Annotated in this window: 48 protein-coding genes, 15 tRNA genes, 2 rRNA genes and 1 pseudogene (2 of these 66 running past the window's edge); 54 read left to right on the forward strand and 12 right to left on the reverse strand. The window is 44.6% G+C overall.

The annotated features are described in order from the left end of the window. The 17 genes from G7035_RS12850 to G7035_RS12930 form a co-directional block, all read left to right on the forward strand. Window positions 1–16, forward strand: a 16S ribosomal RNA gene (locus G7035_RS12850) (it extends 1,538 nt beyond the left edge of the window). A 393-nt stretch (window positions 17–409) separates the two neighbouring features. Next, window positions 410–3,336: ribosomal RNA gene (locus G7035_RS12855) — 23S ribosomal RNA — on the forward strand. Together the 16S and 23S rRNA genes with 15 tRNA genes alongside form the textbook arrangement of a ribosomal RNA operon. A 66-nt stretch (window positions 3,337–3,402) precedes the next feature. Next, a tRNA-Asn gene (locus tag G7035_RS12860) sits at window positions 3,403–3,478 on the forward strand. Between the two features lie 3 nt (window positions 3,479–3,481). After that, a tRNA-Ser gene (locus tag G7035_RS12865) sits at window positions 3,482–3,573 on the forward strand. A gap of 17 nt (window positions 3,574–3,590) precedes the next feature. Beyond that, a tRNA-Glu gene (locus G7035_RS12870) sits at window positions 3,591–3,662 on the forward strand. Window positions 3,663–3,731: 69 nt separating this feature from the next. Further along, window positions 3,732–3,807, forward strand: a tRNA-Val gene (locus G7035_RS12875). Window positions 3,808–3,834: 27 nt separating this feature from the next. Further along, window positions 3,835–3,911 (forward strand) — tRNA-Met (locus G7035_RS12880). Between the two features lie 15 nt (window positions 3,912–3,926). Further along, a tRNA-Asp gene (locus G7035_RS12885) sits at window positions 3,927–4,003 on the forward strand. Window positions 4,004–4,040: 37 nt separating this feature from the next. Beyond that, window positions 4,041–4,113: transfer RNA gene (locus G7035_RS12890), tRNA-Phe, on the forward strand. Window positions 4,114–4,135: 22 nt separating this feature from the next. Next, window positions 4,136–4,211: transfer RNA gene (locus G7035_RS12895), tRNA-Thr, on the forward strand. Between the two features lie 4 nt (window positions 4,212–4,215). Beyond that, a tRNA-Tyr gene (locus G7035_RS12900) sits at window positions 4,216–4,301 on the forward strand. A gap of 7 nt (window positions 4,302–4,308) precedes the next feature. Beyond that, a tRNA-Trp gene (locus G7035_RS12905) sits at window positions 4,309–4,382 on the forward strand. 18 nt (window positions 4,383–4,400) lie between these two features. Then, a tRNA-His gene (locus tag G7035_RS12910) sits at window positions 4,401–4,473 on the forward strand. 9 nt (window positions 4,474–4,482) lie between these two features. Continuing rightward, window positions 4,483–4,557, forward strand: a tRNA-Gln gene (locus tag G7035_RS12915). 6 nt (window positions 4,558–4,563) lie between these two features. Further along, window positions 4,564–4,635: transfer RNA gene (locus G7035_RS12920), tRNA-Gly, on the forward strand. 12 nt (window positions 4,636–4,647) lie between these two features. Beyond that, a tRNA-Cys gene (locus tag G7035_RS12925) sits at window positions 4,648–4,722 on the forward strand. An 11-nt stretch (window positions 4,723–4,733) separates the two neighbouring features. Next, window positions 4,734–4,812: transfer RNA gene (locus G7035_RS12930), tRNA-Leu, on the forward strand. A gap of 44 nt (window positions 4,813–4,856) precedes the next feature. Here the strand turns inward: G7035_RS12930 and G7035_RS27670 are convergent. Continuing rightward, the gene (locus G7035_RS27670; RefSeq protein ID WP_019688586.1) at window positions 4,857–4,982 is read right to left on the reverse strand and encodes a hypothetical protein; all 126 of its coding nucleotides are present in this window, start codon (window positions 4,980–4,982) and stop codon (window positions 4,857–4,859) included. A gap of 1,102 nt (window positions 4,983–6,084) precedes the next feature. Between G7035_RS27670 and G7035_RS12935 the strand changes: the two genes are divergently transcribed. The 14 genes from G7035_RS12935 (at window position 6,085) to G7035_RS13000 (ending at window position 17,970) form a co-directional block, all read left to right on the forward strand. Further along, the gene (locus G7035_RS12935) at window positions 6,085–6,606 is read left to right on the forward strand and encodes a MarR family transcriptional regulator (RefSeq protein WP_016819923.1); all 522 of its coding nucleotides are present in this window, start codon (window positions 6,085–6,087) and stop codon (window positions 6,604–6,606) included. Then, a complete protein-coding gene (sufC, locus tag G7035_RS12940) occupies window positions 6,587–7,363 on the forward strand; it encodes a Fe-S cluster assembly ATPase SufC (protein ID WP_016819924.1) in 777 nt (258 codons plus the stop codon). Before G7035_RS12935 ends, sufC begins: the two co-directional genes overlap by 20 nt. A gap of 23 nt (window positions 7,364–7,386) precedes the next feature. Continuing rightward, entirely contained in the window at window positions 7,387–8,694 is a 1,308-nt protein-coding gene (gene sufD, locus G7035_RS12945; protein ID WP_374984583.1) for a Fe-S cluster assembly protein SufD, read from the forward strand. A gap of 43 nt (window positions 8,695–8,737) precedes the next feature. Continuing rightward, complete coding sequence (sufB, locus tag G7035_RS12950; RefSeq protein WP_019688583.1) at window positions 8,738–10,135, forward strand: Fe-S cluster assembly protein SufB; 1,398 nt, start codon at window positions 8,738–8,740, stop codon at window positions 10,133–10,135. 313 nt (window positions 10,136–10,448) lie between these two features. Next, window positions 10,449–10,688, forward strand: a complete 240-nt coding sequence (locus tag G7035_RS12955; RefSeq protein WP_013373004.1) for a NifU family protein — start codon at window positions 10,449–10,451, stop codon at window positions 10,686–10,688. 441 nt (window positions 10,689–11,129) lie between these two features. After that, window positions 11,130–11,687 carry a TetR/AcrR family transcriptional regulator gene (locus G7035_RS12960; protein ID WP_016819928.1) on the forward strand — a complete coding sequence of 186 codons (558 nt, stop codon included), beginning with the start codon at window positions 11,130–11,132 and terminating at the stop codon, window positions 11,685–11,687. 143 nt (window positions 11,688–11,830) lie between these two features. Beyond that, entirely contained in the window at window positions 11,831–13,057 is a 1,227-nt protein-coding gene (locus G7035_RS12965) for an MFS transporter (protein WP_019688581.1), read from the forward strand. A gap of 127 nt (window positions 13,058–13,184) precedes the next feature. Beyond that, window positions 13,185–13,496 (forward strand): LiaF transmembrane domain-containing protein, encoded by a 312-nt coding sequence (locus G7035_RS12970; RefSeq protein WP_017428655.1) that lies wholly within the window; start codon window positions 13,185–13,187, stop codon window positions 13,494–13,496. Between the two features lie 88 nt (window positions 13,497–13,584). After that, window positions 13,585–14,253, forward strand: coding sequence for a PspA/IM30 family protein (locus G7035_RS12975; protein WP_019688580.1), 669 nt, complete (start codon window positions 13,585–13,587; stop codon window positions 14,251–14,253). A 7-nt stretch (window positions 14,254–14,260) separates the two neighbouring features. Then, window positions 14,261–14,746, forward strand: a complete 486-nt coding sequence (locus tag G7035_RS12980) for a PspC domain-containing protein (protein ID WP_016819932.1) — start codon at window positions 14,261–14,263, stop codon at window positions 14,744–14,746. After that, entirely contained in the window at window positions 14,746–15,450 is a 705-nt protein-coding gene (locus G7035_RS12985) for a PspA/IM30 family protein (RefSeq protein WP_016819933.1), read from the forward strand. Before G7035_RS12980 ends, G7035_RS12985 begins: the two co-directional genes overlap by 1 nt. Before the next feature lie 148 nt (window positions 15,451–15,598). Beyond that, on the forward strand, window positions 15,599–16,246 hold the full coding sequence (gene liaF, locus G7035_RS12990; protein ID WP_019688579.1) for a cell wall-active antibiotics response protein LiaF: 648 nt from the start codon (window positions 15,599–15,601) through the stop codon (window positions 16,244–16,246). 16 nt (window positions 16,247–16,262) lie between these two features. Next, entirely contained in the window at window positions 16,263–17,342 is a 1,080-nt protein-coding gene (locus G7035_RS12995; protein WP_013372996.1) for a sensor histidine kinase, read from the forward strand. Beyond that, window positions 17,320–17,970 (forward strand): response regulator, encoded by a 651-nt coding sequence (locus G7035_RS13000; protein ID WP_013372995.1) that lies wholly within the window; start codon window positions 17,320–17,322, stop codon window positions 17,968–17,970. The genes G7035_RS12995 and G7035_RS13000 overlap by 23 nt, the downstream gene beginning before the upstream one ends. 76 nt (window positions 17,971–18,046) lie before the next feature. Here G7035_RS13000 and G7035_RS13005 read toward each other — a convergent pair whose 3' ends face one another. After that, window positions 18,047–18,502, reverse strand: a complete 456-nt coding sequence (locus tag G7035_RS13005) for a hypothetical protein (RefSeq protein WP_016819935.1) — start codon at window positions 18,500–18,502, stop codon at window positions 18,047–18,049. A 248-nt stretch (window positions 18,503–18,750) separates the two neighbouring features. Between G7035_RS13005 and G7035_RS13010 the strand changes: the two genes are divergently transcribed. The 3 genes from G7035_RS13010 (at window position 18,751) to G7035_RS13020 (ending at window position 23,137) form a co-directional block, all read left to right on the forward strand. Beyond that, window positions 18,751–19,515, forward strand: coding sequence for a YwmB family TATA-box binding protein (locus tag G7035_RS13010; RefSeq protein ID WP_019688578.1), 765 nt, complete (start codon window positions 18,751–18,753; stop codon window positions 19,513–19,515). Window positions 19,516–19,702: 187 nt separating this feature from the next. Continuing rightward, window positions 19,703–21,259: a glucose-6-phosphate dehydrogenase gene (gene zwf / locus G7035_RS13015; RefSeq protein WP_019688577.1), complete on the forward strand. Its 1,557-nt coding sequence runs from the start codon at window positions 19,703–19,705 to the stop codon at window positions 21,257–21,259. A 297-nt stretch (window positions 21,260–21,556) separates the two neighbouring features. Beyond that, the gene (locus G7035_RS13020) at window positions 21,557–23,137 is read left to right on the forward strand and encodes a peptide chain release factor 3 (protein ID WP_016819938.1); all 1,581 of its coding nucleotides are present in this window, start codon (window positions 21,557–21,559) and stop codon (window positions 23,135–23,137) included. A gap of 152 nt (window positions 23,138–23,289) precedes the next feature. Here G7035_RS13020 and G7035_RS13025 read toward each other — a convergent pair whose 3' ends face one another. Next, window positions 23,290–23,523 (reverse strand): small acid-soluble spore protein SspI, encoded by a 234-nt coding sequence (locus G7035_RS13025; RefSeq protein WP_016819939.1) that lies wholly within the window; start codon window positions 23,521–23,523, stop codon window positions 23,290–23,292. Between the two features lie 163 nt (window positions 23,524–23,686). Between G7035_RS13025 and G7035_RS13030 the strand changes: the two genes are divergently transcribed. The 15 genes and pseudogenes from G7035_RS13030 to G7035_RS13100 all read left to right on the forward strand — a co-directional run bounded on the left by G7035_RS13030 (window position 23,687) and on the right by G7035_RS13100 (window position 39,981). Then, entirely contained in the window at window positions 23,687–24,349 is a 663-nt protein-coding gene (locus G7035_RS13030) for a potassium channel family protein (RefSeq protein ID WP_016819940.1), read from the forward strand. 77 nt (window positions 24,350–24,426) lie between these two features. After that, the gene (locus tag G7035_RS13035; protein WP_019688576.1) at window positions 24,427–25,215 is read left to right on the forward strand and encodes a TrmH family RNA methyltransferase; all 789 of its coding nucleotides are present in this window, start codon (window positions 24,427–24,429) and stop codon (window positions 25,213–25,215) included. Between the two features lie 821 nt (window positions 25,216–26,036). Next, the gene (locus tag G7035_RS13040) at window positions 26,037–26,612 is read left to right on the forward strand and encodes a sigma-70 family RNA polymerase sigma factor (protein WP_019688575.1); all 576 of its coding nucleotides are present in this window, start codon (window positions 26,037–26,039) and stop codon (window positions 26,610–26,612) included. Continuing rightward, a complete protein-coding gene (locus G7035_RS13045; protein WP_019688574.1) occupies window positions 26,602–27,669 on the forward strand; it encodes a hypothetical protein in 1,068 nt (355 codons plus the stop codon). The genes G7035_RS13040 and G7035_RS13045 overlap by 11 nt, the downstream gene beginning before the upstream one ends. A 137-nt stretch (window positions 27,670–27,806) precedes the next feature. Continuing rightward, the gene (locus G7035_RS13050) at window positions 27,807–28,001 is read left to right on the forward strand and encodes a helix-turn-helix domain-containing protein (protein ID WP_080561193.1); all 195 of its coding nucleotides are present in this window, start codon (window positions 27,807–27,809) and stop codon (window positions 27,999–28,001) included. Window positions 28,002–29,113: 1,112 nt separating this feature from the next. Further along, entirely contained in the window at window positions 29,114–29,815 is a 702-nt protein-coding gene (locus G7035_RS13055) for a response regulator transcription factor (protein WP_019688572.1), read from the forward strand. Continuing rightward, the gene (locus G7035_RS13060; protein ID WP_019688571.1) at window positions 29,812–30,798 is read left to right on the forward strand and encodes a sensor histidine kinase; all 987 of its coding nucleotides are present in this window, start codon (window positions 29,812–29,814) and stop codon (window positions 30,796–30,798) included. The genes G7035_RS13055 and G7035_RS13060 overlap by 4 nt, the downstream gene beginning before the upstream one ends. A 100-nt stretch (window positions 30,799–30,898) precedes the next feature. Then, a complete protein-coding gene (locus tag G7035_RS13065; RefSeq protein WP_029515216.1) occupies window positions 30,899–31,678 on the forward strand; it encodes an ABC transporter ATP-binding protein in 780 nt (259 codons plus the stop codon). Beyond that, on the forward strand, window positions 31,644–33,656 hold the full coding sequence (locus tag G7035_RS13070; RefSeq protein ID WP_019688569.1) for an ABC transporter permease: 2,013 nt from the start codon (window positions 31,644–31,646) through the stop codon (window positions 33,654–33,656). The genes G7035_RS13065 and G7035_RS13070 overlap by 35 nt, the downstream gene beginning before the upstream one ends. Before the next feature lie 215 nt (window positions 33,657–33,871). Then, window positions 33,872–34,981: a TolC family protein gene (locus G7035_RS13075; protein WP_019688568.1), complete on the forward strand. Its 1,110-nt coding sequence runs from the start codon at window positions 33,872–33,874 to the stop codon at window positions 34,979–34,981. Between the two features lie 35 nt (window positions 34,982–35,016). Next, entirely contained in the window at window positions 35,017–36,492 is a 1,476-nt protein-coding gene (locus G7035_RS13080) for an efflux RND transporter periplasmic adaptor subunit (protein ID WP_196478901.1), read from the forward strand. After that, entirely contained in the window at window positions 36,485–37,222 is a 738-nt protein-coding gene (locus tag G7035_RS13085) for an ABC transporter ATP-binding protein (RefSeq protein ID WP_016819949.1), read from the forward strand. Before G7035_RS13080 ends, G7035_RS13085 begins: the two co-directional genes overlap by 8 nt. After that, window positions 37,219–38,433 carry an ABC transporter permease gene (locus tag G7035_RS13090; protein ID WP_016819950.1) on the forward strand — a complete coding sequence of 405 codons (1,215 nt, stop codon included), beginning with the start codon at window positions 37,219–37,221 and terminating at the stop codon, window positions 38,431–38,433. Before G7035_RS13085 ends, G7035_RS13090 begins: the two co-directional genes overlap by 4 nt. A gap of 65 nt (window positions 38,434–38,498) precedes the next feature. Beyond that, a pseudogene (locus G7035_RS27915) lies at window positions 38,499–39,441 on the forward strand (polysaccharide deacetylase family protein). 63 nt (window positions 39,442–39,504) lie between these two features. Then, on the forward strand, window positions 39,505–39,981 hold the full coding sequence (locus G7035_RS13100) for an RNA polymerase sigma factor (RefSeq protein WP_019688566.1): 477 nt from the start codon (window positions 39,505–39,507) through the stop codon (window positions 39,979–39,981). A 131-nt stretch (window positions 39,982–40,112) separates the two neighbouring features. On the opposite strand, the gene G7035_RS13105 is transcribed toward G7035_RS13100, so the two are convergent. The 9 genes from G7035_RS13105 to G7035_RS13145 all read right to left on the reverse strand — a co-directional run bounded on the left by G7035_RS13105 (window position 40,113) and on the right by G7035_RS13145 (window position 50,668). Beyond that, the gene (locus tag G7035_RS13105) at window positions 40,113–41,393 is read right to left on the reverse strand and encodes a glycoside hydrolase family 140 protein (RefSeq protein ID WP_019688565.1); all 1,281 of its coding nucleotides are present in this window, start codon (window positions 41,391–41,393) and stop codon (window positions 40,113–40,115) included. A gap of 75 nt (window positions 41,394–41,468) precedes the next feature. Next, window positions 41,469–42,770 carry a PTS sugar transporter subunit IIC gene (locus G7035_RS13110; protein ID WP_019688564.1) on the reverse strand — a complete coding sequence of 434 codons (1,302 nt, stop codon included), beginning with the start codon at window positions 42,768–42,770 and terminating at the stop codon, window positions 41,469–41,471. A 154-nt stretch (window positions 42,771–42,924) separates the two neighbouring features. After that, window positions 42,925–43,224 (reverse strand): PTS sugar transporter subunit IIB, encoded by a 300-nt coding sequence (locus tag G7035_RS13115; protein WP_019688563.1) that lies wholly within the window; start codon window positions 43,222–43,224, stop codon window positions 42,925–42,927. Beyond that, the gene (locus G7035_RS13120; protein WP_019688562.1) at window positions 43,221–43,577 is read right to left on the reverse strand and encodes a PTS sugar transporter subunit IIA; all 357 of its coding nucleotides are present in this window, start codon (window positions 43,575–43,577) and stop codon (window positions 43,221–43,223) included. Before G7035_RS13120 ends, G7035_RS13115 begins: the two co-directional genes overlap by 4 nt. Window positions 43,578–43,765: 188 nt before the next feature. Then, entirely contained in the window at window positions 43,766–45,712 is a 1,947-nt protein-coding gene (locus G7035_RS13125; RefSeq protein WP_019688561.1) for a BglG family transcription antiterminator, read from the reverse strand. A 130-nt stretch (window positions 45,713–45,842) separates the two neighbouring features. Beyond that, complete coding sequence (glpK, locus tag G7035_RS13130) at window positions 45,843–47,384, reverse strand: glycerol kinase GlpK (RefSeq protein WP_019688560.1); 1,542 nt, start codon at window positions 47,382–47,384, stop codon at window positions 45,843–45,845. 15 nt (window positions 47,385–47,399) lie between these two features. Next, complete coding sequence (locus G7035_RS13135; RefSeq protein WP_019688559.1) at window positions 47,400–48,335, reverse strand: transketolase family protein; 936 nt, start codon at window positions 48,333–48,335, stop codon at window positions 47,400–47,402. Between the two features lie 3 nt (window positions 48,336–48,338). Beyond that, window positions 48,339–49,184: a transketolase gene (locus G7035_RS13140; RefSeq protein ID WP_019688558.1), complete on the reverse strand. Its 846-nt coding sequence runs from the start codon at window positions 49,182–49,184 to the stop codon at window positions 48,339–48,341. Window positions 49,185–49,207: 23 nt separating this feature from the next. Further along, window positions 49,208–50,668 (reverse strand): L-fucose/L-arabinose isomerase family protein, encoded by a 1,461-nt coding sequence (locus G7035_RS13145; RefSeq protein ID WP_019688557.1) that lies wholly within the window; start codon window positions 50,666–50,668, stop codon window positions 49,208–49,210. A 427-nt stretch (window positions 50,669–51,095) separates the two neighbouring features. On the opposite strand from G7035_RS13145, the gene G7035_RS13150 reads away from it, so the two are divergent. The 5 genes from G7035_RS13150 to G7035_RS13170 form a co-directional block, all read left to right on the forward strand. Then, entirely contained in the window at window positions 51,096–52,535 is a 1,440-nt protein-coding gene (locus tag G7035_RS13150; RefSeq protein WP_019688556.1) for a 6-phospho-beta-glucosidase, read from the forward strand. A 275-nt stretch (window positions 52,536–52,810) separates the two neighbouring features. Further along, window positions 52,811–53,641: a BglG family transcription antiterminator LicT gene (licT, locus tag G7035_RS13155; RefSeq protein ID WP_025365791.1), complete on the forward strand. Its 831-nt coding sequence runs from the start codon at window positions 52,811–52,813 to the stop codon at window positions 53,639–53,641. Window positions 53,642–53,893: 252 nt separating this feature from the next. Beyond that, complete coding sequence (locus tag G7035_RS13160) at window positions 53,894–55,783, forward strand: beta-glucoside-specific PTS transporter subunit IIABC (RefSeq protein WP_019688554.1); 1,890 nt, start codon at window positions 53,894–53,896, stop codon at window positions 55,781–55,783. A 219-nt stretch (window positions 55,784–56,002) separates the two neighbouring features. Continuing rightward, window positions 56,003–57,493 carry an alanine/glycine:cation symporter family protein gene (locus G7035_RS13165; protein WP_017427252.1) on the forward strand — a complete coding sequence of 497 codons (1,491 nt, stop codon included), beginning with the start codon at window positions 56,003–56,005 and terminating at the stop codon, window positions 57,491–57,493. 151 nt (window positions 57,494–57,644) lie between these two features. Beyond that, on the forward strand, window positions 57,645–57,671 hold the beginning of the coding sequence (locus G7035_RS13170; RefSeq protein WP_016819965.1) for a bifunctional transcriptional activator/DNA repair enzyme AdaA. 579 nt of this gene lie beyond the right edge of the window; only the first 27 of its 606 coding nucleotides appear in the window; it begins with the start codon at window positions 57,645–57,647; its stop codon lies beyond the right edge, outside the window.

Consider the following 57,671-nt stretch of genomic DNA (forward strand, 5'->3'; position numbering starts at 1 on the left):
CTGGATCACCTCCTTTCTATGGAGAATCGTTTCCTGCAATGGAAGCATTCAAATCAGTAGGTGTATATACCTGCGACCGGATATTCATTCGCTTCATCACAATATGTGTGAATGAAATGGATATCCTAAACTTACTCACTCGTTGCTCAGTTTTGAGAGTTCAAACTCTCAAGTTTCGACGAATGTTTCATTCACACATCGTGTGGAACCGAAATATTCATCGGGTTTCGCTTCGTCGAAGCGAATTGCACCTTGAAAACTGGATACCGAAACGAAATTGCGTTTTAGAATATTCCTTTAAGCTGATCTTGTGTAAACAAGTGAAATAAAGGTAGCTGCCTTGGGTTTCATTCACACGTGAGTGTTGAACCGAAATTCAAAGCAAATCGTATTTACGATGTAAATACTAGGTTAAGCTACAAAGAGCACACGGAGGATGCCTAGGCGCCAGGAGCCGACGAAGGACGTGGCGAACAACGATAAGGCCTCGGGGAGCTGTAAGCAAGCTTTGATCCGGGGATGTCCGAATGGGGAAACCCGGCTGTCTTCATCGACAGTCACTACTCACTGAATTCATAGGTGAGTGAGAGGCAGACCAGGGGAACTGAAACATCTAAGTACCCTGAGGAAGAGAAAACAATAGTGATTCCGTCAGTAGCGGCGAGCGAACGCGGATTAGCCCAAACCAAGGAGCTTGCTCCTTGGGGTTGTGGGACGTCTCACATGGAGTTACAAAGGAACCGGTTAGATGAAGAGGTCTGGAAAGGCCCGCCAGAGAAGGTAAAAGCCCTGTAGTTCAAAACTTGTTCCCTCCGAGACGGATCCCGAGTAGTGCGGGGCACGTGAAACCCCGTATGAATCCGGCAGGACCATCTGCCAAGGCTAAATACTCCCTGGCGACCGATAGTGAAGCAGTACCGTGAGGGAAAGGTGAAAAGCACCCCGGAAGGGGAGTGAAATAGATCCTGAAACCGTGTGCTTACAAGAAGTCAGAGCCCAATTTAGGGGTGATGGCGTGCCTTTTGTAGAATGAACCGGCGAGTTACGTTCCCGTGCAAGGTTAAGGTGAAGAGCTGAAGCCGCAGCGAAAGCGAGTCTGAATAGGGCGAATGAGTACGTGGACGTAGACCCGAAACCGGGTGATCTACCCCTGTCCAGGGTGAAGGTGCGGTAACACGCACTGGAGGCCCGAACCCACGCATGTTGAAAAATGCGGGGATGAGGTGGGGGTAGCGGAGAAATTCCAATCGAACCCGGAGATAGCTGGTTCTCCCCGAAATAGCTTTAGGGCTAGCCTCGGAAAAAAGAATCGTGGAGGTAGAGCACTGATTGGGTGCGGGGCCCGCAAGGGTTACCAAGCTCAGTCAAACTCCGAATGCCATAGATTTAGTTCCGGGAGTCAGACAGTGAGTGCTAAGATCCATTGTCGAAAGGGAAACAGCCCAGACCATCAGCTAAGGTCCCCAAGTGTGTGTTAAGTGGGAAAGGATGTGGAGTTGCACAGACAACCAGGATGTTGGCTTAGAAGCAGCCACCATTGAAAGAGTGCGTAATAGCTCACTGGTCGAGTGACTCTGCGCCGAAAATGTAACGGGGCTAAACACACCACCGAAGCTATGGCTTGATGCTTGCATCAGGGGTAGGGGAGCGTTGAATGCGGGTTGAAGGTGTACCGGAAGGAGCGCTGGACTGCATTCAAGTGAGAATGCCGGTATGAGTAACGAAAAGATCTGTGAGAATCAGATCCGCCGAAAGCCTAAGGGTTCCTGAGGAAGGTTCGTCCGCTCAGGGTAAGTCGGGACCTAAGGCGAGGCCGATAGGCGTAGTCGAAGGACAACAGGTCGAAATTCCTGTACCACCGTAATCCGCTATGAGCGATGGGGTGACGCAGTAGGGTAGTGACGCGGACTGATGGATGTCCGTCTAAGCAGTGAGGCTGGTGTGTAGGCAAATCCGCACATCGTAAGGTTGGGCTGTGATGGGGAGCGAAAATTACAGTAGCGAAGGTCATGATCTCAGACTGCCAAGAAAAGCCTCTAGCCAGGAGAAGGTGCCCGTACCGCAAACCGACACAGGTAGGCGAGAAGAGAATTCTAAGGCGCGCGGAAGAACTCTCGTTAAGGAACTCGGCAAAATGACCCCGTAACTTCGGGAGAAGGGGTGCCTCGGTAGGGTGAATAGCCCGAGGGGGCCGCAGTGAAAAGGCCCAAGCGACTGTTTAGCAAAAACACAGGTCTGTGCGAAGCCGCAAGGCGAAGTATACGGGCTGACGCCTGCCCGGTGCTGGAAGGTTAAGGGGAGTGGTAAGCTCGTAAGAGCGAAGCTATGAACCGAAGCCCCAGTAAACGGCGGCCGTAACTATAACGGTCCTAAGGTAGCGAAATTCCTTGTCAGGTAAATTCTGACCCGCACGAATGGCGTAACGACTTGGGCGCTGTCTCAACGAGAGATCCGGTGAAATTTTAATACCTGTGAAGATGCAGGTTACCCGCGACAAGACGGAAAGACCCCATGGAGCTTTACTGCAGCTTGATATTGAATTTGGGTACGATCTGTACAGGATAGGTGGGAGCCGTTGAATCTTGAGCGCCAGCTTGAGAGGAGGCATCCTTGGGATACCACCCTGATCGTATCTAGGTTCTAACTTGGTACCGTGATCCGGTACGAGGACAGTGTCAGGTGGGCAGTTTGACTGGGGCGGTCGCCTCCTAAAGAGTAACGGAGGCGCCCCAAGGTTCCCTCAGAATGGTTGGAAATCATTCGAAGAGTGCAAAGGCAGAAGGGAGCTTGACTGCGAGACCTACAAGTCGAGCAGGGACGAAAGTCGGGCTTAGTGATCCGGTGGTACCGCATGGAAGGGCCATCGCTCAACGGATAAAAGCTACCCTGGGGATAACAGGCTTATCTCCCCCAAGAGTCCACATCGACGGGGAGGTTTGGCACCTCGATGTCGGCTCATCGCATCCTGGGGCTGAAGTAGGTCCCAAGGGTTGGGCTGTTCGCCCATTAAAGCGGTACGCGAGCTGGGTTCAGAACGTCGTGAGACAGTTCGGTCCCTATCTGTCGTGGGCGTAGGAAATTTGAGAGGAGCTGTCCTTAGTACGAGAGGACCGGGATGGACGTACCGCTGGTGTACCAGTTGTTCCGCCAGGAGCACCGCTGGGTAGCTATGTACGGAAGGGATAAGCGCTGAAAGCATCTAAGCGTGAAGCCCCCCTCAAGATGAGATTTCCCAATTAGTAAGACCCCTTGAAGACGACGAGGTAGATAGGTTGGGGGTGGAAGTGCAGTAATGCATGGAGCTGACCAATACTAATCGGTCGAGGGCTTATCCTAAAGATAAGACGCAATGAAGTTTCGGATCCAGTTTTCAGGGTGTAACCTTGAAACAAATGTTAATATTCCCTGATAGCTCAGTTGGTAGAGCACTCGACTGTTAATCGAGTTGTCACAGGTTCGAGTCCTGTTCGGGGAGCCATATGGAGAGGTGTCCGAGTTGGCCGAAGGAGCACGATTGGAAATCGTGTAGGCGCCAAAAGCGTCTCGAGGGTTCGAATCCCTCTCTCTCCGCCAGAATTATTTTATAGTATGGCCCGTTGGTCAAGGGGTTAAGACACCTCCCTTTCACGGAGGTAACAGGGGTTCGAATCCCCTACGGGTCATAAAAAAAAAATCACAAAAAGTTGCAATAAAAATTTTGTTGTGGTATAATATGAGAAGTGTTCCGTTGAGGAGGCTTAGCTCAGCTGGGAGAGCATCTGCCTTACAAGCAGAGGGTCGGGGGTTCGATCCCCTCAGCCTCCACCATTATAAAAAGTAAATACTTATTACTGTCGCGGGGTGGAGCAGTTCGGTAGCTCGTCGGGCTCATAACCCGAAGGTCGCAGGTTCAAATCCTGCCCCCGCAACCAATTTAAATCTATTATGGAACTGTGGTGTAGAGGCCTAACATGCCTGCCTGTCACGCAGGAGATCGCGGGTTCGAATCCCGTCAGTTCCGCCATTAGTAATACATTGCTTGGTAAAGAGTCTTATTGTGAGGCTCGGTAGCTCAGTCGGTAGAGCAGAGGACTGAAAATCCTCGTGTCGGCGGTTCGATTCCGTCCCGAGCCACTTTTAATTGAATAGTTTTTGTGCCGGTGTAGCTCAATTGGTAGAGCAACTGACTTGTAATCAGTAGGTTGGGGGTTCAAGTCCTCTCGCCGGCACCATTTTGGAGGATTAGCGAAGTGGCCAAACGCATCAGACTGTAAATCTGCTCCCTTACGGGTTCGGTGGTTCGAATCCATCATCCTCCACCAGTTTTATAGGGGCATAGTTTAAAGGTAGAACAACGGTCTCCAAAACCGTTGGTGTGGGTTCAATTCCTGCTGCCCCTGCCAATTACTTCTTTTCCTGTGGCGGTCGTGGCGAAGTGGTTAACGCACCGGACTGTGACTCCGGCATTCGTGGGTTCAAGCCCCATCGGCCGCCCTTTCTTATTGGGGATTAGCCAAGCGGTAAGGCAACGGACTTTGACTCCGTCATGCATAGGTTCAAATCCTATATCCCCAGCCATCTTATGCGGACGTGGCTCAGCGGTAGAGCATCGCCTTGCCAAGGCGAGGGTCGCGGGTTCGATTCCCGTCGTCCGCTTAGTTATATTCTGGCGCCATAGCCAAGTGGTAAGGCAAAGCTCTGCAAAAGCTTTATTCCCCAGTTCAAATCTGGGTGGCGCCTCCATAATTAAATATGCCGGCGTGGCGGAATGGCAGACGCGCTCGACTCAAAATCGAGTGGGAAACCGTGGAGGTTCGAGTCCTCTCGCCGGTATTAACTAAAAAAGTTCATTAGAGACATTCTCTAATGAACTTTTTTTATTTGAGCTTTAGTACCCCACTTATTGCTTGAGCTGAAGACACCTTTGAGTTGTATTCCAAATGCGAATAAATATTTGCCGTTGTTGCATAATCGCTGCGGAACCATTCCTGAACTTCTTTCATGCTTACTCCTAATACATCTACATAAATATACTCCAGGTATTCAAGACAATAAGAATTGTCAGAAGATAAGCGATAGGATTCCTGTTATTCCTTCATACGAATCAGAAGCTCATAGAACGTGTCTCACCAATGGCAGTATATGGCGACTGGCTTTATTCTTGGTTCGGTCCTTTTCATCATCTCTTGCCATTGAAGCAAAAAGTCTGCGAACAGCCTTTAGCTATTACCGGATGGAGTAGTCGCTTTTACTCTTGCAGCATATCTTCGTTTTCAACCGCGAGTGCTTGTCCTTCCATATGATAATTCTTTCTGGCTTCCTGAAGCAAGATTTCGGCTCTTTTCTTGGTTCCTTTTATCTTAAGCCCCGTAGGGATCCATTTTGGTTATCATTTACCATTCTCATCTTTACAGTTAGGCGGATGTCCCGTTGCACTTTCTCCTCTTCCAACAACTCCAGAGGGTGAACCCGATCCTTTTTCAAATACCAGTTGAGCTTCGGAATGGATTTGCTACAAAAGTGGTAGCTAATCCGCCGATGGATTGCTTTAGCGCCCAGAAGGTGCATTTGATTTTGAACTGGGCGGATAAAGTTCGATGATCTAGGTCATCTCCAGTGTCAGATCGGTGCTGGCTAGAATGGAGCATCGCCTGTTCGGATTCACCAGCAAAAACCACAGTTTTTGGTATACTCTTTGGCCTCATAACATATCCAGACACAGGTAACTGACTGATTATTCATTGCTATACATGCTCACGATAGCGTACTCAAACGCGGCGATACGGCTTTAAAACAGCTCGGCCAAGCACCACCTTTGTCCTCTTTTACGATAGCGACCCCGGTCTTTGGCAGGTGTACCATGACGTAGGTATTCAAAACCATTTCCAGAACGTGCCCTAGTCAAAACACAGCCTGAGGCCGATGACAATGACAACAAACCCATGATGAAAAGTGCCTCCAAAATTGTATCACATTTAACACAATTGATATTGATAATCAATATCAATTGTGTTAATATAACTTTGTTTACTAGTGAACAAAAATAATCTAATGGTGACACTAAACTTGGTCTGCAACTACTACAAAAGAGGGGAGATTGGGAAATTGGAGTTTCAAAATCATTTTAAAGGTCATCTTTACGAGCAATATATTAAAATGCTACATCTGAATGAACTGTATACTGAACAAGAAATTAACTCGTTTCGGCAACAGGCCAGAAAGTACCAGATTGACATGCTCTCCAACAATATTACTAGTGTACACGTTATTGATTGCATTGGTGATTATGAACCGATAAATCATACCGGGATTGTGGAGAAGATGGGGTTGTCCAAAGCTAGTATTACTAAAATTAGTGCAAAGCTGCTGGAAATGGGCTTCATTATGAAAAGTCAACTGAACAGCAATCGTAAGGAGATTTACTTTAGTTTAACGGATAAGGGAAGACACGTTTATCATTTGCATAAAGAACTGCACAAAGAAAAAGAAGAAAGGTTTTACCAATTCATTGAATCCTATTCAGAGGTTGAACTGCAGACTATTGGAAAATTTATGAGTGATTTGGTGGCGCGTGCCGAAGAATACTCCGAAGGGAAGTTTATGATAAATGACGACATTAAAGATTGAGGAATTAAGATCCAAGATTGAAGGGAAAGAAATTTTAAAAGGGCTCACACTGGAGATTCATGGCGGAGAGATTCATGCGATTATGGGGCCTAATGGGACGGGGAAAAGTACATTGGCTTCAGCTTTAATGGGCCATCCCAAATATGAGGTTACTGGCGGTAAGGTGACATTGGACAATGAAGACCTTCTGGAGATGGAGGTGGATGAGCGTGCCCAGGCAGGCTTGTTCCTCGCTATGCAATATCCAAGTGAAATTGCTGGCGTGACCAACTCGGATTTTCTCAGAAGTGCCATCAATGCACGGCGTGAAGAAGGCGATGAGATATCCTTAATCCGTTTTATCCGTGAAATGGAGAGCAAAATGAAGGGGCTGGAGATGAACCCGGAATTTGTGCATCGTTATTTGAATGAGGGATTCTCTGGCGGTGAAAAAAAGCGGAATGAGATTTTGCAAATGATGCTACTTGAACCCAAGTTTGTGATCCTGGATGAAGTGGACTCAGGGCTTGATATTGATGCACTGCGTATTGTGGCCAATGGCGTAAATGAGATGCGCAGCCCGGATAGAGGCTTTTTAATCATCACCCATTATCAACGACTGTTGAATTATATTACCCCGGATTTTGTGCATGTCATGATGCAAGGCCAGATAGTTAAATCTGGCGGTCCGGAGCTTGCCCACCGTTTGGAGGCTGAAGGGTACGATTGGGTGAAGGAGGAACTTGGGATTACGGATGAGACGGTAAGGGAAGCTTAAAAGCCGGAGAGGAGGAACAGCACGTGGATATACAAGCTAGAGTTTCAATGAATGTGGACGATTTACGCGCATGGTCAAGTGCTAAGGATGAACCTCGTTGGCTGATTGAACGCCGCGTTCATGCACTCGAACTGGCAGGGACGCTGGAGTTGCCTAAAGTGGAGAAAATCAATCTTGAAAAATGGGATATCTACGAAAGTGGAGATTACAAAGCTGAGAATGCGTGGTCTAGTTTGGAGGAAGCGCCGGAGGTTGTTCGAGGTTTGGTTACTTCTCCGGTGAAAGGCGGACTAATCGTTCAGTTCAACTCGGATGTAGTGTATACGAAATTGTCCGAGAGCTTAGCCGCCCAGGGAGTCATTTTAACGGATCTGCATACTGCGGCAAAAGAGCATGAGGAGCTGGTTCAACGTTATCTCTTTCAGGCAGTAAAGCCAGAAGAACATCGTTTATCTGCTGCACACAGTGCCTTATGGAGTGGTGGCGTTTTTCTATATGTCCCAGACGGTGTAGAGGTTGAAGCACCTATTCAAGCGATCTTTCTTAACGATACAAGCGGTGTGTGTTTTGCTCCTCACGTCTTAATTGTGGCAGGGAGCAACAGCAAGATCACTTATGTGGATAATTGTGTATCGAGTGGTGATGATGTCAAGGTATTGCATAACGGTGTGACGGAGGTCTTCGCGGGGGCGGGCTCAAAGGTGCAAGTAGCTTCGGTTCATCAGCTTGCTGCAACTACAACAGATTTCACCCAGCGACGGGCGGTCGTTCTTGCTGATGGGGGTGTGGAATGGATTATCGGTGAGATGAACAATGGTTATACCGCCAGCGATACCAAGACTTTGCTACAAGGCAACGGGGTGGTCTCCGACAATAAGGTAATTGCTATTGGCACGGGTAATCAAAAATCGAGCTATACAACTCAAGCTCAGCATTTTGGCAGAAGCTCGGTAAGCCAGATGATTACGCGTGCAGTCATGCTTGAAGAAGCTACGGCCATTATCAACGGCATTACAAAGATTGAAAAAGGTGCAACCCATTGTGATGGTCAGCAAACAGAACGCGTGCTTATGCTAAGTCCTAAAGCTCGCGGCGATGCCAATCCGATCCTGCTGATAGATGAGGATGATGTAACCGCGGGTCATGCTGCATCCGTGGGGCAAGTAAATGCAGAGCAAATCTATTATCTGATGTCGCGCGGGATATCAAGGAGTGTAGCCGAACATCTTGTTATTTTCGGATTTCTCGCTCCTGTCATTTCGGAGATCCCGCTGGAAGGTGTTCGTAGTCGCCTAAAAGATTTAGTGGAAAGCAAGCTCGGCAGATCATAGCAAATCAAAATGATTCTTGAAAGGTTAAAAAGGAGTGATACTAATGGCTAAAAAAGCACCAGATATGGGCGAATATAAATATGGGTTTCGCGACAAGCACCAGTCTATTTTTCAATCTGGAAAAGGTCTGACGGAAGAGATTGTCCGGGAAATTTCCCGGATCAAGGAAGAGCCGGAGTGGATGCTCAATTTTCGGTTGAAAGCTTTGAATCAATTCTACAAAATGCCGATGCCTGAATGGGGAGCGGATTTGACCGGGCTAAATCTTGATGACATCCAGTATTACGTTCGCCCTTCTGAAAAACAAGGAAAGACCTGGGAGGAGGTTCCTTCCGAGATCAAAGCAACCTTTGACAAGCTGGGAATCCCTGAAGCGGAGCAAAAGTTCCTGGCGGGCGTATCCGCTCAATATGAGTCGGAAGTAGTTTATCACAGCATGCGGAAAGAACTGGAGGATCAGGGCGTTATTTTCCTTGATACGGATACTGCATTAAAGCAATACCCCGAAGTGTTTAAGCAATATTTTGGGACGATCATCCCTCCCGCAGACAATAAATTTGCGGCGCTTAATAGTGCGGTTTGGTCAGGCGGTAGCTTTGTATACATTCCGAAGGGTGTTCATTGCGAGGTTCCTATACAAGGTTATTTTCGTATTAATTCTGAAAATATGGGTCAATTCGAGCGGACATTAATTATTGCCGAAGAGGGCAGCTTTGTCCATTATGTTGAAGGATGTACAGCACCTATTTATAGTACCAGTTCTTTGCATAGTGGAGTTATTGAAATTATTTGCCGGAAAGATTCCCGTGTCCGTTACACGACCATTCAGAATTGGGCTCCTAATATCTACAACTTGGTAACCCAAAGGGCTGTGGTAGAAGAAAATGCCACAATGGAATGGGTGGACGGCAACATCGGCTCCAAGGTAACAATGAAGTATCCGGCAGTATTATTGAAAGGACGGGGAGCCAAGGGGTCCATCCTGTCTATTGCCGTAGCCGGTAAAGATCAGCATCAAGATGCTGGCGCGAAGGTAATACACCTTGCTCCCGAGACAACATCTACGATTATATCCAAATCCATCAGCAAGCAGGGCGGAAAAGTAAACTACCGAGGGTTGTCCAGCTTCAGCCGCGATTCCGCAGGGTCTAAGTCCAATATTAAGTGCGATACGTTGATATTGGATAACATGTCAACATCAGATACGATTCCATACAATGAAATTAAAAACGATCAGATTACTTTGGAGCACGAGGCAACAGTATCCAAAGTGTCTGAGGAACAATTGTTTTACTTAATGAGCCGCGGGCTTACAGAACAAGATGCTACACAAATGATTGTAATGGGCTTTATTGAACCGTTTACCAAAGAATTGCCAATGGAATATGCCGTTGAAATGAATCGGTTGATTCAATTTGAGATGGAAGGAAGCATCGGTTGATTCATTAATTTAATAGATCAAACCTTTATCATTCTTTAAAGAGGTGCTAGTAATGAAGAAAAATAAATCGGACGATTCAGAACTAGCTCAAATTACCCGAGAGATACGAAAACTTCAATTCTGCCTCCATATGCTGTCAGGATTGAGCGCAAGTTGTGGTGTGATGATACCTTTAGATTCTATTCATACGCTTATAAGGGAACTTTCGGATCAAGAGGTTACTCTTAGGCAAAAAGCAAAGGATCACTCAGACGATCTAGGATGAAAAAAGGTCTGAATGACGGTTGGTAAAACAATGGGAGGAGTTGACATAATGGATGAAAATGGAGTTTTATTCGATGAAGTATCGGAAGTTCTTCTCAAACTACGTCCTTTCTTACTGCGTGACGGTGGAGATGCTGAACTGGTCGAAGTTGAGAACGGTATAGCAAAATTAAGATTTTTGGGAGCATGCAATGGTTGCCCAAGTGCTACGATTACGTTAAAGGTTGCTATTGAGCGCGCAATTCTTGAGGAAATTGATGATATTAAAGAAGTTGTACAAGTATTCTAAAATTCCTCGATACTGAGCAACTGAGTTAGTCCTGTCGCAGACCATAGCTACGGAAGTTGATCCCGCTGCTCAATACCAAAGTACATCGACAGATTACCTTGCGGGTAGAAATCGACGAACAGCGCTTTTTTCCCTTCGTCAAACAAGGTATTATCAAGATTTAATTCGGTGTCGAGTTGGAAACCGTGGAGGTTCGAGTTCTCTCGCCGGTATACACAAAAGGGTGATAAAATGCTTAAAGGCATTTTATCACCCTTTTTATTAATTGCATTCTCAATTTCGGCTATATAATTAATCGGGTGTCAGATGAATGAAGATAAGAACTTCACATAGTTTCTTTTCTAAATAGTATATTTGACTGTGACTTTGATGTTGTTGTAGGATGGTGGTACTGAAAAAACATTTATAGTTTATTAAGTGTAAAAGAAATGAGGAATGCATATGCAAGAAAGAATTTTGGAAGCTTTTGTAGAGGAAGTTCATGAGAATGGATTGAAATTTACTATGGATGATCTTGCGAAAAGACTTGCTATCAGTAAGCGTACGTTGTATGAAAATTTTTCGTCTAAGACGCTTATTTTAGAGACACTTATTGAGCGTACAAATGATGATATGATTCAAAAGACGGAGCAAATTATCCAAAACAATGAATTATCTTTGTTAGAAAAGATTAAGCAGTCAATCAGGGTTATGCCGCTGTATTATAAGTTTTATGATTTAAGAATATTGGACCAGATGAAAAAGTATTATCCTGAGCAATGGAAAAGAGTACATGCTGATTTAAATGATTGGTCTCCGATCAGAACATTAATTCAGGAAGGTATTCGAGAAGGAATTATTGTGAACAAAAATGAGGCTCTAATCATGAAGCTAATTATTGATTCAGTGAATTTAACGCTTGATCAGCGTTTCTTTCTGGATAACAGTGTGACGGTAGAGGAAGCAACTTATTCCATTGTAGATATATTGTTATTTGGGTTAGTCGAAAAACAAAAATAGCCTAATAATATGTGTGTATTAAAAGAGGCTATTTTTTTATATGAAAACTAATAAAACAATTAAGGTTTTTTTGTTTTTGAAGCTAGGATACTGAAATTAACTACTGATAAATAAAAGGGGTTCTGAAAAGGAAGGGTGGAAATATGTCTGTACTAACAAGAAATCGGGGAGCAATGCTGTTATTGATGCTTAACATTTTTTTAGCATTCATGGGGATTGGATTAGTCGTTCCTGTTTTACCTAAATTTATAAGTGAGCTAGGGATGAACGGTTCTTCAATGGGACTAATGGTTGCAGCCTTTGCGCTGACACAGCTTTTATTATCACCTTTGTCAGGAAAGTTGTCTGACCGTTATGGACGTAAAAAGTTGATTGTTTCTGGGATGTTTATTTTCATGCTGTCAGAGCTTGTTTTTGGATTGGCGGGTTCCGTTCCTACCTTGTTTGTTGCACGAATCATGGGCGGGGTAGGGGCTGCGTTGCTTACTCCCTCTATAATGGCCTACGTCGCTGATGTGACCTCATTTGAGGAAAGAGGCAAGGGTATGGGCATGATTAATGCAGCGATTAACACAGGCTTCATAATCGGGCCAGGAATTGGCGGTTTGCTTGCAGCCTATGGAATACGTATTCCCTTCTTTGCGGCGGCAGGTGCTGCAGGAATAGCGGCTATTTTGTCTCTGTTCGTGCTGCCTGAGTCTTTGAGCAAGGAAAAACAACAGTACAATAGAGAGCTTCCGCGTGAAAAAGAAAACCTTTTACAGCAATTTGCCAAGTCCTATCAATCTCCGTATTTCATGGGCTTGCTCATTGTATTTGTCGTTGCTTTTGGATTGGCGAATTTTGAAACGGTATTTGGACTGTTTGTTGACCATAAATATGGTTTTACACCGATGGATATTGCCATCATTATAACGACAGGGTCTATTTTGGGGGCAGTTGTTCAAGCAACTATATTTGGTTGGATCATTAACCGTTTTGGTGAGAAAAAAGTAATTCACCTTTGCTTGGCTATTGGAGGACTGTTTATTTTCCTAACTTTATTTGCCGAGCAGTACGTGATGATTATGCTGACGACTTTTATAATTTTTCTGGCTATGGATATCCTTCGCCCAGCAGTAAGCACTTCTCTATCGCGGCAGGCTGGGGATGAGCAAGGGTTTGTAGCGGGTATGAACTCATCCTATACCAGCTTGGGGAATGTAATTGGACCGTTAGTTGCAGGACTGCTGTTTGATGTTCATATTAATTTGCCTTATATGGTGGCAGCGGTAGCCTTATTTGCTTGCCTCGTTCTTTCACTACGCTCTAAGCATGCAGGAAAGCGACACTCAACAACCCTTGCAGCAGAGCAGCGTAGAAGTGGTTAGCCGCAGGTCTATATTCACCCCCGACTTAGGTCTAGGTTCAAAAACCGTCTGGGGTCCGTTTTGTCAAACGTTAGGTCAGCGTACAATAAGGACATAAGCAAGAAACAGTGAAAGGCGGTGAGAGATGATGAGAGTTAACAAAGGGAATGGGTTAGCCATTGTACTGATCGTGTTGGGTTCGATTATGCTGCTCGGTAAGTTTACTCCGTTTTTCGGTCACTTTGTAGGACATCTGATTGGTTACTTAATTCCGATAGCGATGATTATGCTGGGGTACTACGGTGTGAAAAGAGGAAATGCGCTCTTCGGTTGGATCGTGCTTGTGCTCGGGGTACTGATTTTACTGGGCAAGCTGTCCTGGCTTATTGGACCACTGCTGGCAATCGGATTAATCATATTTGGTGTATCCATGCTGAGTGACCGTAGAAGACGCTACTGAATGTGACAGTTTGAGGATGAAGAAAAATGTACGAAAGCAAAGAGCAAGAAATGATGAAAATACGAACTTGTGAAAGGAGTAGACGCCAATGAGTGTTTTTCGAAGAATGCGTGATATTACGGTAGCAACCTTCAATGAGCATTTGGAACAAAGTCAAGATCCGGTACAACTCATTGACCAGTTTCTATATAATACCCGTCAGGAAATCGCCGAAGCGGAAAAGCTTCATCAGCAGTATGCAGTGCATACAAGACAAATGAAGCAGCAGTTGGATCATGCATTGTCCATGCAGGCCAAACGGGAGGAACAAGCGCTTCTGGCTTTGAAAGCAGATGAAGAACACGTCGCAAAGCTAGCCCTTCAGGAAAAAATGCTGTATGCAGAAAAAGAAGAGCAGTATAGAGAACTGTGGGAGCAGAGCCGTGAATCATTACGTGAATTGGAGCAACAGCTGGATACATTAAAGACAGAATACCAAACGGTACACAGTAAGCGTCAGTATTACGCTGCACGTGTACAAACGTTGAGACTCCAGCAGCAAATGAACGAACGGGCAGGTACATACGGTGGACGAAATGTTCCCCGAATGTTCAACCGCTTGGAAGACCGGGTAGCCGATATGGAAGCAGAAACGATGAGTCTGCGTGAATTGCGTCGGGGTGAGGAGTATACAAGGGATGCTCACAGCGGTGGATCGCTGCTCGAACAAGAGTGGGCGAGATTGAAAAGCAAGCTGAACAACAGCGGGAAGGAGTAAGTAAATTATGACCCGAATTTACCGATCAAGCCGGGATAGAGTATTAACTGGAGTATGTGGCGGTCTTTCTGACGCAACAGGAATGGACTCAACTTGGATACGTATTCTGGTTGTGATCAGTTTCTTTATTACAGCAGGCACCACATTTATGATTTATGTGATTGCAGCGTTGGTTATTTCCAAGGAACCAAGATCTCCTTACGATGGAGGATTCGGTCCAGATAGCGGTCCCTATACCCAGCAAGATCCGCGCTATTATGGCGGTAGTAATACTAGAACACAGTACGGACAAGGAACTGGTTACAATCAAGGCGGAGCATACGGCAACTCGAACCCGTTTGGTCAGGATGCCCGCTATTCATCCAAATTTAATGCAGGACACAACAGTGATCTGGATTCCATGATGGAAGATATCGAGAAAAAAGCAATGAAAAAGGAACTGGAAGAGTTACGTAAAAAAGTAGAGCAATTCGAGAAGGGAGAACGTAAATAATGGGAATCTTTAAAAGAATGAAGGATATGACAAGAGCATCGGTGAATGAAATGTTGGATAAAGTTGAAGATCCGATTATCATGTTAAATCAGTACTTGCGTGATATGGAGGCAGAAATTCACGAGGCTGAGGTAACAGTCGCCAAGCAAATGGCAAATGAGCGTCGTATGAAACAGCGCTTGGAGGAGGCTGTACGTGTATCCAATGAGCGCGAAAAGCAGGCCGAATCTGCATTGCGAAATGGTCAGGAAGAAGTAGCCCGCAAGCTGCTGGGTGAGAAGATTTATTTTGTGCAAAAGCAGGATGAATACCGTGACTTGCACACTCAAGCCGAGCTCCAAGCGAAAGAACTGGTACAGCAGCTTCATGGAATGAAGGATGAATTCTACAAAATGCGCAATAAGCGTAATGAGCTGGTATCCCGTGCTCAAATGGCAAAAGCCAAAAAGCAAATGTCGCAAATCAATAGCTTGCACACGATTGAAAGTGGGTCTGCTTCGCTGGGCTTCCACCGCATGGAGGAAAAAATCATGCAAATGGAGGCGGAAGCTGACGTACTGCGTGCCCCTTATCGTCAAGCACCGGGAGAGGCATATGTTAATCCCGCAGAAGCTGAAAAACAATTTAAAGTGGATGAGCAGCTTCAACAATTGAAGTCCAAAATTCAGACAGGTGCTAAACCTGTAGATATGAAGAAGGACTAACTACTCGGAACCCAAACATTATGATATGCTGTATAGATGGACACTGACCAATAACAGTGCTCAATCTGTATGGTTCGGGAAGCCATATGGCGATAAATTGCGCCACTATGGCTTTTCCTTCCTGTATAAGCAAAAAAGGGGGTGCAGCATGGAGAGAAGAAAATCAGCCTTGGCACTGGCAGGGATTGGCATCGGGATTATTGTTTTATTCGGTCAGTGGATTGGGTTCCTCTCCGTGTTTGCACTGATCCTAATGTTGGCGGGAATATATAAGATTCGCAATTCCAAAATCAAAAAGGGCTATACGATGCTTGCCATCGGTGCTGGTCTGCTGGTGCTGGATCATTTGTTCTTGTTTGTGGTGATCACATTGGCTTCGCTGGCTGTGTTCTATTCACGTTCCAGAAAGCTGCATAAAGGTCAAAGCTCCATATTCAAACACAATTTCATTTCCAATCACAAATGGGATGAAGTGCCGTGGAGCTTGCGCAGCACAAGTATATGGCATGTGGTTGGGGATGTGGATGCTGACCTGACGCTGGCTCTTCCAGAGGAACGTGAGCCCGTCATATTTTTACAGGGGATCTTCGGTGACATTGACATCACGCTGCCGGATAATTACGGTGTAGAGGTGGAGATGTTCGTATTGTTCGGGCAGATTCAGTTCGACCGGGACCATGAGGCAGGGATGCTCAACCGACTGGTGTGGAAGTCTCCTCATTATGAGCAGAGTGAATATAAAGTGAAGTTTGTCGTTTCGTACTTGGCGGGTGATGTCCGCATTCGATTTTATTGAATCAGGAGGAACCGGGATGAATCATAAAAAAACGTCCAACATGGTAACCCGCAGTATGGGTGAAGGTATCCTCCTGTGTGTTGTTGTGGGCGTAGTTGTCTTTTATATGCTGTATACATATGGATATGTGAAGTCGTTCCCAACCTGGGGAATGATACTGAAAGTAGCAGGAGCCGTTATACTGGTATTGATTGGTACAGGCGCAATGTACGGATTTTATGAAAGCTATCGCTTTAAAAGCAGACTGGAAATGTTAAGAGAGACATTGCTGATGTGGGAAAAGGGCACCCCTGCACGTGAGTTGCCACCCCTAGGGCATGATGAGCTTGGCAGGCTAGGAGAGCAGTTGGAAAGAATCGGGCGTAAATGGCAGGAACAAGTTACGTCTTTACAACGCTTATCTACAGATAATGCTCAGCTGGCAGAACAGGCACGAATGACTGCGATCGTAGAGGAACGGCAGCGGCTGGCCAGAGAGTTGCATGATGCAGTATCGCAGCAATTGTTTGCTATTTCAATGACAGCGACGGCTGTGGGCAGGACGCTGGACAAGGATTTTGATAAAGCGCAACGTCAGGTTGCTTTAATTGAAGAAATGTCTTCCGTGGCACAATCCGAAATGCGGGCGTTACTCCTTCATTTACGGCCTGTCTATCTGGAAGGAAAACGGCTTGAGCAGGGTTTGCGTGATTTGGTACAGGAATTACAGGCAAAAGTACCAATGGAGATTGATTTTGAGATGGAAAGCGGAGTACAGTTGGTTAAAGGCATTGAGAATCACTTGTTTCGCATTGTTCAGGAAGCGATGTCTAATACATTGCGCCATGCCAAAGCAACTCGTATGGAAATTCGTATCGTGCAGCGCCCGGATTCCATTAGGCTGACGATTCGGGATAATGGTATTGGTTTTGAAATGGATGAGAAAAAGCAGACATCATATGGATTATCCACCATGCAGGAGCGGGTCAGTGAAATTGGGGGAGCTATTCAGTATATAACGGCTCCGGGAAAAGGGACACGCATCGAGGTGTCTGTGCCAGTTATTTATGATGAAAGCGGAAGGAACGATGATCATGGAAACGGAATTACCGATTAGCGTACTGCTGGTAGACGACCATGAAATGGTGCGGATCGGGCTTGCGGCAGTGCTGGGGACAGAAGAAGGGATTGAAGTGGTCGGCGAGGCTGGAAGCGGAGAAGAAGGCATACGGTTAGCATCAGAATACAAGCCAAATGTGATTTTAATGGATTTGGTCATGGATGGCATGGATGGTATTGAAACGACACGCCAAGTGACACGCCTGCTTCCAGAGACAAAGGTGATTGTACTGACGAGTTATTTGGATGATGAGAAAATGTACCCGGTCATTGAGGCAGGTGCATTCAGTTATTTGCTCAAAACGTCTCGTGCTTCCGAGATTGCGGATGCGATCCGTGCAGCTGCACGCGGACAGTCCGTACTCGAGTCACAGGTGGCCTCTAAGATGATGAATCGATTCCGCCAGCCACAGGCTGAAGCGCCCGCACATACAGAGCTAACAGATCGTGAGATGGAGGTTCTTCGCTTGTTGGCACAAGGGAAGTCTAACCAGGATATCGCAGATGAACTGATTATCGGGATTAAGACGGTAAAATTCCATGTCACGAACCTTCTCGCCAAATTAGGAGTAGAGGATCGCACACAGGCGGCAATCTATGCCTATAAGAACGGCTTAGCAGAGTAGATTATAAAACGACAAATACAAAGAACCGGAGGCGATGAATGGTCCTCCGGTTTTTTTGTGTTCTGAAATACGGCGTTTAGATAAGGAGGAATAGAAAGGCGATTAAGGCCAGATCTAGTGCAAGCCCTCCCCCGTATCCATATCTGCCGCGATAGCCTGCTCTGCCATTTGCATAATTTCCATTTCCGTTTGAGCCAAATTCGCCTACGTTATAAGGAAAGTATGGATTTAGAAGTTCGTCGGGCGGTCTATTAAAGGCATTTAGCTTGGCAGAAGGGCGAGCTTTGTTTTTGGAATTCCTTTTTTTCTTTTTAGAGGAGATTTTTTTAGCTTTTTGTTTTCCTTTGTTACTGTAGCTTCCGGCATAGAGACTACCAGGAAAGGAGGATGGATATCCGTTCAACATCAGCTTGCCTTTGCTACACCCGCTTAAGATGCCGATGTGTCGTGTACCATCACGCATGACGGCACAGACCATCCGTCCGCCATGAGGTGCCACACTGGCTTCATTTACTGGATAAATGGGAAACATGATTTCACCTCTTTTGGTGTAAGATGCGTTGTGATTATAGTCTATTCTTATAGTGCCTACGGTGTATGGTCGAACACCCAGTAGGCGAATGAATATTTCTGAACGGTTGTGCTGACTTCCTCTGCGTATAAAACCTCTGGCAATGGGCATGCTATTGATAGATTCATAGATTTCAATCGAGCCGAAAAAAGAAGCATTCTATCGTGGATATGCGGAGAACGTATGGTTATGGAGGGGAAGGAACGTCCATGTTAAAAGCAGAGATGATTAAAAAGGGAGTTATTGCGATTTTGGTATTAGGAACGGTGTTGGTACTGGCTGGCTGGCGTTACGGAACTCTTCAGACCAACGGAACTGATTCCCGCGAGGCAGAAACGGCTTTACGCTCGTTGTTATTCCTATCGGATCAAACCCCGGGTACACTGGATAAGCTAGTTGTAAAATGGCAAGGCGATTGGATTCCTAATCATGAAGATCCGGCAGATATAGCGGCACAGATAGCTGATCAACTGAATATACCCACAGCAAGTAAACTCGTGGAAAATGGACACACACTTTATCGTTCTGTTCGCGATCGTGAGGATTTGAAAATTCGTTTAAATGTGATGGAACGTCAAACTGGACAATGGTATGTAGTCGTTCAGCTGGAAAGCAGTGATACAGGACGTGAGCAATTGATTCAGCTTCATAAGCTTTGTGCTGAGCAATTAAATTCTATAGGGGTGCAAGCGCAGTGGAACACCTCCGTTCAGCGTTCGCTGCAAGCAAAGGAAAGCGTGGATCAACTGATGAAACAAACAGAAGCGAGCTTAGCGGGGACCATCTCTATGCAGGCTAAAGAAAGATACACAGATGTAAACACAGTAGCCGTATCTTATGAAGCTCCAGACCTGCCATTAATGGTTCAAAGTGGTGAGCATCAAGTTCAGATGCAGATGGCTGTACATGAAAATAAGGAGCAGCAGGATAAACGCATAACACTTGGTTTTCCGCTTATCACGATTGAATACTGACTTATAAGGTAAATTTATGATTCATCGGATAGCTTATCCATGTGGAATATGTTAAAATGTCATCAAATCTTTAGTTCCATGTTTTTCGAAAATCAAGTATGATCTTGTATAAATATACACAATACTACATGCGGATTTCGAGGATTGTGGATTGCGGAATCTTGACATGGGAAGAATGAGGTACTTCATGGCTGACATACCTGTTAAAGAATCTCTTGTGACACAAGGTGCAGTTCTGTTTATTTTTGGTGCTACGGGCGATTTGGCTCGCCGTAAGTTATTTCCTGCTATCTACAGCTTGTACCGCGAAGGCAAGCTTGCTGAAGATTTTGCTGTTATTGGTGTAGCAAGACGTCCTCGCACAGAAGCAGAATTCCGTAATGACCTGTACGCTTCCATACAGGAGTTTAGTCGCTATAAAGCAGAAAATGATCAAGAATGGCAGGCATTTGCCGAGCATTTTGAATATAAATCGCTGGATATCAACAATGTCGATGGGTTTCATGAGCTGAGACAGCAGACGGAGGCTATAGAAGGTAAGTTTAACATACCGGGAAATCGGTTGTTTTATTTGGCCTTGGCTCCTGAATTATTCGGAAGTGTGTCGAAGAGCTTGAAAGAGGGCGGCATGTTGGACGGCAAGGGCTGGAATCGTCTGGTTATAGAGAAGCCTTTCGGCTACAACCTCGAATCTGCACAAGAACTGAACATTGAAATACGTGAAGTATTTGCCGAAGAAGAAATTTATCGGATTGATCACTATCTTGGTAAGGAAATGGTACAAAATATCGAGGTGATCCGCTTCGCTAACGCTTTTTTTGAACCACTATGGAATAACAAGCATATTGCCAATGTGCAAATTACGCTGAGTGAAACGGTAGGGGTAGAGGAACGCGGAGGTTATTATGATCATTCCGGTGCCTTGCGTGATATGGGACAAAACCATATGCTGCAAATGCTTACGATGATCGCGATGGAGCCACCTAGTCGTTTGTTGCCAGAGGATATCCGCGATGAAAAGGTAAAAGTGCTGCGTTCACTACGACCTTTTGGATCATCTGAGGATGTGAAGACCAACGTGGTACGTGGTCAATATACTGAGGGCAGTTATCGCGGTCAGCAGTTGCCAGGATATCGTCAAGAAGACAAGGTTGATCCACAATCGAATACAGAGACTTATTTTGCTTCACGCGTGTTTGTTGATAACTTCCGTTGGGCTGGCGTACCGTTCTACATTCGTACGGGCAAACGCCTCCCTGTAAAAACTACGGAGATCGTTGTGGAATTTAAGAGTATGCCGACCAATGTATATCTCGGTCAAAAGCATAAGCTCGAACCCAACTTGCTCGTCATTCGGGTTAATCCAATGGAGGGCATTTACATTAAAATCAATGCCAAGAAGCCTGGTTCGGAGTCAGATATTGAGCCGCTGGCGATGGATTTTTGCCAAAGCTGTATGGTGGGGATCAACTCACCGGAAGCTTATGAACGGTTGCTGATGGATGCGATCGAGGGTGATTCGACGTACTTCACGCGGTGGGATGAGGTGGCTACAGCGTGGGGATTCGTTGATCGAATCGCCAAAGCATGGCAGCAGACCCCGGATACACTGGAAACCTATGCTGCAGGCTCATGGGGACCTGATGGTGCTCACAAGCTGTTGGAGCAGGATGGCTACAAGTGGTGGCCGGTTAGCGGTCAGGATGAAGATAATGTCATCTGGCGAGTAGGCGGCACTCAGTAATCCCGATTTGTCCAGCATCCCCCTATGTCCTGTTCAGGATGTAAGGGGATGCTTTGCGTTCGGAGTATGCTATAATAGCTTAGTCTCAGGTTTTCAGTTTGCAACTGATTATACGTTAAAGGCAGGCTAAAACATGTAAATAGATCGTATTTATCATGAATATGGTGACGGAGTATGCCGAATACTGGAGCTAACGGCAATGAGCCGATGAACTTATGAAAATAGGCGTGCAACATAGCCTTTTTATAATAGCTTGAGCAGAAATGCAATGGATTTGATCATGAAGGGATATGTGAAATGAGTAAAACAACAGATATACTTCAACAGGAAGTCGACAAACGGCGTACGTTTGCGATTATTTCTCACCCGGATGCGGGTAAAACGACACTGACGGAAAAGTTGCTGCTGTTCGGGGGCGCTATTCGTCTTGCAGGTACAGTCAAAGCTCGTAAAGCCAGCAAGCATGCGACGAGTGACTGGATGGAGATTGAAAAACAGCGGGGGATTTCGGTAACATCCTCAGTAATGCAATTTGATTATAATGGGCATCGTGTTAATATTCTGGATACCCCGGGTCACCAGGATTTTAGTGAAGACACGTACCGCACATTAACAGCTGCAGATAGTGCGGTCATGCTGATTGACGTAGCGAAAGGTGTGGAAGCGCAAACGATCAAGCTGTTCCAGGTTTGTGCGAAGCGCGGAATACCGATATTCACCTTCATTAATAAGCTGGACCGTGAGGGTCGCAGTCCCTTTGATCTGATGGAGGAGCTGGAACAGGTGCTTGGTATCCGTTCGGTGCCGATGAACTGGCCAATTGGTACTGGGCGTGATCTGTGCGGTGTTTATGATCGTGTCAAAAATCAGGTTGAGTTGTTTCAGGGAGATGACCATTCCACGATCAAGGTACAAAAAGTGGAAGGTTACAATGATCCGATTATTCGCGAGATGGCGGGCGAATATTTGCACGACCAATTATGCCAGGATTTAGAGTTGCTTGATGTCGCAGGTGACCCTTTTGATATGGAAAAAGTACAGCGTGGAGAATTGACGCCTATATTCTTTGGCAGTGCGATTAACAATTTTGGCGTGCAAACATTTTTGGAAAACTTCCTCCAGCTTGCGCCTAAGCCAGAACCGCGCCGCAGTACAGTTGGGGAAATTCAGCCAACGAACGAGAAGTTTACTGGCTATGTATTTAAAATTCAGGCCAATATGAACCCGGCTCACCGTGACCGTATTGCATTTTTGCGTATTGTGTCTGGTAAGTTCCAACGCGGGATGAGTGTTAAACATGTTCGAATGGGTAAGGAGATTAAGCTGTCCCAACCACAGCAGTTCTTGGCACAGGACCGTGATATTGTCGAAGAAGCATTCCCTGGGGATATTATAGGCTTGTTTGACCCAGGTATTTTCCGCATTGGCGATTCACTGAGTCAAGGTGGCGAGGTTGTATTTGATGAACTGCCAACCTTTTCACCTGAGATTTTTGCCAAGGTTACTGTAAAGAATGCTTTAAAGCACAAGCAGTATCTGAAAGGTATCGACCAGTTGACTGAAGAAGGTATGATTCAGGTGTTCCGTACGGTAAGCTTCGATGATACGCTTCTAGGCGTAGTCGGCCAACTGCAATTTGAAGTATTTGAATACCGCATGAAGGGTGAATATGGGGTAGATGTACAGCTTCAGCGTATGCCGTTCCAATTTGCTCGCTGGATTGTGGATGAGCAGATTGATCCGAGCAAGTTCCGTATCAACTCTACGCTGGTGAAAGATAAGAAAGGCAATTATGTCGCCTTGTTCGAAAATGAGTATGCCATGCGTACGGCTATAGAAAAAAATCCGACTGCTAAGTTTTTGGAAATGGCTCCATAAAATTTTATATGCAGAGCAGTCTGATCTCAGTCATTTGATATATACCACGAATAGTCCACTCGACATGAATGCGAGTGGACTATTCTCATTTTCGAATACGGGTAAAAATAATGAGCACAATTAAAGCATAACAAGAAGTTGAATAGCTAGAGCTAGGTTAAGGGCACGGGTTTGATTTTATCGATTTGTTCATGTGCCAAATGGACGAAGTCATGCTGCTGGTTTGGACTCATATGCTTCCATGCGATTTCAAGAATGACACCCAATCCAGGCAAAGCGGCTTCCGGTCCATCCACTGACCCAATAATCATATCCGTAAGATCAGCCTCTGATTTGCCGTGAACTTTGTGAACAATCGCTTGTCGTAAATCCATTGTAATGGGCATGTGTACCTCCCGTATGTTGTAATAGTGATCGAATGTATTATGGCTTGGGCTGTGGTCCAGTATACATGGAGAAGCATTTGGAATAAGGATGCCAAAATTTATGTTTGTAGCATGATATGCTATACTATGACGGACAGTATGGTGAGCGGGAGGTAAAGAAGGAATGGCGAAAAAACAGTATGCGGTCATTGGCATGGGGCGCTTTGGGTCCAGTGTTGCCAGCGCGCTGAGTGAGATGGGTTTTGATGTGTTGGCTATCGACTCGGACGAGCAGCGTACACAGGAAATGTCGAATATTGTGACGCATGCGGTGTCTGCCGATTCGACGGATGAGGAAGCACTGCGAGCACTGGGTATCCGCAATTTTGACGTAATTGTAGTCGCAATTGGTGAAGATATACAAGCCAGCATTCTAACAACATTGATTCTCAAGGACATGGGTGTGCCCGCTCTTGTGGTCAAAGCACAAAATGAACTACACGGGAAAGTGCTGCAAAAAATAGGTGCGGATAAAGTGGTTTATCCTGAACGGGATATGGGACTGAGGGTAGCCCATCATCTAACATCTCCCAATATTCTGGATTATATCGAGCTGTCCAAGGACTACAGTATTTTGGAGATGCGAGCCGCTGATTCCATGATCGGCAAAAATCTGAAGGAGCTAGACATACGTGCACGCTTCGGCTGCAATGTAATGGCGATTCGCAGAAACCAGGAGATGAACATTTCACCTTATGCTGAGGATCGTCTTGAAGCGGGTGATGTGCTGGTCATTGTGGGTCACAAGGACGATCTAACCAAGCTGGAGCTGGCTTTTGCAGCTTAGAGAGGTTTGATGTTCAAGTACAAGTGATGCATCATTTATTTTTAAAGAAACGGACCATAGAACGGAAGGTTAAACGAATGGAAATCATTTCACCGAATAATGCGCGTGTAAAAGAATGGTCGCAATTGCTGGAGAAAAAGCATCGTACACGGCAGCATAAATATATTGTTGAGGGTATTCATCTAGTGCAGGAAGCGTTGCGTTCGAACGCGGCAGTAGAAAGCGTCGCCTATGATTTGGACAAGGGGATTCCTGCCGAGCTGAATGGTCTGGATTCAGCCGACCAGCCGGTGGAATGGATTCCCGTGTCGGCGGCGGTCATTGCCAAATGCACCGATACCAAGACGCCGCAGTCTGTCTTTGCTATCGTGCGTAAGCAGGAGCAGAGCGCATTCGCAGCATTACTTGAGCAGCCAGATGCGCTGGTGATGGTGCTGGACGGGGTACAGGACCCCGGCAATGTAGGCACCATTATCCGCAGCGCGGACGCTGCTGGAGCCGCAGGCGTTATATTGGGTCATGGCTGCGCCGACCTGTACAACCCCAAAACGATCCGTTCCACGATGGGATCGTTATTTCATCTGCCAGTGATCGAAGGCAGTCTGGAAGAGCTTTTGCCGCAGGCCAAAAGCAAAGGTGCCCGCTTGCTCAGCACCTCGCTCGATGCAAGCTTGTCATGCTATGCCGTGGATTTGCGTGTATCCACCTGGCTCGTGATTGGCAACGAGGGCCAGGGTATTTCTGCTGCTACCGCAAGTATGGTGGATGAATCAGTATTCATTCCAATGCAGGGACAAGCGGAATCACTGAATGCAGCCATGGCCTCTACGGTGTTATTATTCGAGGCGATGAGACAGCGAAGCTAATACCTGAGTGTTTATTATTCACTGATTCGAGTTTTCATGTTTTTATAGTGAAAATGGCCAGGGTATTTTATATATGATGTTGTAAGATAAACCTCTTCATAAGAATAACTTCATAGCTTAGCTAACTTGACAGTCCCGATAAATAAAATTATTTTTGGGGCTGTTTTTTAATTTTTAGACAGAAGGAGGACTAATGAGGAACAACATAATCAAACTGAATTCTCACAGATCATTGGGGTATCACAAGGAACATTAATAGAAGCATAGGTTTTTTCAGCGTACAAGTTGATGAGCTTGAGTCCAGATTAATCTCAGACGTAAAAACACCTACAAGGTTATCTCCATATCTTACGACATGGCTTGATTCTCTTGAAGATGTTTTGATGTGTCTCACGTTTTGGGATCAGCTACGTCGTTAAGCAACAGGGGGCTTCACAATTGTAATCATAGTTGGAAACTTAAGCTGCATAGCAGCCAGTGTTGCGTTTTGTTGGCTTCGTCTCTTGCAAATTGGGGGTATTGGTAGCCATATTCAATTTGACCTAACAAATTATTGTCTCTGATTTTTGTAGAAATATAACCTGCTGCATGAAGGCCATTTTTACATCTCCAGACCTTGTTATAATCGTCCGACAGCAGGCCCAATTCTTTGAACTCACCGTTCAATCTGACGGAAAAAACAAGATGTCTTCCACGCTTTCATGCCACTACTCGCCTTCCCGCAATCCATAGACTCCCAACCGAAATCATAAAAAACCGAACCTTTTTTCCATCGAGCGACAATATAGGGTGTAAGCTGCTTACTCAGGAGGGCCCTCTGAATGCAAAGTGAATCTATGTACCACGTGCTCACAAAAATGATCGAAGGAGATCAGCAGGCGTTTCATACGTTGTATGATGCCACTTACAAGGATGTTTACCGGACCGTCTCTTTTCTGGTGGATCATCCGCAGGATCGCGAAGATATTATGAATGAGATCTACATGCAAATGTGGACCTCGCTTCCCAACTACGATCCGAGTCGTCCTTTCCACTTCTGGCTGCACGGCTTGGTCATCCGACAAGTGCAAAGATTCCGGGTGAAAAGCTGGAGGAGATTCCGAATTTTCGAACGCATCCGTGTCTTTTCTCGGGAAGAGCATCACTGGGATCAGCCCACGTTGAGGACGGATGGGACAGACCCCGAGATATCGAGGGCCATGCACAAGCTGACCGATAAACAGCGAACGGTGATCATCCTCCGCTTTTATCACGATTATACGCTGGAGGAGATTGCGACATTACTCGATATTCCGCTGGGTACAGTCAAGTCCAGATATCATGCCGGTCTGCAGTCGCTTCGAAAACAATTGGGAAATCTCCCGTTGGAAAGGATGGATAAAAACAATGCCTATTGAAAGACAAATCAGCGAGTACCTGCACCAAGAAGCAGAGACCATGGAATGTCCCCCGGCTGTTTCCAAACGAATCGAACAATCTTATTCTCAATACTTACAACAGCAAAGGAGCAAAAAAACGATGAAAAAACGATTGATTGGTAGCATCGTTGCTGCAGTAATTATGATTCCAACCGCGGCATTCGCGGCCCCTCCCCTGATTGAAATGATTACGAGAACACCGATGACAGCCAAACAAGTCAAGATGGATGCGGTTGGCCAAGCAGCACTTGAAAAGTTGTATCGCTCTTATCCGGAAACCAAGTCGTTTGAAATCATCGATGCCAGCCGGCTTGGAGGAGACCCCGCGAATGCAAGTCAGGGGAAAGCCATTCAAACAAGCATCGTGCTGCAGGAAAAGGGAGCTCACGGCAAAAAGATCCGACTTGATTTGAACGCCACAGGTGAAATCGAACAGGTGAACCAAGAAAATTGGGAGCCTCAGGAGAAACCGGTCATCTCCTTAACCGATCAAGAAATCAAATCGAAAGTAGATGACCTCATTAACAAACTGTACGGCAGCTCCAGTAAGTACGAATGTAACATGGAGCCGATGCAGAACCCGGACCAAAAAACATTTATATTGAACTACACCGAAAAGGGATCAACAACGCCGTTTTATCAGGCATTCGTTCAAGGGAATACGATCAGCGTTTCTCTGATCGGAGGCGGCCCTGCTCCATCCGTGGGAGGCTTTTTCATGACTAACGGCAAGCCTGACTATACTGCAGATGCCTTTTTAAACGATGAAGAGCTCTTTTCTTTACTTCACATGAGTCCAGCAGACTTGAAAGAAGAATTGGCAAAGGGGGCATCTGTCGTCGAGATCGCAGCATCTAAAAAGATTTCCAAACAACAAGTCATGGACGTTATCGCAAGTACGCAGGCTAAAAAACAAATCCAAGCCGATCCGCATGGTGGAGCTACTGTTGACGATCGTACGCTGGAACTATTGAAACGGATTCTTGAACCCAAAGTATTGAAAGTGATTGAACACAAAACGGAAACGCCTTGGTAGGGAGAGCAATACAGAGTGTATGGTGTTTGATATAGTTAAGTAAAACGCGATAAACGAAACAAAGAAAGCTTCAGACTGATTCATCCGGTCTGAAGCTTTCTTTTCATTTGTCAGCTCACTATGATTTGTCCCACGTTATGGGGTCAGTCCCAACAGTACACATATCTGAACTTCGATTGAAAGAGGCGAAACATGTATTCAAGTCAACAGAGTGGTCCATGTCTGATATTAGTGAAGAATTGCGATTAGAGAATTCATCGTCGTTTACAGGGTGGTTTGTGAACTGGGAGGGAATATCTCCGCAAAAATATAGAATTCTTAATAAGAGATAATAAGGACACTAAACTTGGTAAAGAAATTTTTTAAAAAGAGTTTATACTATAAGTCTAGCTATTCTTTGACTACAACTATAGCTTCCTTAAGCATGGCATTGTATCAAATGAATACCTTAAGCTTAACTTTTTGGTTTAAGATTGATTTTGTGAAAGTTAAGAAATGAGTGACATTAATAGGAAGGAAGTTGTATCTTTATAACAAAAATTGAGGGCTTTTAACATTCCTTAGCTCCAATTACAAGAAGATATTCTCCGGAACAACTTTGTGGATGTCAGGTAGTATGGGGGGGAATCTTGCTCCATTACATATCGCAGAGTTTAAATCTGAACTAATTGAAGGAAGAACTTTTGTTGACACTAAACAAACAACTCGCGAACTGGACTGCATAAATATGTGAAGTTTCACAATTTCCATTGAAAGTACGATCCGTGATTTTGAGAGCATTCTTTCTGAGTTGAAGCTAGGTATATCACTAGCGGAACAACAAGGGGATACGACAAACAGAGGTGCAGTTTCTTTATCTAAATAAGTTTGAAGTGTAGATCACTTCAAGAGAGAGGTGCATCAAGTCAAAATTAAGAGGCATAAGCGCGGGACATTCCTATGGGGATTAGTAGAAATACGGAAAATGAGTCGGGTCATAGAACCCGACTCATTTTTTTATAAAGACACACGCTTCTGATGATCTGAATTCTTTATACCTTACAACAAAGTAATGTTTTTGTAAGCTTTGGCTGTTGTTCCTTAGATAGAAGCTAATTAGTATGGAAAATAGCGAGCCGAGGAGAGAAGTGAGCAAAGTATGAAATATTCAAAGCATAAAATTAAAGAGGTATTTAAGTCGAAATTATGTTGTAATGAAACCTTAAAAAACTATAAAGGGATCATGATTACTGTAATAGCCATCGTCATTATAATTATCATGTTAACCGCTCTGGTGCTTGGCACCATGCATATCATTCGGGATTCAATTTACACCATGAAGCCCTCCTAAACTATAAACTTAAGTAAAGTAAGATTATTGTTATTGCTTAGACGATTAAATCAAGGCATTATATAGAGAAATTATGTTATTTAAAATTCAAGCACTAAGAGGGTAGAAAACACGATGCATAAAATATTAATCGTAGAGGATGATCCTCAAATTAGCTCCTTACTTCAATCCTATCTTGAAAAGTATGGTTATGAAGGAGTTATCGTTTCAAATTTTGATCAGGTATTGAGTACTTTTCAGGAAGTAAAGCCTGATTTGGTCATATTGGATGTGAATTTACCTCGTTTTGATGGATTTTATTGGTGCAGACAAATTCGCACCCAATCTACTTGCCCTATCCTTTTTGTGTCCGCGCGGGATGATAAGATGGATCAGGTCATTGCTTTGCAGAACGGGGCGGATGATTACATTACTAAACCGTTTCATCCCGAAGTACTGTTAGCCAAAATAGAAAGTAATCTGCGACGTGCCTATGGTTTATATGCAGGTGTCCAAAAATCACGCTCCATAACAGTGTCAGGCTTGAATTTATACCCTGATACTATGGAGCTTATGTTTCATGACAAGCAGGTAGAGATGAGTCATAAAGAAACGGCCCTGCTGGAGCTACTGATGACATATCCCAAGCAGGTTGTAGGGAGAGTTCATCTCTTAGAGGCTTTATGGGATGATTACCAATATGTAGGAGAAAACACGCTGAATGTTTATGTTACGCGTGTCCGCAAAAAGCTGAGCGAACTGGGGTTGGAGGATATTATAGAAACGGTTAGGGGAGCTGGATACCGGCTGCACTTGACTGAGGAGGAAGAACAGTGAAGCTTTTTTGGCGTGACCATTTCTCAATGATCATATTCAATATCATTCAGCTTTTTCTTGTGTTAAGCATTTATTGGATGGATGGTTATCATGAACTGTCAACGGCTCTTTATTCCGTATTTTTTGGAATCTCCCTATTGCTAATCTATTTGTTGTTCCGGTACGTCATATATTCTGGTTTATATCGATTATTATCCACTGCAAACATTAGAGATCTAGATGAAATCATTCAGATGAAGGTACTTAATCCGCTTGCCTCTTCATTACAACATTTGCTTTTACAATATTATCAATTGTATCAGTCCCGAATCCATCAGTTAGAGCATCAGCAACGCGATCATATTACGTTTATTAACCAGTGGGTTCACCAGATGAAAACTCCTCTTTCTGTTATCCATTTAATCCTCAAAGGAAAAATAGATCATGAATCTGATCAGATTCACGATGAGATTGATCGAATGGGCAAAGGGCTGGACATGATTTTGTATATGTCGCGACTGGAGTCCTTTGAACCTGACTTTCATGTGGAGCCTGTTGTATTACGAAACCTGGTTAGTGAAGTGATTTATGATAACAAAAGATTATTGATTCGCAACGAAATTTATCCTTCCAATGGAGTGGACGAGCAGTTGAGTGTAATTACCGATGCCAAATGGCTAAGATTTATTATTAATCAATTGGTGATTAATGCGGTAAAGTACTCTTCAGGTCATGCCCACAGTCTGAAATTAATATCTGATGTAAGAGATAATGGAATTATGCTAAAAGTACAAGATGAAGGGATTGGTATCCCTAAAAAAGATATAGAGCGGGTATTTGAAGCTTATTACACAGGTGAAAACGGACGGAAGTATAGTGAATCCACCGGGATGGGGCTTTATTTGGTGTCAGAAATCTGCAAAAGGCTGAATCATGATATTCAACTGAAGTCGACGGTTGGTGAAGGAACGACGGTTGAGATCTTATTTCCAATTCACAAATGAGAACCTTACAACACATTTAAGGTTTCTGTAATGTTAATCGATCGCTTCATTCGTCTAGATGGATTATGATCATGACATAGGAAAAAGAAAGGAATGAATGATGGAGATTGTACGAATGGATCAAGTCACCAAAATATACTATGGTAAGGTTCCACATCGAGCTCTCAACAATATCCAGTTAACGATTCGACAAGGTGAGTTTGTCGGTATTATGGGTCCGTCTGGTAGTGGGAAGACAACATTATTAAATATGATTTCGACTATTGATATGCCGACTTCTGGCGAGGTTAGCATTAAGGGGGAAAATCCCCATCTGCTCAAGAAGGATAAGCTGGCTTTATTTCGCCGCAAAGAACTGGGGCTTGTATTTCAAGATTATAATTTGCTGGAAACCCTCACTTTGGGAGAGAACATACTGTTTCCTCTGATGCTGCATAAAAAAGGTCTAAAGGAAATGGAGCACAAACTGGAAGAGGTAGCGAAAAAACTGGAAATTACAGATGTTTTGGACAAACGACCATATGAGGTGTCAGGGGGACAAAAGCAACGGGCAGCCATAGGCAGAGCTATGATTCACTCTCCTTCGCTCCTGCTTGCAGATGAACCAACTGGAAATCTCGATTCTAAGTCTTCGCGTATTGTAATGGAAATGCTGAGCGTTGTTCACCGTGTAGACTATTCTACAATTGTGCTGGTAACACACGGCGCCTTGGAAGCTAGCTATTGCGACCGGGTAATTTTTATTAAAGATGGTGAGTTATATAATGAAATCCGTCGTAGTCATAGTCAGCAAATATTTTTTCAGGAAATCATAGATATGCTCTCCTTTTTGGGGGGAAGTAGACATGCACATGAGCTTTCGTCTGTTAGCATGGAATAATCTCAAACGCAATGCGCGTGCTTACGTTCCTTATTATTTAAGCAGCTCCTTGATGATTACGATTTTTTTCGTATATGCGGTATTTATTTTTCACCCGGATGTCTCGAATGTAATCACAGCAGCTAATGTAAAAAAGGGATTACAGGTTGCGGATCTGTTGATTTTTGTATTTTCCTTTTTTTTCGTATTATACACAAATAATATCTTTGTTGCTGCACGTAAGAAAGAATTTGGTATACTCACCATTTTAGGAGCAAGTCATAGGCAAATTTGTTTTTTGGTAGCTTTTGAAAATCTAATTATAGGCTTTTTATCATTGGTGACCGGGATGATCGGAGGATTTGTTTCAGCGAAGTTTTTCCTGCTTATGGGTTCCAATGTCATAGGAATGTATTTAAGATTTTATTTTCCCTGGAAGGCACTGGCTTTTACAGGAATCGGCTTTATGTTTTTGTTTATATTGATCTCACTTGTGTCTGTTTTCTTTATCCGACGTTTTAAACTACAGCAGCTTTTTAGCAAGGCTCCTCAGCTCAACAAAGAACCTAAAGCTTTTTGGAGTCTGTCCATTCTTGCCATAGTATTCATAGGAGCAGCTGTATGTTTAATGAAGCTTGATTTTTCACCATACATTTATCTGGCACCGTATCGTTTAGGGACCCTTTCTTTTTATATATTGCACTATTCGGTCGGAGACACCTTTAAATATACAATTATAATGGGATCTCTGGGTATTTACTTATTTTATAATCAATCATGTGTACTATTCATCCAATTGCTTAGAGCTAACAGGAAATGGTCTTGGAGCGGATCGCGTTTGTTATGGTTATCTGAGATCACATATAAAATGCGAAATAATGCCGGGCTTTTTTCATTGATTACCCTCATTTCTATCATTTCCTGTGTAGGAGCAGCGTCAACCTTTGACTCCATGCAGCAGCAAAAAAGATTTCTTAGGGAGCAGTCTTATTCATTCGCATTTACATCTGATGTTGTAAGTTCTAACGAGCTTGAAAAAGAGATTGACCAAAATCTGTATACGGCTGGGGTAGATTATGGGAAAGGTGAAGTGTTAGTCTTCCCCTTTCGGGAACAGGTCGCGCTAGTGATGAAACAATCCAACTATGAAGCACTTGCTTCCAAGTTTAAGAAGCTGAAACAGGTACCTACGCTTCGGGAGAATCAAGGTTTTTTCCTTTTCGATCCAAACGGGATGTCTTTCGAAGAAAAGAAAACCTTTTTTGAAAAAAAGCTAACTTACAAGCAAGGGAAATCTCATATGATGAATCTTCAGATTATGGATACTAAGATAATAGATCATAACCTGAAGTTTGATGGAAATATCGTCTCTGAACTAGGAAGCTTACTTGTTGTCTCTGATCGAACTTACGACTATTTAATTGAACATCGGTATTTCAATGATCCGTTGGCATATAAATCTATTTATTATTTTGTGCCCAAATGGAAGAATGGCCAGCTTTCCTTAGAAACTTCTGAAACTCAACAAGAGGTATGGTTGTATTCTGTGTTGGCCAACAAGGTGAATAAAGGAGTGCTTAACTCTAGGGCCGTAGACTATTTGACATCGGAAATGGATCTGGTTATTAGTGAATTTATTGGTGGATTTATCGCCATTATTATGTTGGCGAGCACGGTAAGCCTGCTGTATTTCAGATTGTATGTAGATCTTCAGCGGGATGAGGAAATATACCGAGCTTTATCGAAAATTGGACTAAACTCAAGGGAAATGAGACAAGCTGCCTCCAGACAAATTGCATTTCTGTTTCTTCTGCCATTAGTCGTATCATCTATAGGAATAGTGCTTTGTTTAGTGATGTCAGAACCGTCTGGAATATATGGATTACCCGTTCATCTTACGCTGATTCAGATTATGCTGTGCTTCTGGTCCATCCAGTTTCTTTCCTTTCTTATTGTACGTTCCCTGTATCTTCGTCAATTGGATTTAAAGATGCTGTAAAGAGCGATAAGCCACATGAAAAAAGTTGCAGAAGGGTAGGGTTAGACTCCTCCTTTCTGGAATTTTCATCAAATACAAAATAAGGTCTCAATGGGCTGAGAGCCTTGACGAGTAGGTGCAGGGCGAATTTGTTCATCAGAAGATATTTAATTCATATAACAACGCATTAGTGAATTCTATTCAAGTCGATACCATATTTTAAAAGTGGGGATATCATGAAAAAAAGTTTGTTCATTTTATTGCTGCTCGCCTTGTCGGCCAGTTCTTTATCAGAGTCCTTTGTTCAAGCAGAGGAGGCGCAGCAGCAGGTTACCAAAGCGAGCGTGAAACTAACACTGAGCCAAGCCCAGCAATGGGCGCGGTCTAATAGCTTTAGCTTGAAGGAGGCCCAGCAAGCGATAGATCGTAACCGGATTAACCTAAAAAATGCTGGTAAGAATCTGGATTTTATTCCGGCAGGTACAGGCAACGGTGAAGAGGATGCGGCTAGTAGTTCAGCCTGGAAGGGGTATGCTTCATCGACGGTTTCTTATCTGGAATCCAAGAAGCAAATTGAACTTGCCCAAGATCAGACAGACTACGCTGCAATGAAAAACTATTACGATGTACTTTTGGCTGATAACAAAGTGAAGAGTAGTGAGGATGCACTTTCGCTCGCGTTATTAGAGGAAAAGGCTGCTGAAGCGAAGGCCAACCGTGGAAAAATTTCTCCAGGTGATCAAAGTACGATTATTCAGACTCGTATAGAGGCTCAAAAGAATGTAGACATTGCAAAGACTGCATTGCGAAAAGCGATAGATTCATTAAATACGCAAATGGGTCAACCTCAAGGTACGGTATATGAACTGGTTGATCGCCCTGTTTACCCCAAAATAGACAACACGAATTTGGATACGTTGGTGACGCGTGCAATCTCGGCGAGTCCTTCGGTGTGGAGACAGGAGGAAGCTGTCAAGCTGGCCAAGATGGAAGTTAAATATTACACATGGAACTCAGGAACTGATGATTATGAAATTAAGCAGATTGATGTAGATTCAGCAGAAGGCGGACTGGAAAATACCAAGGATCAACTGGCAGAAACCTTGAAGAGCATGTACTTTAACTTACAGCAAAATGTTGAACAATACGAGCAAATGCAAAGTAATCTACAGAACGTCAATAAAGTGTTGGACATTTCTCGTAAAAAAAAGGAACGTGGTTTTGCTACAGGTACGGAAGTCGCCACGAATCAATTAAAAGTGAAGCAAATCGAACGGAATATGGATGAACTGATTGTTCAAATGACGTTGCTGCAACATGCTTTGAACAAGCCGTGGAGCGTATAGGATTTAGAAAAAATACTTTTGAAGGGGATATAACATTGTCAGAAATAGAAAAGAAAGATGCATTGCAGGTAGTAAGAAAGAAAAGAAGGCTGAAAAGAATTATAGGCATTTTTGTCCTGATCATTATAGCGGGGATTAGCGGTACTGTTTATATGAACAGGAGTAAGGAAAAGCCTGTGGAGGGTCCTGCAAACCAGATCGTACAGGTACAGAAGACAAACATGACCGAGTCGCTTAAAGTCACTGGAACCGTTCAGGCTTCCAAGGAAGTAAACATTAATTTTACAAATGTCGAGGGTGCCAAGCTCGTCGCTGTCAATGTCAAAGCAGGAGATAGCGTCAAAGCAGGTCAGGTTCTAGCACGATTAGATGATTCGGATGCCAGGCTGCAAATTAAGGATGCCGAATCGAATGTGGCGATTGCAAGAGCCAAACTGGAGGAAGCCAAGCGCGGACCCAAAACGAATGATATAGAGTTGCAGAAAGCTAATGTCTTAAAGGCACAGATGGCGATTAAAACAGCCAAGAACACGATGGAATTAGAGGAAGCCGCTGCTCAAAAGGAGTCGGCCAAGGTGACTTTGGATAAGGCTCAGAAGGATTATGATGACCAGGCTTATCTGGTTCAGAATGATGCGGCAGCAGAAAGTGACCTGGCAACAGCCAAGCAAAATCTGGATAAGGCAAAATTGGATATGAGCAATGTGGAGCTGCAGTACAAGAAGGCACAGACCAAGCAAACTGAGGCGATCGAAGAGGCGGAAATGGGCTATAAAACAGCTTTAATACAATTAAAGGCTGCACAGTCCCCGCCCGAAGCTTCCAACATCCAATCCGCACAGGCTTCTTTATTGCAGGCTGAAACGGCATTAGAGCAGAAGAAAAGTGTCCTGAGTAAATTACAGGTTACGGCGCCGTGGGACGGGATCATTTTGAAGGTCAACGGCGATGTGGGTACCAGTCCTACTGCACCTTTTATTGTCATGAATAATTCAAACACAGGGGCTATGAAGGTTCTTGCCAAGGTTAACGAAAGTGATATTGCTAAATTGAAGACTGGACTTCAGGCGACAATGCACTCGAATTCATTTCCGGACAAACAATTTAAAGGCGAAGTCCTCTTTGTTTCTCCAGAGCCGGTTACCGAATCCAATGTGACTACATACAAAATCGAATTGTCTTTGGATAGCCAAAAGATAAGGCTGCAACCAGGGATGAATATGGATGTATCCCTTCTGTTAGCTGAACACAAAAATGCGTTATCTGTGCCGCTGTTTGCACTGAGATCTGAAGGCGGTGTGGATGGAGTATATGTGGCGAAGAACGCGGCGAATCCGGCCGATTATGAGTTTAGACCAGTGAAACTGGGTGTCTATACAGCAGATCAGGCGGAAATCAAGTCTGGTGTCAAGGACGGTGAGACCATTGTGATCCCACCTCAGGGTGGTAGTGCTGGTTCGAATGGCAGTCCAGAGGGTCAAGACCCTGATGGGGGCAGGCACAATGAGTGAAACTCAATCCCATAAAGCTGTAATCGAAATTAAAGAACTGAAAAAAATGTATGAGGTAGGCGGACAGAAGATTCAGGCTCTGCGCAGTGTTAATTTATCTATTAGCGAAGGGGAGTTTGTTGCTATCATGGGGCCCTCTGGTTCGGGCAAGTCTACCATGATGAATGTCATTGGCTGCCTGGATCATCCCGATACCGGAGAGTACTACCTGGATGAGTACTCCATATTGGATGCTAGAGAGAACGAGCTTTCGGAGATTAGAAACCAGAAGCTGGGTTTTGTATTTCAGAAATTCTATCTACTTCCCCGAACTACAGCATTAGCAAATGTAGAGCTGCCTATGATGTATGCAGGTGTACCTGCCAAGGAGCGTCGGGAAAGAGCCGTAGAGGCACTACGCAGCGTTGGCCTTGCAGAACGGATGTACAACAAGCCTAACGAGCTATCTGGTGGTCAGCAGCAACGTGTTTCCATTGCTCGGGCATTGGTGAATAATCCTGTTATTCTGCTGGCGGATGAGCCTACGGGAGCACTGGATACGAAGACGAGTATTGAAATTATGGAATTATTTCAAGGCTTGAATGAGCTGGGAAAAACCATCGTCTTGGTCACGCATGAGCTGGAGATTGCTGAATATGCCAAACGGTTGATCAGCTTTCGGGATGGTAATATTGAACGAGATGAGCCTATTGCAAATAGACGAATTTCATCAAGGAAGGTAAGCCTATGAATGTAATGGAAACCATCCGTGTATCCATGAATAGCTTAATCACTAACAAGCTACGCTCATTTTTAACGATACTCGGTATTATTATCGGGGTGGCAGCAGTTATTGCCATTATGGCGATCGGAAACGGATCTACAGCCCGCATAAAGGCGGAAATTAATAAATTAGGAAATAACGTATTGATGGTTGCGCCGGCTATGACAATGGTCGATGGTGAAATAGATTATGACCACACACCATCTTTTACTTGGGCTGATGTCGAGGCGTTGGACAAAAAGAAGTCTATAGATGCATTAATGCCGAATATAACGAGCAATTCAAAAGCTACGTGGGGGCGATATAACTATAACGCCACTATTGTAGGAACTTCCGCTTCATTCTATAAGGTCAAAAAGTTTTCCTTTGCCGAGGGTAGAACATTTACCAACGATGAGATGGACAAACGCATGAATGTCGCCATACTTGAAAGCCAAGCGGTTCAACGTCTTTTTGGTGGAGATAGCCAAAATGTATTGGGACGGACGTTTCAAATTAAGCAGATCCCTTTCAAGGTAGTCGGAGTATTGGATACTCAGCCAGTTACGAACTTAAGCTACAGTAGTAATGAACAAATTTACATCCCTGCTACAACCATGATGAACCGTCTGGGTGAGAAGAATATTACCGGATTGGATGTGTCTGCCAAGTCACCAGCCTTGATGGATCAGGCTCGCTTAGACATCTTGGAAAGCTTGCGTGTGACACACCAGCTAAAACCTTCGGAACCAGATCAATTTCAAATTATGAGCCTGTCAGAGGCAGCAGGTGCAGCTTCTGGTGTAGATAATATTATGACCAGTTTGCTGGGAGGTGTAGCGGCGATCTCGCTCGTGGTTGGGGGAATTGGAATTATGAATATTATGATGGTATCGGTTATAGAGCGCACGAAAGAAATCGGCATTCGAAAAGCCATTGGTGCCAAGCCGAGAGATATTATGATTCAATTCCTGTCTGAAGCGATCATTTTTGGTCTGTTAGGAGGCACAATCGGAGTTGTTACAGGTATAGGAGCATCCAAAATACTTGAGGCGGCTGCGCATATGACCATTGAATTTACAATCTCGCCTATCATATATTCGTTTCTTAGCTCTGCGGGCACAGGCATCCTATTCGGAGTATATCCGGCTTATAAAGCAGCAAGTTTGAGGCCAATAGATGCATTGAGATACGAATAATTGAATTGGCACATGGTCGCAACATAAAACGTGAACTGCTTCTAGATTTTGGAGGAACATATACTATGGAAAAAAGCTATGTGCAAAATAGAACCAGAGCTCATCGGATGAAGAGGAAGAGAAGAAGACTACTGTTTATTATTATCATTTGTATTGTTCTAATTATTTTAAAACTCTTTGACATTTTCAGTAGTAAACCACAACCAGTCAAAACGATTGAATTTGCAGAAAAAATAGAATCCGTATCAACCGACAAATTAAATAACGAATCCAAAGGGAGCGAATTCCCTGTAAAAAAATGTTTCGGGTGTTGAGGATGCTGCATTTGTTGAAAAGTACTTAAATCAGCAAATCCAAGGTCAAAAGCCCGATGGGATAGACGGTAAAAAGGTTGTCTATTTATCTTTTGATGATGGGCCATCAGTAACCGTGACGCCTAAGATTTTAGATGTTCTTAAAGAACAAAATGTAAAAGCGACGTTTTTTGTGGTCGGAAAAGCAGTCGAAGAAAATGAAGGTACTAAACATTTAACCAAAAGAATAGTTAAAGAAGGGCATGCTATCGGAAATCATACCTACTCACATGATTATGGTTATTTATATCCTAATCAGACTGTGAATTCGAGCATTTTTATGAGCGATATTGAAAAAACAAATCAAATTTTAAAGCAAATTTTGGGACAGGATTTTTCCACAAGAGTGATTCGATTTCCAGGTGGCCATGTGACGTGGCAGAGAAAGGATCCCAAAGGCATGGAAGAGTTAGATAAATTTTTACATGATAAGGATTATCATCAGATTGACTGGAATGTGTTGCCTAAAGATGCGGAAGGTACATCTAAGAATGCCGAGGAATTAATACACGAATTTATGAAGAGCATTGGGACTAGAGAAAAAGCAGTGGTACTCATGCATGACACTTACGGGAAGGAAGAAACAGCTAAAGCCTTGCCTGAAATCATAACATATTTAAAAAAGCAGGGATATGAATTTAAGACTATAAAGTAGCCAGTGTATTTTAAGTCAAGGGGAAAACCGTAACCCATCGAAACAGAAAGGATAAGCAATAATATGGACATTAACGATCTGGAAGATCTATATTTATCTCATAAATCAGAACTCCTTGGCTATCTTTTGAGAATAGTGCATAACAAACAGGATGCCGAAGATTTGTTGCATGAATGCTTTATTCGGTTTATAAGAGCTTCCCCTAATTTGCCCGAAGATCGTATCCGATTTTATCTTTTGAGAATTGCTAAAAATTTAGCCATAGATATAATAAGAAAGCGAAAAAAGATGGAGGAATATTTCTTACGTAAGGAGCACGTCTACTATCACTGGGATACCCCCGATTTTGAAATTCAGGATGAGGTCGATCGAATTCTTTTGATGGCAAGTAATCCCGAGCAAAGGACGGTACTTAAATTGCGTGTAGTCCAAGGATACTCCATAAAAGAAACGGCTAGAATTTTAAATAAGAGTGAAAATTCAGTGAAATCTTCGCTTCACAGAGCTTCCAAACGTATTAAATTGAGATATATTTCCTGACCACAATGGAGTGCTTGCTTTTTATAACAAGAAGTAAGACAAACAGTCCCGATGAGAAATCTCGATTGCGGGGCTGTTTGTACGTTGTACATAGTAGTTGAAATGATGAAAAAGGCGGTAAGTAATCACGGTTATTTTCTTATGCCAATCAGCAAGACATCAGCTTCAAAATCATGCATCCCAATGATCGTGATTTGCTCTTGCACAGAGATTGAAGCTGTGCCAAAACGACGATTCTCCAGGTCAATGACCGTGAAGTCGTATTCACTCAAATCCACGTTTAGCTTCAGCACCGTGTTGATTGGAACGTAGATGGCGACCTTGGTGTAATCGGTGCATACAGCCGCACGAATTTCTTCCGTATTTTTAAGCACTATGTTCCAAGGCTGCATATCTGTAATTCCATATATCCCGAAGAGCCATTTGGCCAATCCATAATCCCATGCCCCTTCAAACTTAAGTGCAGACTGCCAATCATATGGACTGTCGAATCCCTCCCCAGTTATCCCGAACCTTTTGCCTTTTCGATGCCAGCTCAAAATACCGTGGGCTCCATAGGTTATGCCCGCAGACGCCCCGGACAGAAGACTTTGCCAGGCTGCCTTACGAACATCGGCGCGGCTGAAGCGGCCATAGACTTTTCGACTGTAGCCCATTTGTTCATAACAGGGCTCCGAGTTGAGCACTGGTCGTGTGACAGGCTTATTGCAGAAATCCAGTGCGAGTGTATACGCCGTTGGTTGAAATTGTGAATTATGTCCTGACTGGTACATGTAAAAATCCAAATGGGGATCATCAATAAATTCCTCTGGCAGTGCCGCTAATCTTCCTTGAATATGCAGGGTAGTCAGACACTGCGGGCTGTGCTGTTTTATGGTATGGAGAGCAAGTCGGTAATATTGGTTGGCACGCTCGGAAGGGAAATCAGTGTCGCCACTTATAATATAAATAGGGTAGAATTTGGAGAACCGATCGGCAATGTAACGTACATAAGGTTCCACTGCCCCAAGTGGCATTTTTTTCTCCTCACGAAGCTTGGCAGCCCAGGTATCCGGGATATAATTACACCATAGTAGAACCAGTGCAGGAACAAAGCCTCTGTTCACAGCCATTTCGATCATCGTCTCGGCTCTGGTAAAGTATTCTTCGTTCGGCATATAGAAATTGAAGCTGCCATTCTCGGCATATGCGAAAGGCTCATAGTTCAAATCGCTGCCACTTGCATCCCACTGGCGCAGCAAATTGATTTGCAGGACATTGAAGCCCTGACTTTTACGGTAATCCAGATAATAGGCCCATTCCTCCAGCGTAATGTTGGTAAATGCGCTCCAAACCGTATCCGCCAAATAAAAAAAGGGGTTACCCTCATTCATGAAATATCGTTTGTTCTCAGCGATACTCAGTTGAATCAAAAGCTTCCTCTCCTAACGATTGTAATGGCAGAAGCGGCGAGCGTTTATCCGTCTCGCCGCTTCTACTTTTTTCTATTATAAAATAACGGGACTTGCTGTAGTTTCATTTGCTTGCTTGTCCAGTTGCTCCTGCGCTTCGTGTTCCTTTTTTAGAGCCTGCTTATCCAGCGCTCTAAAGAACGGGTAGTAGATCAGCATACTGATCGGAATGAGTACCAATTGTGCGGCGGCTAGTTTCCAACTGCCCTCAATGAAGCCCAGAGCAAAGATAGGGGTGCCGAAAGGCGGGTAAATTCCGATGGGTGCAGGCAACAAGCCGATGTTGGTGGCAATATAGCCGAGTACCGCACAAATGATGGGAGCAACGATAAACGGAATGGCTAGCAACGGGTTCAATACCATTGGAATTCCGAAGATCAGCGGCTCGTGAATGGAGAAAAAGGTACCCGGAAGACCAAGCTTGCCGATCGTGCGAAGCTGCTTGCTCTTGGCCAGGAAAACCAATAGCAGAGCAAATCCAAGCATCGGTGCATAGTTGCAGTAGATGGACCAGAAGGCCAGACCGATCGTGTTCGGAAGTGGAGCGCCTGCCTGGAAAGCGTCAAGGTTGGCTAGATCCAGACTCATCCAGATGGGTTTAACGATAGCGAGTATAACAATTGCACCGTGAATTCCGAACATCCACAAAGCCTGCATAATGATTAGCGCGATAATTAAAGCGCCGAGTGATCCGCCCAACCCTTCCAGTGGTATTTGGAGATAAGTGTAGATAAAATCGTGAACTGTACCAAATGGAGTCTGCATAAACAAACCAGCAACGATAACAAACACAAGGGCTACCAAGACAGCTGGGATCAAGCCTGAGAAGGTTTTGACAACGGTAGGCGGGACCCCGTCAGGCATTTTAATCGTCCAATTGCGGTCGACAATCCAAATATACAACCGTGCGGCAATCAAACCGACGATCATGGCAACGAACAATCCCTGCGCGCCGAGCCATTGAAGTGGCAAGGCACGAACTTTATCAAAGGTTTGGATCGGTGTAACGATAAGAAAAGAGAGAAGAGCGGTTGCCGCTGGCACAAGGGGGTCCTTGTCAAAAGCTTGCGCCAGTCTGTAGGCGATAAAAAATACCGCATACAGTGCAATGATGCCAGTGGTCATTGTCGATGCCAACCCGATTATAGCCTTTACGGGTGCAATAAGATTCTGGTAAGGCTCCCAAGCAAGTGCAGAGAAGAGGGTTGCAAATGCTCCGATAATCAGAAAAGGAAGGGTGGACATCAGCCCGTTGGAAATTGCGCTCATGTAACGGTTTTGCTGAATTGTACCCGCTACTTTTTGAAGCTTGTAAGAGAATTTTTGTTGGTTAGCCATATTTATTCAACTCCTACTATAGACTTTCATTCGTCTATATAATGACTTAGAGAACGCTTTCATTTGGCGAAACACCATGCAGAATATCATATATCGTTGCCCGATTTGACCAACCTTCTTGTTCGGTCTGGTGATGAGCATCTGACTCTGAGCTTTACAGCTTAAGCGCGTCTCCTAGCACTTTTTCGCCGTTCATCATTCCATAGTCTACTATATTGATAACACTTACCTTAATGCCTTTAGGTTCATATTTTGCCTTGAAATCATCCTGCAGGTAGCCGACCTGTGGTCCAATTAGCAGTACATCTGTCTTGTCAGCATATTCTTTAAACGAACTTTCGGAAGTCGCCCTAATTTCAACCTCAAGATTTTGCGCTTGTGCGGCCTTTTGCATTTTCTGTACCAACATACTTGTAGACATTCCTGCAGCACATACGAGTGTAATTTGTTTCATCCGTTGTTCCCTCCGTTGGAAGTGTGATTTGTGATATCTTCATAGCGATTCAATCTGTTGTAAAGCTCAATCATATGTCCCGCCAGATCTTTAGTTGTGATGGCTGACATAAGGTGATCTTGAGCATGTACCATAAGCAGTGTGACTTCGTGGGCGGTTCCGCCAGCTTCCTGTTGAATCAGTCTCGTTTGTGATTTATGAGCTTTAACCAACTCGGCTTTGCTTTCTTCAAGCCGCTCTGCCGCCAACTGTGTGTTACCTTTTTGAGCAAGAGCGATCGCGTCCATCGCTTTACTCTTGGCAACACCTGAGTTGGTGATAATTCCCATAATGATTTCTTGATACTCCTCCATCTCGTTCACCTCATGCTTTTTTCTCTTTAACTTACAGATTCAGTGTATAGGTTTGCTGCCGAGATCTAAACCCAAGTCTTTTCCGCCAGTAACGGAAATTCATTCATTGCTACTACGCTTTCATTTTAAAAAGCTCCAAGCAGCACCCGCTCTGTGAATATCAGCTAGATGCACTGCGAAAGCTTGGTTCAATACAGCTTATATTTAACGATAATCCTGGAGAATTCCTCGTACGTTTCGCATTTTAACATCTGCTGGACGATATCCGAATTGTCGACCAGTTCCATGAGATGGTTATACATTTTAGACGGTGGCTCTTTACCGTTTTTTTCAATGCTGAGTAGACAGATGAACTGCACTGGTTTGTCGCCCCACTCGATAGGTTGTTGAAGGGTACAGACCGCCCATACGGTTTGATTGCTTTGCGGAATGATAGGGTGAGGAACGGCTACCAAATTTCCGTAAGCCGTGGGTGCAGCCTGTTCTCGTTCCAGAACGAGTCCAATAAAGCCTTCGGCAGAGCGGATCAGCCCTTCAGCATATATTTTTTGGCCCAGAAATGAGATGACCTCTTCCTTGGTGGTAAAATTTTGTCTCAGAAATACGAGTTCCTTCCGAATGTAGTGAAAATCAAACTCGGCTTCACCAGCCAGCAAACTTTCAATTTTCTCCATATCGCTGCCCCCAAGAAGAGTCTGCACGACCACGACTGGAACCGATAATGGCAGCTGAATGGGAATGGTGCTCACCACGAAATCAATGTCATGGAGGGGAACCTGCTGAAGCTTGTAATATTCCGTTGTACCCGCCACCTCAAGCGAGCTGCCAAAAGTGCTTTGCAGTTTGTACTTGAGTAGCCGGGCGCTTCCAACTCCTGAAGTGCAGACGACCAGACAGCGTTTTGGCCGGGTGTTCATACGCTGTCGTTCGATGGCTGCCCCGATATGAATGGCGAGATAGCCCATCTCCGCTTCCGGGATCGCAATATTCAGCTTGCTCTCGATCAGCTTGGTGCCAATGACTCCCGCTTGAAAAGCCAGAGGGTAGTTGCTCTTGACATGCCCCAGCATGGGGTTTCGGATGTTCATCCCGTACTTTACCCGGTTCAGCGCCGGCTTCAGATGAAGGCAGATGCCTATGAGCAGTTCCATATCACGGCTGATGTTCAGATTCAAATCCCTGTCGATCTCGGCGAGCATTTCCTTGCCCAATTCATAGATGTTCCAGTCCAGCAGCTTCTCGGGTCCCATGTCCTCTATTTGTTGTCCTTCAATTCCGACAAACCACTTGTTTCCGGCAAGATGCATGGCAATGTAGGCGATTTCATCTTCGGGAAAAGACAACTGCAATTCCTTTTCGATCAGCCCGACAATATGCTCGGCAGCCCGAAATTCGTCGGTGCCCCGCAGATCTCCTATTTCCGTCGAGAGCATAGCTACCTGGTTTCCGTCACGAATACGCTTGCAGGCGATTGCAATATGAATAGATAAATTGCTGAACGCGATATCGGAGAGCGTTACTTCATATTTCTGAGTTTGTTCCAGAACGATCCCGCAAATCAGCGTCATTTCGTGTGGGGTGACGATGCGCAGCGCTGCATGAAGTGTTCCGCCGTGTTCTTCGGAACGACTTACAATAAACTCGGACAAGCAAAACCGAAGCTGAACTTCATCACCCTTCAGTTTGACTCCGTAATTTGGCCGTTTGCCAATGGTGATTCCGTAGCTTTGGAGGGTTTGTTTGACCTCTTTGAAATCATTCTGCACCGTAGACTTGCTTATATATAGCTCATCTGCGAGGTCTTCCAGCTTCACATAATGATCAGCGAGCAGGAGACGCTTGATTAAATACAATTGCCGGTAGCCGGGAGAACCTGGATCATCGGGCTCGCCAGACATGAATAAATGCTGCAGCAGTGCACGAAAGCTACGATGATCCGTAATTTTTAGTTCATATCCCCTTGAACGAACAGGTTCAATTGCTGCCCCGTGCTTGGATAGAAATTTGTCTAGTTCCCGGATATCGCTGCGAATGGTACGTGAAGTAACTTGAATCAATTTGGCCAGATAATCACTTTTGACAGGAGCATCGGCAGCCAGCAAGTGCTGAAGAATTGAAACCATGCGTGCATTCATTCAAGGTTTCCCCCTTTCTGTAAAGCGGAATACATGCAGTGTACATAAAAAACCTCCGATTATCCAAGTGTAACACCTGTAAAATAATCGGAAGCTTGTAGTGAGCTCAAAAGTAAATGAGGAAGATTCATCAACAATTAGCGGAAGAAGATGGTGTAAGCGGTTGTTCTGAACGTATTACCATCTGCACTGCATTCTGCCAACCTGCATAAAGCCGCTGGCGGCTGACTTCATCCATACTAGGAGTGTAGTGCTCATACAGATTCTGATCAGAGGTATTTCCCGTGATGATGCCTTTAGGATCTGACCAGTATCCGACACCGAGACCGCCCAGATACACAGAACCCATTGCAGACAGCTCAGCACAGGTAGAGCGGGAAACATGGGTACCCAGAATATCTGCCTGAAACTGCATGAGCCAGCTGTTAGATGAGCCCCCGCCATCCGTACGTAAACTAGTAAGGGGCACACCGGATTGTTCACGTATAAATTGAACCGCATCTCTCACTTGATACCCGATGCTCTCTAGCGCTGCGCGTACAATATGTGCTTTGCCGTTTCCACGGGTCATACCTACAATTGCAGCACGTGCAGAGGGATTCCAGTAGGGAGCACCTAAACCGACAAAAGCAGGGACCAGATATACGCCCTCATTGTCCTGCAATTCGGTGATCATGGATTGCATTTCCTCAAATGAAGAGAATAATCCTAAATTATCCCGTGTCCATTTTATACTGTCTCCGGTCGTACGTATAACAGCTTCCAATGCATAAGATACCTTTCCTGAAGCCCCCCAGGCAATCGTTGTAACCAAGCCTTCACCGCCCTGTACGGGTTGCGAACCAATATTCATAAGTACAGATGTTCCAGTCCCATATGTCGCTTTGGCATCGCCAGTATCGAAGCAACGATGCCCGTACAGTGCACCCTGTGAATCTCCGATTATCCCTGATATCGCTACTTGTTCGTCCCATAATTCCGCTTCCTGCGTATAGCCATACAAGGCATCGGATGCTTTTACCTCAGGGAGCAGGGAGGAAGGAACACTGAATATATTGCACAACTCCATATCCCAAGCCAGAGTATGAATGTTAAAAAGGGAAGTCCGGCTGGCGTTACTGTAATCGGTTGCATGTATTTGACCGCCCGTAAGCTTCCATAGCAGCCAGCTGTCAATAGTCCCTGCAAGTAGTTTACCTTCAGCAAGCAATTGGGGGGCATGAGGTACATGTTCCAAAATCCAATTGAACTTGGCGGCAGAGAAATAAGGATCGAGCATTAGACCTGTCTTGGAGCGTATAATATCTTCATAGCCAGTATTCTTCAAGCGTGTGCAGACCTCTGCCGTTCGCTGGCACTGCCATACAATGGCATTATAGATAGGTAAGCCAGTAGAACGGTCCCAGATCAGAGCCGTTTCTCGCTGATTCGTAATGGTTACTGCGGCCAGTGAGGAAGGAGAAAGCCCTGCCTTCTCCAGTACGCCTTTCGCAGCAATAAGCACATTGTGATATATCTCAAGCGGGTCATGTTCGACCCAGCCCGGCTGCGGGTAATATTGTTTGTGCTCCAAAGAATAACGGGTAATCACTTCGCCTTGCTGATTAACCAGCAGTGTTTTGGTTCCGGAAGTGCTTTGATCGATCGCCAGAATATAGGTCTCGATATTCATTACAGCTACAGCTCCTTACTTGTTCATCAATTCGAGCACAATCTTGCTGATATTTTCAGAGGTAAGTCCATAATGTTCAAAGACTTCAGCTGTTTTGCCGGCAATCGCCGGCTCATCCGGTATGCCCAGCATTTTCATAGGAACCGGTTGATGTTGAACCACCACTTCTGCTACAGCGGCACCCAAGCCTCCGAATACACTATGCTCCTCTACGGTGACAATACCTCCCGTTTCCCGGGCTGCGGCGATGATCGCTTCCTCATCAAGTGGCTTGATGGTGTGCATATTGAGAACACGAGCTTTAATACCCATCTGCCCCAGCAGCTCAGCCGCATCCAGAATGATACGGACGGTCTCACCAGCGCCAATTAGGGTAATGTCTGATCCTTCTTGTAGGGTAACAGCTTTCCCAATCTCAAACGGATAATCATCGGACGGATAGACATCCTCAACAGCATTACGTCCGATCCTTACATATGCGCCTCCTTCATGCTGAACCAGCGCTTCGGTCATTTTCTTGGTTTCATGACGATCGGCGGGGAGTAAGACCATCAAACCAGGAATCGCTCGCGCGACAGCAATATCTTGGACAGAGTGGTGGGACATTCCTAGTGCACCGTAGCTAACACCACCGCTTATCCCAATCAGCTTTACATTGGTTCCGGAATAGGCTACATCTACCTTGATCTGCTCAATACTACGCATGCTCAGGAAGCAGGCAGGAGAGGTGACGAACGGCTTTTTACCGCTGTGTGCGAGTCCAGCAGACATACCGACGATATTTTGCTCGGCAATGCCTACCTCCACAAATTGTTCCGGATAGGCATCGGCAAAGGGAGCCATAGCAGCAGAGCCGCGAGAATCACTAGCCAACACCATAATATCCCGATCCTCTTTGGCAAGGCTAAGCAGCGTTTCACAGATGACCTGACGATTTGGGATTTTGTTCATTGTTTATCTCACCTGTCCTTCCCCGGATAATTCGTCTATTTCTTGTGTCAGTTCCGCCAGTGCGCGTTCAAGTTCATCATCACTTGGAATACGGTGATGCCAGCCTGGAACACCCTCGGCAAAGGATACACCTTTTCCCTTGATCGTGTTTGCCAGCACCAACGTTGGTTTGCCTTCAATTTCAGGGACATTGCGGAATGTATGGATCAGTTCCTCCATGCTGTTGCCGTCAATGGAGATCACGTTCCAGCCGAAAGCGGCCCACTTTTCCTCCAGCGGCTCAAGTCCCATAACCTCCTCGGTTGTACCGCTAATTTGCAGGCCGTTGCGGTCAATGATACCGACAAGATTATCCAGTTTGTAATGGGCACCTGCCATAGCTGCTTCCCAATTGGAGCCTTCCGCTTGCTCTCCGTCACCCATGAGACAGAATACACGGTAGGATCGCCCGTCACGCTTGGCAGCCAGTGCTATACCGACTGAGATGGGGAGGCCATGGCCCAATGCGCCTGTATTCATTTCAATACCGGGAACTTTATTGTTCGGATGCCCAATCAGACGGGTTCCGAACTGGCTATAGGTTTCCAGTTCTTCTTTAGGGAAGAAACCAAGGTCTGCCAGAATACACCATAAAGACTCGACGGAATGTCCCTTGCTGGCAATGAAACGGTCACGTTCCTCCCATTTAGGATTAGTGATATCAATATTCATGATTTCGTAGTATAGGGCGGTGAGTATATCCGTATTGCTCAGCGAGCCTCCTGTATGCCCTGTTTTGGCACGATGAATAATGGTGAGCAGGTCCTTACGGATTTGTGCGGCTTTGATTTTCAAGTCTAGGATTTCCATAGTGCCCTCCTGAAATAATATAGTTAAACCAGAATACCCGACTTGGTGACAGCGAGATCGGAACCACGCAACCAGTGTTGAATTTCCTGTTCGGTAGGATCTATCGGATCTGCCGTGACACCTGGAAGGTAATTGCAGGCCTCGTACAGAGCCGGGATGACATTAGCATGAATGCCAACAGAGTGATGGACGTAAGGACCTTTGACGAGCTTTTCTTCCCATAACGGCCAGTCGTTGACCTCTACCCAGACATACGAGCCGCGGGTATAAGGTCCCTCAATTCCTTTAGCCTTGCCGAGGAAAATGGAATAATCTCCGTGATCACCATCAAAACGGGCGATGGTCATGCCGCCGCCTTTGATTTGTCCTTCATGTGTGCCTGGTGCGTGATCATCGAACAGGAAGTGCTTGCGTAGTTTGGGTTTGTTCTCAATAGACATGGATACTGGAAAGTTCCCGCAGTGGAAAAGAAGCTCTCCATTGTCATTCTCAGGATGACGTACCGTAATATCAGCAAAAAAAGTGGGGAGTTCGTTCATCGCAGCCGCTTGTACCATAACCGAAGTAATAGCTCCGTGAATATCGGTTTCGCAGGTGACCGGAATTTGTTCATCTGTCAAAATGGCATTAGCCAGACAAGGCATAATTCCCATAGCTTCCTGGAGGGAGGACCAGCATTGAATGGCGATGGCTGTACTTCCCGTTTCGATGGCGTAGGATTTCATGGCTACTTTAAGTGCAGCAATGCGTCTGATATCTTCTTCGGTGACTTCACTGTAGTCCAGCTTCTCTTTGATATAATCAATCGCTTCTGAAAGTTCAGCACTGCTCCCGGATGCAATTTTCTTTGAACGGAGTTGAATATCTACTAGTGTAATTGGATGAATCTCAATACCGAATCGCTCCAACAGCTCCCCTTCATTGCAGATCATAGTCCAAAAGGAAGCAGGACGAGGACCTATCTGGAGAATCCGTAAACTTTTGAACTGTCGTACTACATTGGCAGCCGAGATAAAATTGTTAAAGCCTCGTTCAAATACCGGATCGGCTACACGACTGTTTGTGATATAGGTAAAAGGGACATTAAAGCGGCGAAGCACCTTTCCGCTAGCGAACAATCCACACTGGGTGTCCCGTAATCTCATGCCGTCGGCCAACGGAGCCTCATCACGTGGACCCCACAATAGAACCGGCTTGCCAAGCGCCTTGCCCACACGGGCAACCGTATCCTCGGTACCAAAATTACAGTGGGGGAAGAAAACGGCGTCCACTTCCTCTTCCTTGAAACGTTTGATAATCAAGTCCGCGTTAATATGGTCGTCATACAGCAAACCTTCCTCATTAAGCCCTTCCAAATCCACGATATCAATGTTCATTCCGAAGCTCTCGATTTGTTGGCGAATGGCAACTTTGTAGCGGAATGCATCTTCAGCACTGAAGGTGAATCGTCGAGTAGGCGCATAACCCAGTTTCAGCTTTTTCATGAATAACTCTCCTTGTACTAGAAGTAAACAAATTAAAATTTCACTAAACAAAACTAAATTGTAGTGGATAAATTATATAAATTTTTATTTTCAAAGTCATCGTATCACCTCTATAAACCGCTGTCAATTAGCTTGTTTATAAAAAAATAGTTGTTTAGTTTAGTTATTTTGCGAAAATAAACTAAAAATTCGTATTTTGTTTAGAGTGAATAGCGTATGTATCATATCTATTAAATTTGACAGGCTCCTAAATCTTTGTTAGAGTTTCAATCAAATATGAATAACCTTTTCATGGGATGTTACCGTTAGGGCATAACCTGAATCGGCTTGTTTACACCGCAAGTGTAACCAGGCTGGTTTGGGTTTTTTTATTATTCATCTCCCTTTCTGTACACCCTTTTATCACACATTTGGAAGGAGAACGTTTATGTCCAGTTATATTTTTCCTAAAGACTTTTTATGGGGCGGTGCTCTTGCAGCCAACCAGGCCGAGGGGGCTTATTTGGAAGACGCTAAAGGATTGAGCCTGGTGGATCTGCTGCCTACCGGAGAGAAGAGAAGAGGCATAATGAAAGGGAATGTTCCTTCGTTGACTCCACTTGAAAGCGAATTCTATCCTTCCCACGAAGCCATTGATTTCTATCATCGCTATCGCGAGGATATTGCACTATTTGCGGAAATGGGTTTCAAAGCACTGCGTGTTTCCATTGCCTGGGCTCGTATTTTTCCAACTGGAGAAGACGCTACTCCCAATGAGGCGGGGCTGCAATTTTACGATGATTTGTTCGATGAATTGCATAAACATGGCATTCAGCCGGTTGTGACCCTTGCTCATTTTGACGTGCCGGTAGCTCTGATCGAGAAGTACGGAAGCTGGCGCAACCGGAAACTGGTTGGTCTGTTTGAAACCTATGCCAAAACCGTATTCACTCGTTACAAGGATAAAGTGAAATACTGGATGACGTTTAATGAAATCAACATGCTGCTCCACTTGCCGTTTCTCGGTGCCGGGCTTGTATTCCAAGAAGGCGAAAACGTTAAACAAATTCAGTACCAGGCTGCGCATCATCAGCTTGTTGCAAGCGCGCTGGCTGTAAAAGCATGTCACGAGATCATTCCAGATGCGAAAATTGGCTGTATGCTTGCTGCTGGCAGCTTCTATCCGTATACATGTAATCCCGAAGATGTGTATCAGGGGATGGAAAAAGACCGTGAGTCCTACTTCTTCATTGATGTACAGTCACGCGGCGAATATCCTGGTTATGCCAAACGCTTCTTCAAGGATCATGGACTAAACATCGAGATGGAATCCGGCGACGCAGCCATTTTGAAAGACCATACCGTCGACTACATCGGATTTAGCTACTATTCGAGCCGGACAACCAGCACAGACCCGGAAGTTGTCAAAAATATGACCAGTGGTAATGTATTCGGCTCCGTGGCTAATCCATATTTGGACAAATCCGAATGGGGCTGGACGATCGATCCAAAAGGATTCCGCATTACAGCCAACCAATTGCATGACCGTTACCAAAAGCCTCTTTTCGTAGTGGAAAATGGCTTTGGTGCCAATGACGTGGTTTCACCTGAAGGAGAAGTGAATGACGATTACCGAATCGACTATCTCAAGCGACATATTGCTGAAATGGGTGAGGCTCTTCAAGACGGCGTCGAAATTATCGGTTACACCAGCTGGGGACCTATTGATATTGTCAGCGCATCCTCTGGAGAAATGAAAAAACGCTATGGTTACATTTATGTAGACCGTGACAATGAAGGCAACGGTACGTTGAAACGTATTAAAAAGAAAAGCTTTGACTGGTATAAAAACGTAATTCATTCCGATGGTGAAAATCTCGGCGAATAGTCGTACGACAAGAAAATAGGATCGGACGTCCTGAATCAACGGGAATTTCCGATCCTCGTTTCTCAATTGAAAGCGTTGACAATCGTTCCTTTTCGGGCTATACTTGACGCAATTCCATCATTTTTAGGATTGTTACTGCAGAGCAGGCAAAACCTAAGCCACGAATAAGCGGATTTTACAGTCTTGTTTATTTGGCGTGCTTCGGTTTTTTTTGTTTGCAATAAAGTGGATGGAGCATGAGTGGCTCTTGCTGGCATATGGAACGGGGGATCGAGATGAATATAGCAAAGGTCATCAACAACAATGTAATTAGTGTTTACCAGACAGACGGTACTGAACTCGTAGTAATGGGTCGGGGGATTGCTTTTAAGAAAAAGCCTGGAGACACAGTAGATGAAACCAGAATTCAGAAGGTATTTGCGCTGAAAAACAAGCAGACATCCGATAACTTCAAAATGCTGCTGCGTGAGGTACCGCTGGATTTGATTGTGATTGTGGAGGAAGTCATTAATGACGCCAAGCATAATCTGAACAGAAAGCTGAACGAAAATATTTATGTTTCTCTGACCGACCATATCAATTTCGCTATTGAAAGGTACCGGGAAGGACTGGAAATCAAAAACGCGTTATTGTGGGAAATCAAGCAGCTGTACAGAGAAGAATTCGCGATTGGTCTAAGAACGCTGGAACAAATTAAACAAAAGCTCGGTATTGAACTGCCTGTGGATGAAGCGGCTTATATTGCCCTTCACATTGTGAATGCTGAAATGAATGAGGAAGTCATTACAACCATGAGCATTACGAAGTTTATCCAGCAAATTATCAATATCGCAAAATACCACTTTAAGGTTGATTTTGACGAGGATTCTCTGAGCTATTTCCGCTTTATTACGCATCTGAAATTTTTCGCCCAGCGTGTATTTAAGGGAAATCACTATGAAAATAACTATGATCATTTATATGACTTGATTAAGGAAAAGCACAAGGATGCAGCCGCTTGTACGGAGAAAATCGGAACTTTCGTTAAAAAAGAATACAATCATGAATTAACGAACGAAGAAAAGCTGTATTTGACTGTGCATATTGAACGAGTGGTGAACAGATAAGCTCTAAACTTTTTATTTGAAAAAGAATCGAAAGTATATGTTTAAATGTTTTTGTTGACAAATATGGTAGATTAAATGTATTATGTGAGTAACAGGAATTTAATAAGTTTTAACTGGGATTGTTACTGGTTATGCAGGCAAAACCTAAGTCATGAAAAATCGCGGGACTCAAGTGCCCACCATTTTTCAAGGCTTAGGTTTTTTGTGTGCCTAAATATGTAAAAAGCCCCTTAGAACATGGAGGTGTCCATCATGAGTTATGAAAAACTGGCTAAAGAAATTGTGCACCTGGTAGGCGGGGAAAAAAATGTAGTATCGCTCGTACACTGCGCCACGCGCCTGCGTTTTGTGCTAAAAGATGAGGCGAAAGCAGATAAGGCAAAGCTGGAGAAAACCGATGGAATTATTACGGTCAAGCAGAGCGGTGGCCAGTTCCAGGTTGTGGTTGGCAACAAAGTACCAGAAGTATACAATGCCATCGGCCAAGTATCCAACATTTTGAATGAAACTGGAAAAGAAGAGAACTCAACTAAAGGCAAAAAAGGATTTGGCGCTGTAATTGACGTAATTTCCAGCATTTTCGCACCATTGCTTGGAGTTATGGCGGGGTCCGGTATTTTGAAAGGTCTGCTGCTGATTGCGAGCAACCTTGGCTGGTTGGTACCAAAAGACACGACCTATATGATTTTGTATGCTGCGGCCGACAGCTTGTTTTATTTCCTGCCGCTCTTGTTAGCGGTTACAACGGCACGGAAATTTGGTGGTAATATCTTCGTTGCTCTGACCATTGCCGGAGGATTGCTGTACCCGACGATAGTCACGCTGAAAACAGAAGGCACAGCAACAGACTTTTTCGGTATTCCTATTGTGATGATGAGTTATTCATCAACCGTTATCCCGATTATTTTAGCCGTTATCGTCATGAGTAAGCTGGAAAAATGGTGCAATCGACTGATCCATGAGAGCGTCAAAAACTTTATTACACCTTTGATTCTACTTGTAATTATGCTTCCTCTGACTCTGATGGTTTTTGGTCCAGTTGGGGTGTATGTGGGCAATGCAATCGCTACCGCGCTCGTTGCTGCATTCAGCTTTAGTCCACTGCTGGCTGGAGCAATCCTTGGTGCTTGCTGGCAGCTGCTCGTTATTTTCGGTGTTCACTGGGGTCTTGTACCTGTATTTATTAATAACATTGCTGTTAACGGTAGAGACGGTATTAAGCCTTCTGCTGCGGCTTCCATCTTTGCTCAAACCGGTGCAGCGTTTGGTGTTATGCTGAAAACGAAAAATAAAAAGCTGAAAACGCTGGCAGGTTCTGCTACACTTACCGCTTTGTTCGGCATTACAGAGCCAGCGGTCTATGGGGTTACGCTGCCACTGAAGCGCCCGTTTATTGCTGGTGTTATCGGTGGTGCTGTCGGTGGTGCCATTATCGGCCAAGCGGGGACGCAAGCATTTGCCTCCGGCGCACCTGGGTTGCTGACTTTGCCGATCTTTTACGGTCCTGGCGGACAAGGCTTCCCAGGATTGATTCTAGGGATTACTGTTTCATTCTTGGTTTCGGCTATCTTGACTTATATTTTAGGCTTCGAAGATCCAGTTGAAAAGGAAGAAACCACTGACAACTCGGCTAAAGAATCGACTTCTACAGTTACCGTTTCTAACGAAGAGGTGCTAAGCCCGATTGAAGGAACGGTGGTCGCTCTGTCGGAGGTTCCCGATCCTGCGTTTGCTTCGGAAGCTATGGGTAAAGGTATCGCCATCCAGCCGACAACAGGCAGAGTCGTAGCTCCGTTCGACGGAACTATTACTGTAGCGTTCAAGAAAAAGCATGCGCTGGCAGTGGTTTCGCATCATGGCGCAGAAGTTCTAATTCACGTCGGAGTAGATACGGTTAAGCTGGATGGTAAACATTTTACTTCCTATATCAAAGAAGGTGACCAAGTAAAGGCAGGAGATTTGCTACTCGAATTTGATGTTGAGCAAATCAAGGCAGAGGGTTATCCTACGATTACGCCAGTTATCATTACAAATTCTTCTGAATATACGGAAATCCTCCCCATCCCTCAAGGGCAGGTAACGGAGCAAGCACCGTTGTTGAAACTGTCTAGCGCTCCAAATGAGCAAGCAGGCAACGCTTGAAATCTTAAGTAAGGACCAAGCTCTGATGATCCACATTCTCGGATCATCAGAGCTTTTTTTGTCGTCCTATGATGCCGAATAAGGCTATTTGTAATTGACAATATGTCAATTAAATTAGCTTGTACGGTCGTAAAAACTAATCTATAATTTTTTGTAATTATGCAAATTTTCTGAAAACATAGACTAGATGAATTGATGGATCAGGGGGAAATGCAAGGAATGTTAGAGAAGTGGGCAGAGGCAGTAAATGGCGTCATTTGGAGCAATCCTGTGGTATATGTCTGTTTGGGCGTGGGGCTATTATTTTCAATCATGACTCGATTTTTACAAATTAGGCATTTCAAAGAGATGATTCGCCTTGTCTTTAAAGGAAAAAGCTCAGAGGCAGGCGTTTCTTCTTTTCAAGCCTTTACGATGGCGCTATCGGGACGTGTAGGGACGGGAAACATTGCTGGGATTGCATTGGCAGTCGGTATGGGGGGGCCTGGAGCGATATTTTGGATGTGGGTCATGGCCTTTATCGGGTCGGCTACTGCGTTTGTTGAGTCTACACTGGCTCAGGTGTATAAGGTAAAGCGTGATGGTCAGTACCGAGGCGGCCCGGCTTTTTATATTGAAAAAGGAACAGGCTTAAAATGGTTTGCCGTTATTTTTGCGGTAGTAGCGTTGGTCGCTATGTGTTTGTTGATGCCAGGAACTCAATCGAACTCCATCGCCGTAGCCTTTCATAGTTCGTTTGGTATGGATATGAAGGTTTCTGGGATATTAGTAGTCGTGTTGCTGGCGCTTATCATTTTTGGCGGTGTCAAAAGAATTGCCAATGTGGCTCAGGTTGTCATACCGTTTATGGCACTAGGCTACATCCTTGTCTCTTTCTACATTATGATGACGAACATTACTGCGCTTCCCGAGGTATTTGCCCTGATCTTTCGCAGTGCTTTTGGTGTAGATTCAGTGTTCGGCGGTATAGCAGGGACAGCCATTGCTTGGGGTGTAAAACGAGGCATTTATTCTAATGAAGCGGGACAAGGCTCTGGTGCGCATCCAGCAGCCGCAGCAGAAGTGTCCCATCCGGCAAAACAGGGGCTGGTTCAAGCCTTTTCCGTATATGTAGATACTTTTTTAGTCTGTACGTCTACGGCTTTCATGGTTTTGTTTACAGGTATGTACAATGTGAAGGGACCAGGTGGGGGGTATATTGTGCAGCATCTCCCGGGTGTTGAAGAAGGAACCCAATATACACAGGCTGCTATTGAATCGGTATTCCCGGGTTTTGGCTCAAGTCTCTTGTCCATAACCTTGTTCTTTTTTGCATTTACCACCATTATTGCGTATTATTACATCGCTGAAACGAATATGGCTTACCTGGTTGCCGACCGTAAAGCCAAATGGCCTATGTTCCTGTTAAAGTTGGTAATTCTGGGTTCGACGTTTTATGGAACGGTCGTCAAAGAATCGGCCTTGGCGTGGACACTAGGGGATATGGGCGTCGGTATTATGCTTTGGGTCAATCTGATTGCTATGATTCTCCTGGCCAAGCCTGCACTTCTCGTGCTCAAGGATTACGAGCAGCAGCGGAGGCAGGGGCTAGACCCGGTATTTGATCCGAAGCAGGCGGGAATTTCAAATGCAGATTATTGGTCACGGGAATATCAGCTTCCTTCAGATGAGTTGACGATCACAGTTGAACCGGGTAAGATTCAAGCCTAAATAAGATAGATTACTACATTTAAAGATGGCTCCTTGTGGGTCATCTTTTTTCATTATCTTGCCTTTACATTCCAAAAGGGGTACATATGTTCACTGTTTAGTTTATAATTTAGATATGAGACAGGGTACACTGCACAGAGGGGTGATTGAAATGAGAACATCCGATTTATCCATAACA

It is taken from the genome of Paenibacillus polymyxa (genome assembly GCF_015710975.1).
Taxonomy (GTDB): Bacteria; Bacillota; Bacilli; order Paenibacillales; family Paenibacillaceae; genus Paenibacillus; species Paenibacillus polymyxa.

Bases quoted from the DNA above. Each gene is read 5' to 3' on its own strand.
- G7035_RS27670 (WP_019688586.1), bottom strand. From the start codon at position 4,982: ATGAAAGAAGTTCAGGAATGGTTCCGCAGCGATTATGCAACAACGGCA.
- sufC (WP_016819924.1), top strand. From the start codon at position 6,587: ATGACGACATTAAAGATTGAGGAATTAAGATCCAAGATTGAAGGGAAA.
- sufB (WP_019688583.1), top strand. From the start codon at position 8,738: ATGGCTAAAAAAGCACCAGATATGGGCGAATATAAATATGGGTTTCGC.
- G7035_RS12955 (WP_013373004.1), top strand. From the start codon at position 10,449: ATGGATGAAAATGGAGTTTTATTCGATGAAGTATCGGAAGTTCTTCTC.
- G7035_RS12960 (WP_016819928.1), top strand. From the start codon at position 11,130: ATGCAAGAAAGAATTTTGGAAGCTTTTGTAGAGGAAGTTCATGAGAAT.
- G7035_RS12965 (WP_019688581.1), top strand. From the start codon at position 11,831: ATGTCTGTACTAACAAGAAATCGGGGAGCAATGCTGTTATTGATGCTT.
- G7035_RS12970 (WP_017428655.1), top strand. From the start codon at position 13,185: ATGAGAGTTAACAAAGGGAATGGGTTAGCCATTGTACTGATCGTGTTG.
- G7035_RS12975 (WP_019688580.1), top strand. From the start codon at position 13,585: ATGAGTGTTTTTCGAAGAATGCGTGATATTACGGTAGCAACCTTCAAT.
- G7035_RS12980 (WP_016819932.1), top strand. From the start codon at position 14,261: ATGACCCGAATTTACCGATCAAGCCGGGATAGAGTATTAACTGGAGTA.
- G7035_RS12985 (WP_016819933.1), top strand. From the start codon at position 14,746: ATGGGAATCTTTAAAAGAATGAAGGATATGACAAGAGCATCGGTGAAT.
- liaF (WP_019688579.1), top strand. From the start codon at position 15,599: ATGGAGAGAAGAAAATCAGCCTTGGCACTGGCAGGGATTGGCATCGGG.
- G7035_RS12995 (WP_013372996.1), top strand. From the start codon at position 16,263: ATGAATCATAAAAAAACGTCCAACATGGTAACCCGCAGTATGGGTGAA.
- G7035_RS13000 (WP_013372995.1), top strand. From the start codon at position 17,320: ATGGAAACGGAATTACCGATTAGCGTACTGCTGGTAGACGACCATGAA.
- G7035_RS13005 (WP_016819935.1), bottom strand. From the start codon at position 18,502: ATGTTTCCCATTTATCCAGTAAATGAAGCCAGTGTGGCACCTCATGGC.
- G7035_RS13010 (WP_019688578.1), top strand. From the start codon at position 18,751: ATGTTAAAAGCAGAGATGATTAAAAAGGGAGTTATTGCGATTTTGGTA.
- zwf (WP_019688577.1), top strand. From the start codon at position 19,703: ATGGCTGACATACCTGTTAAAGAATCTCTTGTGACACAAGGTGCAGTT.
- G7035_RS13020 (WP_016819938.1), top strand. From the start codon at position 21,557: ATGAGTAAAACAACAGATATACTTCAACAGGAAGTCGACAAACGGCGT.
- G7035_RS13025 (WP_016819939.1), bottom strand. From the start codon at position 23,523: ATGCCCATTACAATGGATTTACGACAAGCGATTGTTCACAAAGTTCAC.
- G7035_RS13030 (WP_016819940.1), top strand. From the start codon at position 23,687: ATGGCGAAAAAACAGTATGCGGTCATTGGCATGGGGCGCTTTGGGTCC.
- G7035_RS13035 (WP_019688576.1), top strand. From the start codon at position 24,427: ATGGAAATCATTTCACCGAATAATGCGCGTGTAAAAGAATGGTCGCAA.
- G7035_RS13040 (WP_019688575.1), top strand. From the start codon at position 26,037: ATGCAAAGTGAATCTATGTACCACGTGCTCACAAAAATGATCGAAGGA.
- G7035_RS13045 (WP_019688574.1), top strand. From the start codon at position 26,602: ATGCCTATTGAAAGACAAATCAGCGAGTACCTGCACCAAGAAGCAGAG.
- G7035_RS13050 (WP_080561193.1), top strand. From the start codon at position 27,807: ATGGGGTCAGTCCCAACAGTACACATATCTGAACTTCGATTGAAAGAG.
- G7035_RS13055 (WP_019688572.1), top strand. From the start codon at position 29,114: ATGCATAAAATATTAATCGTAGAGGATGATCCTCAAATTAGCTCCTTA.
- G7035_RS13065 (WP_029515216.1), top strand. From the start codon at position 30,899: ATGGAGATTGTACGAATGGATCAAGTCACCAAAATATACTATGGTAAG.
- G7035_RS13070 (WP_019688569.1), top strand. From the start codon at position 31,644: ATGCACATGAGCTTTCGTCTGTTAGCATGGAATAATCTCAAACGCAAT.
- G7035_RS13075 (WP_019688568.1), top strand. From the start codon at position 33,872: ATGAAAAAAAGTTTGTTCATTTTATTGCTGCTCGCCTTGTCGGCCAGT.
- G7035_RS13085 (WP_016819949.1), top strand. From the start codon at position 36,485: ATGAGTGAAACTCAATCCCATAAAGCTGTAATCGAAATTAAAGAACTG.
- G7035_RS13090 (WP_016819950.1), top strand. From the start codon at position 37,219: ATGAATGTAATGGAAACCATCCGTGTATCCATGAATAGCTTAATCACT.
- G7035_RS13100 (WP_019688566.1), top strand. From the start codon at position 39,505: ATGGACATTAACGATCTGGAAGATCTATATTTATCTCATAAATCAGAA.
- G7035_RS13110 (WP_019688564.1), bottom strand. From the start codon at position 42,770: ATGGCTAACCAACAAAAATTCTCTTACAAGCTTCAAAAAGTAGCGGGT.
- G7035_RS13115 (WP_019688563.1), bottom strand. From the start codon at position 43,224: ATGAAACAAATTACACTCGTATGTGCTGCAGGAATGTCTACAAGTATG.
- G7035_RS13120 (WP_019688562.1), bottom strand. From the start codon at position 43,577: ATGGAGGAGTATCAAGAAATCATTATGGGAATTATCACCAACTCAGGT.
- G7035_RS13125 (WP_019688561.1), bottom strand. From the start codon at position 45,712: ATGAATGCACGCATGGTTTCAATTCTTCAGCACTTGCTGGCTGCCGAT.
- glpK (WP_019688560.1), bottom strand. From the start codon at position 47,384: ATGAATATCGAGACCTATATTCTGGCGATCGATCAAAGCACTTCCGGA.
- G7035_RS13135 (WP_019688559.1), bottom strand. From the start codon at position 48,335: ATGAACAAAATCCCAAATCGTCAGGTCATCTGTGAAACGCTGCTTAGC.
- G7035_RS13140 (WP_019688558.1), bottom strand. From the start codon at position 49,184: ATGGAAATCCTAGACTTGAAAATCAAAGCCGCACAAATCCGTAAGGAC.
- G7035_RS13145 (WP_019688557.1), bottom strand. From the start codon at position 50,668: ATGAAAAAGCTGAAACTGGGTTATGCGCCTACTCGACGATTCACCTTC.
- G7035_RS13150 (WP_019688556.1), top strand. From the start codon at position 51,096: ATGTCCAGTTATATTTTTCCTAAAGACTTTTTATGGGGCGGTGCTCTT.
- licT (WP_025365791.1), top strand. From the start codon at position 52,811: ATGAATATAGCAAAGGTCATCAACAACAATGTAATTAGTGTTTACCAG.
- G7035_RS13160 (WP_019688554.1), top strand. From the start codon at position 53,894: ATGAGTTATGAAAAACTGGCTAAAGAAATTGTGCACCTGGTAGGCGGG.
- G7035_RS13165 (WP_017427252.1), top strand. From the start codon at position 56,003: ATGTTAGAGAAGTGGGCAGAGGCAGTAAATGGCGTCATTTGGAGCAAT.